The 57,397-nt window shown below is 36.7% G+C and carries 62 protein-coding genes (1 of these 62 cut by a window edge); 27 read left to right on the top strand and 35 right to left on the bottom strand.

Going from position 1 to position 57,397, the window contains the following annotated elements; all coding sequences use genetic code 11:
* Positions 1–288, bottom strand: the beginning of a protein-coding gene (locus WBM60_RS01930; protein ID WP_424259437.1) for a sensor histidine kinase. Its footprint begins 864 nt before the window's first position; the window shows 288 of its 1,152 coding nt (coding positions 1–288); it begins with the start codon at positions 286–288; its stop codon lies beyond the left edge, outside the window.
* Positions 289–395: 107 nt separating this feature from the next.
* On the opposite strand from WBM60_RS01930, the gene WBM60_RS01925 reads away from it, so the two are divergent.
* The 3 genes from WBM60_RS01925 to aat all read left to right on the top strand — a co-directional run bounded on the left by WBM60_RS01925 (position 396) and on the right by aat (position 2,389).
* Complete coding sequence (locus WBM60_RS01925) at positions 396–1,307, top strand: flavin reductase family protein (protein ID WP_424259438.1); 912 nt, start codon at positions 396–398, stop codon at positions 1,305–1,307.
* Positions 1,285–1,662: a DUF3127 domain-containing protein gene (locus tag WBM60_RS01920; RefSeq protein ID WP_424259439.1), complete on the top strand. Its 378-nt coding sequence runs from the start codon at positions 1,285–1,287 to the stop codon at positions 1,660–1,662. Before WBM60_RS01925 ends, WBM60_RS01920 begins: the two co-directional genes overlap by 23 nt.
* A 64-nt stretch (positions 1,663–1,726) precedes the next feature.
* On the top strand, positions 1,727–2,389 hold the full coding sequence (aat, locus tag WBM60_RS01915) for a leucyl/phenylalanyl-tRNA--protein transferase (protein ID WP_424259440.1): 663 nt from the start codon (positions 1,727–1,729) through the stop codon (positions 2,387–2,389).
* On the opposite strand, the gene WBM60_RS01910 is transcribed toward aat, so the two are convergent.
* From WBM60_RS01910 to WBM60_RS01895, 4 genes are all read right to left on the bottom strand, one after another.
* A complete protein-coding gene (locus WBM60_RS01910) occupies positions 2,372–3,058 on the bottom strand; it encodes a DUF2490 domain-containing protein (RefSeq protein ID WP_424276263.1) in 687 nt (228 codons plus the stop codon). The genes aat and WBM60_RS01910 overlap by 18 nt on opposite strands.
* Positions 3,045–3,635, bottom strand: a complete 591-nt coding sequence (locus tag WBM60_RS01905; protein ID WP_424259442.1) for a hypothetical protein — start codon at positions 3,633–3,635, stop codon at positions 3,045–3,047. Before WBM60_RS01905 ends, WBM60_RS01910 begins: the two co-directional genes overlap by 14 nt.
* Positions 3,622–4,185 (bottom strand): DNA-3-methyladenine glycosylase I, encoded by a 564-nt coding sequence (locus tag WBM60_RS01900; protein ID WP_424259443.1) that lies wholly within the window; start codon positions 4,183–4,185, stop codon positions 3,622–3,624. The genes WBM60_RS01905 and WBM60_RS01900 overlap by 14 nt, the downstream gene beginning before the upstream one ends.
* 121 nt (positions 4,186–4,306) lie before the next feature.
* Complete coding sequence (locus tag WBM60_RS01895) at positions 4,307–4,663, bottom strand: hypothetical protein (protein WP_424259444.1); 357 nt, start codon at positions 4,661–4,663, stop codon at positions 4,307–4,309.
* A gap of 141 nt (positions 4,664–4,804) precedes the next feature.
* Here WBM60_RS01895 and WBM60_RS01890 point away from each other — a divergent pair, with 141 nt between their 5' ends.
* The 5 genes from WBM60_RS01890 to WBM60_RS01870 all read left to right on the top strand — a co-directional run bounded on the left by WBM60_RS01890 (position 4,805) and on the right by WBM60_RS01870 (position 10,703).
* Positions 4,805–5,491: a TetR/AcrR family transcriptional regulator gene (locus tag WBM60_RS01890; RefSeq protein ID WP_424259445.1), complete on the top strand. Its 687-nt coding sequence runs from the start codon at positions 4,805–4,807 to the stop codon at positions 5,489–5,491.
* Positions 5,484–7,151: a peptidase domain-containing ABC transporter gene (locus WBM60_RS01885; RefSeq protein ID WP_424276262.1), complete on the top strand. Its 1,668-nt coding sequence runs from the start codon at positions 5,484–5,486 to the stop codon at positions 7,149–7,151. Before WBM60_RS01890 ends, WBM60_RS01885 begins: the two co-directional genes overlap by 8 nt.
* A gap of 5 nt (positions 7,152–7,156) precedes the next feature.
* Positions 7,157–8,506: an HlyD family secretion protein gene (locus WBM60_RS01880; protein WP_424262065.1), complete on the top strand. Its 1,350-nt coding sequence runs from the start codon at positions 7,157–7,159 to the stop codon at positions 8,504–8,506.
* Positions 8,507–8,510: 4 nt separating this feature from the next.
* Positions 8,511–9,914: a TolC family protein gene (locus WBM60_RS01875; RefSeq protein WP_424262063.1), complete on the top strand. Its 1,404-nt coding sequence runs from the start codon at positions 8,511–8,513 to the stop codon at positions 9,912–9,914.
* Between the two features lie 162 nt (positions 9,915–10,076).
* A complete protein-coding gene (locus tag WBM60_RS01870; protein WP_424262061.1) occupies positions 10,077–10,703 on the top strand; it encodes a thioredoxin family protein in 627 nt (208 codons plus the stop codon).
* Here WBM60_RS01870 and WBM60_RS01865 read toward each other — a convergent pair.
* Genes WBM60_RS01865 through WBM60_RS01845 form a run of 5 tightly spaced genes read right to left on the bottom strand, consistent with a single transcriptional unit; the run spans position 10,686 to position 14,153 of the window.
* On the bottom strand, positions 10,686–11,411 hold the full coding sequence (locus WBM60_RS01865; protein WP_424262059.1) for an energy transducer TonB family protein: 726 nt from the start codon (positions 11,409–11,411) through the stop codon (positions 10,686–10,688). The two genes, WBM60_RS01870 and WBM60_RS01865, sit on opposite strands and share 18 nt — an antisense overlap.
* 57 nt (positions 11,412–11,468) lie before the next feature.
* The gene (gene truB, locus WBM60_RS01860) at positions 11,469–12,161 is read right to left on the bottom strand and encodes a tRNA pseudouridine(55) synthase TruB (protein WP_424262057.1); all 693 of its coding nucleotides are present in this window, start codon (positions 12,159–12,161) and stop codon (positions 11,469–11,471) included.
* Positions 12,162–12,197: 36 nt separating this feature from the next.
* Positions 12,198–12,992 carry an undecaprenyl-diphosphate phosphatase gene (locus WBM60_RS01855; RefSeq protein ID WP_424262055.1) on the bottom strand — a complete coding sequence of 265 codons (795 nt, stop codon included), beginning with the start codon at positions 12,990–12,992 and terminating at the stop codon, positions 12,198–12,200.
* Positions 12,993–13,265, bottom strand: coding sequence for a DUF3098 domain-containing protein (locus tag WBM60_RS01850; protein WP_299158440.1), 273 nt, complete (start codon positions 13,263–13,265; stop codon positions 12,993–12,995).
* A 9-nt stretch (positions 13,266–13,274) separates the two neighbouring features.
* Positions 13,275–14,153, bottom strand: coding sequence for a cell division protein FtsX (locus WBM60_RS01845; protein WP_299158438.1), 879 nt, complete (start codon positions 14,151–14,153; stop codon positions 13,275–13,277).
* 80 nt (positions 14,154–14,233) lie between these two features.
* Between WBM60_RS01845 and leuS the strand changes: the two genes are divergently transcribed.
* The 3 genes from leuS (at position 14,234) to WBM60_RS01830 (ending at position 19,287) form a co-directional block, all read left to right on the top strand.
* On the top strand, positions 14,234–17,068 hold the full coding sequence (leuS, locus tag WBM60_RS01840; protein ID WP_424262052.1) for a leucine--tRNA ligase: 2,835 nt from the start codon (positions 14,234–14,236) through the stop codon (positions 17,066–17,068).
* A gap of 321 nt (positions 17,069–17,389) precedes the next feature.
* Entirely contained in the window at positions 17,390–18,490 is a 1,101-nt protein-coding gene (gene ald, locus WBM60_RS01835) for an alanine dehydrogenase (RefSeq protein WP_424262050.1), read from the top strand.
* Between the two features lie 92 nt (positions 18,491–18,582).
* Positions 18,583–19,287: a zinc metallopeptidase gene (locus tag WBM60_RS01830; protein ID WP_299158430.1), complete on the top strand. Its 705-nt coding sequence runs from the start codon at positions 18,583–18,585 to the stop codon at positions 19,285–19,287.
* Between the two features lie 27 nt (positions 19,288–19,314).
* On the opposite strand, the gene WBM60_RS01825 is transcribed toward WBM60_RS01830, so the two are convergent.
* Entirely contained in the window at positions 19,315–19,785 is a 471-nt protein-coding gene (locus WBM60_RS01825; RefSeq protein WP_424262048.1) for an Lrp/AsnC ligand binding domain-containing protein, read from the bottom strand.
* A gap of 49 nt (positions 19,786–19,834) precedes the next feature.
* Positions 19,835–21,208, bottom strand: coding sequence for a saccharopine dehydrogenase family protein (locus tag WBM60_RS01820; RefSeq protein ID WP_424262046.1), 1,374 nt, complete (start codon positions 21,206–21,208; stop codon positions 19,835–19,837).
* A gap of 81 nt (positions 21,209–21,289) precedes the next feature.
* On the opposite strand from WBM60_RS01820, the gene WBM60_RS01815 reads away from it, so the two are divergent.
* Together WBM60_RS01815 and pckA are read left to right on the top strand one after the other, a co-directional pair.
* Complete coding sequence (locus tag WBM60_RS01815; protein WP_424277907.1) at positions 21,290–21,673, top strand: DUF423 domain-containing protein; 384 nt, start codon at positions 21,290–21,292, stop codon at positions 21,671–21,673.
* 92 nt (positions 21,674–21,765) lie between these two features.
* On the top strand, positions 21,766–23,361 hold the full coding sequence (gene pckA / locus WBM60_RS01810) for a phosphoenolpyruvate carboxykinase (ATP) (RefSeq protein WP_424276260.1): 1,596 nt from the start codon (positions 21,766–21,768) through the stop codon (positions 23,359–23,361).
* A 40-nt stretch (positions 23,362–23,401) separates the two neighbouring features.
* Here the strand turns inward: pckA and WBM60_RS01805 are convergent, their stop codons facing one another.
* From WBM60_RS01805 to WBM60_RS01795, 3 genes are read right to left on the bottom strand one after another with little or no spacing between them, the layout of a single operon-like run.
* A complete protein-coding gene (locus WBM60_RS01805; RefSeq protein ID WP_424277908.1) occupies positions 23,402–24,148 on the bottom strand; it encodes a uroporphyrinogen-III synthase in 747 nt (248 codons plus the stop codon).
* A gap of 5 nt (positions 24,149–24,153) precedes the next feature.
* Positions 24,154–24,810 (bottom strand): DUF4271 domain-containing protein, encoded by a 657-nt coding sequence (locus WBM60_RS01800; RefSeq protein ID WP_424282682.1) that lies wholly within the window; start codon positions 24,808–24,810, stop codon positions 24,154–24,156.
* Positions 24,810–26,474, bottom strand: a complete 1,665-nt coding sequence (locus tag WBM60_RS01795; protein ID WP_424264116.1) for an ArnT family glycosyltransferase — start codon at positions 26,472–26,474, stop codon at positions 24,810–24,812. The genes WBM60_RS01800 and WBM60_RS01795 overlap by 1 nt, the downstream gene beginning before the upstream one ends.
* A gap of 133 nt (positions 26,475–26,607) precedes the next feature.
* Here WBM60_RS01795 and WBM60_RS01790 point away from each other — a divergent pair, with 133 nt between their 5' ends.
* From WBM60_RS01790 to WBM60_RS01780, 3 genes are read left to right on the top strand one after another with little or no spacing between them, the layout of a single operon-like run.
* On the top strand, positions 26,608–27,330 hold the full coding sequence (locus tag WBM60_RS01790) for a polyprenol monophosphomannose synthase (RefSeq protein WP_424276353.1): 723 nt from the start codon (positions 26,608–26,610) through the stop codon (positions 27,328–27,330).
* 3 nt (positions 27,331–27,333) lie between these two features.
* Positions 27,334–28,668, top strand: a complete 1,335-nt coding sequence (locus WBM60_RS01785; RefSeq protein ID WP_424259716.1) for a dihydroorotase — start codon at positions 27,334–27,336, stop codon at positions 28,666–28,668.
* Positions 28,668–29,051, top strand: a complete 384-nt coding sequence (locus tag WBM60_RS01780; RefSeq protein WP_424259715.1) for a DUF4296 domain-containing protein — start codon at positions 28,668–28,670, stop codon at positions 29,049–29,051. Before WBM60_RS01785 ends, WBM60_RS01780 begins: the two co-directional genes overlap by 1 nt.
* Here the strand turns inward: WBM60_RS01780 and WBM60_RS01775 are convergent.
* Positions 29,030–30,049 (bottom strand): NAD-dependent epimerase/dehydratase family protein, encoded by a 1,020-nt coding sequence (locus tag WBM60_RS01775; protein WP_424259714.1) that lies wholly within the window; start codon positions 30,047–30,049, stop codon positions 29,030–29,032. The two genes, WBM60_RS01780 and WBM60_RS01775, sit on opposite strands and share 22 nt — an antisense overlap.
* A gap of 100 nt (positions 30,050–30,149) precedes the next feature.
* On the opposite strand from WBM60_RS01775, the gene tyrS reads away from it, so the two are divergent.
* On the top strand, positions 30,150–31,448 hold the full coding sequence (gene tyrS, locus WBM60_RS01770; RefSeq protein WP_424259713.1) for a tyrosine--tRNA ligase: 1,299 nt from the start codon (positions 30,150–30,152) through the stop codon (positions 31,446–31,448).
* 13 nt (positions 31,449–31,461) lie between these two features.
* Positions 31,462–32,220: a sterol desaturase family protein gene (locus WBM60_RS01765; RefSeq protein ID WP_424259712.1), complete on the top strand. Its 759-nt coding sequence runs from the start codon at positions 31,462–31,464 to the stop codon at positions 32,218–32,220.
* 24 nt (positions 32,221–32,244) lie between these two features.
* On the opposite strand, the gene WBM60_RS01760 is transcribed toward WBM60_RS01765, so the two are convergent.
* The 3 genes from WBM60_RS01760 to WBM60_RS01750 form a co-directional block, all read right to left on the bottom strand.
* The gene (locus WBM60_RS01760) at positions 32,245–33,222 is read right to left on the bottom strand and encodes an acyl transferase (protein WP_424259711.1); all 978 of its coding nucleotides are present in this window, start codon (positions 33,220–33,222) and stop codon (positions 32,245–32,247) included.
* A gap of 76 nt (positions 33,223–33,298) precedes the next feature.
* Positions 33,299–33,622, bottom strand: coding sequence for a T9SS type A sorting domain-containing protein (locus WBM60_RS01755; RefSeq protein WP_424259710.1), 324 nt, complete (start codon positions 33,620–33,622; stop codon positions 33,299–33,301).
* A gap of 189 nt (positions 33,623–33,811) precedes the next feature.
* Positions 33,812–34,123: a T9SS type A sorting domain-containing protein gene (locus WBM60_RS01750; RefSeq protein WP_424259709.1), complete on the bottom strand. Its 312-nt coding sequence runs from the start codon at positions 34,121–34,123 to the stop codon at positions 33,812–33,814.
* Positions 34,124–34,377: 254 nt separating this feature from the next.
* Here WBM60_RS01750 and WBM60_RS01745 point away from each other — a divergent pair, with 254 nt between their 5' ends.
* The 7 genes from WBM60_RS01745 (at position 34,378) to WBM60_RS01715 (ending at position 39,374) form a co-directional block, all read left to right on the top strand.
* Positions 34,378–35,064, top strand: coding sequence for a response regulator transcription factor (locus WBM60_RS01745; protein WP_424259708.1), 687 nt, complete (start codon positions 34,378–34,380; stop codon positions 35,062–35,064).
* Positions 35,064–36,125, top strand: coding sequence for a sensor histidine kinase (locus WBM60_RS01740; protein WP_424259707.1), 1,062 nt, complete (start codon positions 35,064–35,066; stop codon positions 36,123–36,125). The genes WBM60_RS01745 and WBM60_RS01740 overlap by 1 nt, the downstream gene beginning before the upstream one ends.
* Positions 36,126–36,181: 56 nt before the next feature.
* Positions 36,182–36,853, top strand: coding sequence for a tRNA (guanosine(46)-N7)-methyltransferase TrmB (gene trmB, locus WBM60_RS01735; protein ID WP_424282681.1), 672 nt, complete (start codon positions 36,182–36,184; stop codon positions 36,851–36,853).
* Positions 36,854–36,856: 3 nt separating this feature from the next.
* Complete coding sequence (locus WBM60_RS01730) at positions 36,857–37,486, top strand: LysE family transporter (RefSeq protein WP_424282680.1); 630 nt, start codon at positions 36,857–36,859, stop codon at positions 37,484–37,486.
* Between the two features lies 1 nt (position 37,487).
* Entirely contained in the window at positions 37,488–37,835 is a 348-nt protein-coding gene (locus tag WBM60_RS01725; protein WP_424261633.1) for an MGMT family protein, read from the top strand.
* Positions 37,836–37,992: 157 nt separating this feature from the next.
* Positions 37,993–39,132, top strand: a complete 1,140-nt coding sequence (locus WBM60_RS01720) for a P-loop NTPase (protein WP_424278871.1) — start codon at positions 37,993–37,995, stop codon at positions 39,130–39,132.
* Positions 39,133–39,134: 2 nt separating this feature from the next.
* Positions 39,135–39,374: a NifU family protein gene (locus WBM60_RS01715; protein WP_299158374.1), complete on the top strand. Its 240-nt coding sequence runs from the start codon at positions 39,135–39,137 to the stop codon at positions 39,372–39,374.
* 59 nt (positions 39,375–39,433) lie between these two features.
* Here the strand turns inward: WBM60_RS01715 and WBM60_RS01710 are convergent, their stop codons facing one another.
* Complete coding sequence (locus WBM60_RS01710; protein WP_424264179.1) at positions 39,434–41,170, bottom strand: ABC transporter ATP-binding protein; 1,737 nt, start codon at positions 41,168–41,170, stop codon at positions 39,434–39,436.
* Positions 41,171–41,321: 151 nt separating this feature from the next.
* Here WBM60_RS01710 and WBM60_RS01705 point away from each other — a divergent pair, with 151 nt between their 5' ends.
* On the top strand, positions 41,322–41,531 hold the full coding sequence (locus WBM60_RS01705; protein WP_424264181.1) for an alkylphosphonate utilization protein: 210 nt from the start codon (positions 41,322–41,324) through the stop codon (positions 41,529–41,531).
* 41 nt (positions 41,532–41,572) lie between these two features.
* Positions 41,573–43,762 carry an acylase gene (locus tag WBM60_RS01700; protein ID WP_424282679.1) on the top strand — a complete coding sequence of 730 codons (2,190 nt, stop codon included), beginning with the start codon at positions 41,573–41,575 and terminating at the stop codon, positions 43,760–43,762.
* 12 nt (positions 43,763–43,774) lie between these two features.
* Here the strand turns inward: WBM60_RS01700 and WBM60_RS01695 are convergent, their stop codons facing one another.
* From WBM60_RS01695 to WBM60_RS01625, 15 genes are all read right to left on the bottom strand, one after another.
* A complete protein-coding gene (locus WBM60_RS01695; RefSeq protein WP_424263948.1) occupies positions 43,775–44,422 on the bottom strand; it encodes a hypothetical protein in 648 nt (215 codons plus the stop codon).
* A gap of 120 nt (positions 44,423–44,542) precedes the next feature.
* Complete coding sequence (locus WBM60_RS01690) at positions 44,543–44,875, bottom strand: hypothetical protein (protein WP_424263950.1); 333 nt, start codon at positions 44,873–44,875, stop codon at positions 44,543–44,545.
* 5 nt (positions 44,876–44,880) lie between these two features.
* The gene (locus WBM60_RS01685) at positions 44,881–46,308 is read right to left on the bottom strand and encodes an NADH-quinone oxidoreductase subunit N (RefSeq protein WP_424282678.1); all 1,428 of its coding nucleotides are present in this window, start codon (positions 46,306–46,308) and stop codon (positions 44,881–44,883) included.
* Between the two features lie 22 nt (positions 46,309–46,330).
* Positions 46,331–47,818, bottom strand: a complete 1,488-nt coding sequence (locus WBM60_RS01680; RefSeq protein WP_424277197.1) for a complex I subunit 4 family protein — start codon at positions 47,816–47,818, stop codon at positions 46,331–46,333.
* A 9-nt stretch (positions 47,819–47,827) separates the two neighbouring features.
* Positions 47,828–49,747, bottom strand: a complete 1,920-nt coding sequence (gene nuoL / locus WBM60_RS01675) for an NADH-quinone oxidoreductase subunit L (protein ID WP_424263956.1) — start codon at positions 49,745–49,747, stop codon at positions 47,828–47,830.
* 11 nt (positions 49,748–49,758) lie between these two features.
* A complete protein-coding gene (gene nuoK, locus WBM60_RS01670) occupies positions 49,759–50,076 on the bottom strand; it encodes an NADH-quinone oxidoreductase subunit NuoK (RefSeq protein ID WP_299158355.1) in 318 nt (105 codons plus the stop codon).
* Positions 50,073–50,597: an NADH-quinone oxidoreductase subunit J gene (locus tag WBM60_RS01665; RefSeq protein WP_424277198.1), complete on the bottom strand. Its 525-nt coding sequence runs from the start codon at positions 50,595–50,597 to the stop codon at positions 50,073–50,075. Before WBM60_RS01665 ends, nuoK begins: the two co-directional genes overlap by 4 nt.
* Before the next feature lie 2 nt (positions 50,598–50,599).
* The gene (locus WBM60_RS01660; protein WP_424263960.1) at positions 50,600–51,076 is read right to left on the bottom strand and encodes a 4Fe-4S binding protein; all 477 of its coding nucleotides are present in this window, start codon (positions 51,074–51,076) and stop codon (positions 50,600–50,602) included.
* 4 nt (positions 51,077–51,080) lie between these two features.
* Entirely contained in the window at positions 51,081–52,145 is a 1,065-nt protein-coding gene (nuoH, locus tag WBM60_RS01655) for an NADH-quinone oxidoreductase subunit NuoH (protein ID WP_424263962.1), read from the bottom strand.
* Positions 52,146–52,154: 9 nt separating this feature from the next.
* Complete coding sequence (locus WBM60_RS01650) at positions 52,155–53,276, bottom strand: NADH-quinone oxidoreductase subunit D (RefSeq protein ID WP_424277199.1); 1,122 nt, start codon at positions 53,274–53,276, stop codon at positions 52,155–52,157.
* 6 nt (positions 53,277–53,282) lie between these two features.
* A complete protein-coding gene (locus WBM60_RS01645; RefSeq protein ID WP_424258829.1) occupies positions 53,283–53,744 on the bottom strand; it encodes an NADH-quinone oxidoreductase subunit C in 462 nt (153 codons plus the stop codon).
* A gap of 7 nt (positions 53,745–53,751) precedes the next feature.
* The gene (locus WBM60_RS01640) at positions 53,752–54,333 is read right to left on the bottom strand and encodes an NADH-quinone oxidoreductase subunit B (protein ID WP_424258830.1); all 582 of its coding nucleotides are present in this window, start codon (positions 54,331–54,333) and stop codon (positions 53,752–53,754) included.
* A complete protein-coding gene (locus WBM60_RS01635; protein WP_297705655.1) occupies positions 54,324–54,674 on the bottom strand; it encodes an NADH-quinone oxidoreductase subunit A in 351 nt (116 codons plus the stop codon). The genes WBM60_RS01640 and WBM60_RS01635 overlap by 10 nt, the downstream gene beginning before the upstream one ends.
* 13 nt (positions 54,675–54,687) lie before the next feature.
* Positions 54,688–55,701: a 2-oxoacid:ferredoxin oxidoreductase subunit beta gene (locus WBM60_RS01630; RefSeq protein ID WP_424258833.1), complete on the bottom strand. Its 1,014-nt coding sequence runs from the start codon at positions 55,699–55,701 to the stop codon at positions 54,688–54,690.
* Positions 55,702–55,703: 2 nt separating this feature from the next.
* Positions 55,704–57,397 (bottom strand): 2-oxoacid:acceptor oxidoreductase subunit alpha (locus tag WBM60_RS01625; protein WP_424282677.1); only part of this gene is annotated, 1,694 nt, incomplete at its 5' end.

Genomic DNA, 57,397 nt, shown 5'->3' with positions numbered 1-57,397 from the left:
TTCCTCGGGCATGTTGTTGGTTCTAATGGACCCATCTATATTTACCAGAATCATGGGAGTTGAGGTGTTGTTTTGAAAGATTTTAACATGTAGATTTCCCAGATCCCTGTCCTCTGAAGACTGCAATAATTCTGACTGAGCTGTAGCCCAAATCTCCATTTTATGGCGTTCTTCTTCCTTAAATTTTTTAAAAAAACTATTGGTATTCCAAAGAATAAGACTTACTATAACAAAAGATGCTATTAATAGAAATAGATTCGAAGTCTTCTTTTGGGAATTAAAATTCATCCTGCCTTTTACTTAGCAATAAAGATAACTGAAATTGACCTAAAATGTTGTGTTCTGCAAGCGAGTTAAAGTTTTAATTGGGATACAATTTATATACCTTTGTTTTGATGCAAAAAACGATATCGCTAATACCTTCTGAGATTACCACCGGGCAGTTGCACGCTTACCTTTTAGGTGCGGTTGGACCCAGGCCGATAGCTTTTGCAAGTACTATAGACGAAAAAGGAATTCCAAACCTCTCACCCTTTAGTTTTTTTAATGTCTTTAGCGCTAATCCACCTATATTGATTTTCTCGCCAGCCAGAAGAGTGAGGGATAATAGTACTAAGCATACATTAGATAATGTGCTTAAAACAAAAGAAGTGGTCATCAATATTGTAAATTACGAGCTGGTTCAGCAGATGTCTTTGACAAGTACAGAATATGGTGAAAAGGAAAATGAATTTATAAAAGCTGGATTAACAATGGTAGATTCAGATTTGGTTAAACCATTCAGGGTTGAGGAATCTCCTGTCCAGTTTGAATGCAAAGTAACAAAGGTGGAGGCTTTGGGTAACAAAGGGGGAGCTGGTAATCTGGTTTTTGCAGAAGTTGTTAAAATGCATATCCATGAATCAATTTTGGGTGAAGATGGCTCAATTGACCAGTTTAAAATTGATCAGGTTGCCCGAATGGGAGGTAATTGGTATAGCAGGGCTAATAAGGGCATGTTTGAGGTTCCGAAGCCACTTTCCAAGCTCGGAATAGGGGTTGATAATATACCGAAAGAAATACGATCAATAAAAATTCTAACAGGGAACGATTTGGGCTTATTGGGAAACGTTGAGCGTATGCCGGATAAAGATGATATCGAAGAATTTATAGCAACAAATGATCAAATTCGGTCCATTGTCAAAAATAAGGATACAAAAGAATTACTAAGAATAACAAGAGAATATTTAGATAATAATAAGATACTTTCGGCATGGAAAGTATTGCTAATAAATACTGAATTAAATGGAAATACAAGGAAAAATTAAAATGATTGATGAGACTAAAACCTTTGGCAATAATGGTTTTAGAAAAAGAGAGGTGGTTATTACTACTGAAGAACAATATCCCCAACATATATTGGTAGAATTCGTTCAGGATAAATGTGACTTGCTTAATAAGCATAATGTCGGAGAAACTGTAAAAATTAGCATTAACCTAAGAGGAAGAGAATGGACAAACCCTCAGGGGGAGGTTAAATATTTCAATTCTGTTCAAGGATGGCGAATTGAAACTTTACAACCCGATCAAGGGGATAGCGGAATACCACCTGTGCCTCCAATTGAAGCATTTGAACCGGCCGAAGAATTAAATGAAGAAGATCATGATGATCTGCCATTTTAGATAGATACCCTTTTCGGCTGCAGATTATTTTTAGGTTGACCGGTAATTCTAAGAACTGTTAAACTTGAAAAACAAGGATACGGATATATACTTTTTAACAGATCTATTGGAGTTCCCTCCGGCGGATAATGCAAATGCGGAGGGTTTACTGGCGGTTGGTGGGGATTTATCTCCAGAAAGATTATTGCTGGCCTATAAATCAGGGATATTTCCCTGGTTTAATGACGATTCTTTGATCTTATGGTGGAGCCCTGATCCCAGAATGGTTTTATTCCCTCAAAAAATCAAGATTTCTAAAAGTATGCGACAAATTATGTCGGGTACTCGATTCACTTTAACCAGGAATAGATGCTTTAAAGAAGTAATGGAAGCCTGTGCCGAAATAATGAGAAAGGGACAGGAAGGAACCTGGATTACCAATAGCATGAAAGAAGCCTATTTACGTTTACATGAACTTGGTTTTGCCAGATCATACGAGGTTTGGGAAGATAAGGAATTAGTGGGTGGGCTGTATGGAATTGATCTGGGACACGTATTTTGTGGTGAAAGTATGTTTTCTAAGGTAACAAATGCATCCAAATATGCATTTATTAATTTGGCCAAGGACCTTGAAGACCGTAACTATAAGTTCATAGATTGTCAGGTGTATACGAAACATTTGGCAAGTTTAGGGGCTGAAGAAATCTCGAGGAAGGAATTTTTAGAATTGCTAAAGACTAAAGTTTAAGGAAGAAAGCAATAATGCTATGTGTTGAGCAGTTCCTGTGAAATTGAGCAATCTGTATTCCATGCCAAATTGCAATTTGGTTTTAGAACTTAACAACCAGCCAAAACTTGCAGTAAAACGCTGCCCGTATATTGGTTCTAAGTCCTTTCCCACATTTAGCAGCGTTTCTAAATTTCCTATAAAATAACATTCACCTACATCTAAATTCTGCCCTTCAAGAGGCAGGTCTAATGTAAATCTATATCTAAAACGATGAATGGTCTGTAGTGATGTAATTCGTTGTTCAGCTCTAATCCTATGTCCGTAACGAACCAAATTAGGCCTGTATATTATATTGTATTGTTCAGTTATGCGAAATTCATTTATTTTTTCCTCATCAAATAACTCGGAATATCTGTATAAAATCCCCAGGCTCAAACTTTGATTACCGCCTATTTTAAAATTTGAAAAATGACCTATGTCAAACTGAAGAGCATTAAATTTTAGTTCTGTTGATTCATACATTGTACTCCTATTAGCTAGAAACCAATTGTGTGAATACAATTTAGATAGATTATAGTTTACTGCTATTCGAGGTTCAATAAATGCAGCAAAATTATCCTGACCTCTTATGAAAGCTGAAAAGAATAATAGACCTATTAATAGTATGTAATTATTAATAAAGGACATGATCATAGTTGGCCGGAAGGGATTCTCTCATTTTTTTAAAATCTCCTTCCGCTCCAAATAGGATTTCAAAGTCTGAATGGTCATCCTGTATTTTACCCCATACCATTAATTCATAATTTAGGGAAGGAATCAAAAGATTTTGGAATGCGTTATTTAAGGTAGTTTCGGTAGGTTCATCAGAGTTTACGGGATACTGTTGTTGAATTTTCCTGATTTTATACTTAGTAAACTTTTCCTTAAGGAACTTGGTGATCTTCAACCATGATTCGTCAGGGACGTCTACTTCGTTAATTAGAATTTCGATATCCTCAAGCTTGCCCGATTCATCAAATTCAATACTATAGTACAATTTATCTTTTTTAAACTTGGCCTCATAACTAATTTTTGTAGTATCTGTTTCCTTATAAAAACGAATCTTTTTAGCCTCATCCAGTTTCTCTTTGATGAATTCATGTGCTGTCTCAGGAAATTGATTTTTTTTAATACGGTGTTCCCGCTCAACCTTTACCTGAGAATTAACCATTGAGAACTGAAATAACACCAATACTAAAACTGGTAAACTCTTACACCTCATCATATCTAAAACAATTTACTTCGTGATCATTTACCATTCCGGTAGCTTGCATATGGGCGTATACCACTGTACTGCCCACGAATTTGAAGCCTCTTTTTTTAAGGTCTTTGCTAATGGCGTCAGATAAAGCCGTATTTGCAGGGCCTTCTTTGTGGTTCTCAATTTTATTTTTTATAGGTTGGCCATCTACAAAGTCCCAAATGTATGAACTGAAACTTCCGAATTCTTGCTGTACCTTCATAAAAGCTTGTGCGTTGCCTATTGTTGCACGAACTTTAAGCTTATTCCGTATAATTCCTTCATTCTGCAATAAAGCTTCAATCTTTTTTTCTGTATACCTTGAAATCTTCATATAGTTAAAACCATCAAAAGCTTTTCGGAAATTATCTCGTTTTTTTAAAATAGTCAACCAACTGAGCCCTGCCTGGAATGTTTCAAGGGTTAAAAATTCAAAAAGCGTTTTGTCGTCCCTTACGGGGACCCCCCATTCGTTATCATGGTAGGCCATATAAAGATCGTTCCCCAGGCACCAACCACAGCGTTGTTTTTCCATTCAGCTAATTCTTGAGTTCTAAATATAGTGGAATATTTTTTAAAGCTGGTGGTCACAAAATAAACCAGGCTGCTCTATGTCTTAAATCTAGTTAGAGTGGCTCGTGTCTGGAAGTGAATTCTTATTCACTTAATTCGCCTGAGGATAATGCATCTTCCAGATCCGCTTTAACGGTCGTGAACTTTCTAAAAAATTTCTTTCCATCCAGTAGTTTTAAAGTAACCTCCGTGCTGCCATCAGAAGTATAAGTGTAGTCGATTATTTCAACTTTTTTACCTAATACAGTCTTCATATCAGCTATACCTCCTCGTTTTATAATAAAATTTTTTCTGGGGAAATGAACGTGCTGATAATCGAATGCAGAAGGGCCTTCAATAGTTAAAACAACCCCTTTTTGGATGTTGAATTGTTGTTTTTGCTGTGCCTGTAATAAGAATACTGAGAGCACAAAGAGGATACAGATTGTAACATTTCTCATGATTCTGTCTCGCTTTAAATTACATGGTAAGATACTAAAATAATATTATATATGCAAGTATTACAATTGTTAAAAAATAGTTAAACTATTATATAATGATAGTAATACTATTATATTTGACAAATATTTAATTTCAAGCTGATGGAAAAGTTACTGCAATCTGTTCGAATTACGATTAATGATAAATTATATGTAAAGGACCCTGAATCTTCCAATCTGGGGAAACGAATAGTTGAAGAAAGTATTCTCATGATTAATGACATTGGTTTTGAGAGTTTCACATTTAAAAAATTAGGTAAAAAGATCGGATCCAATGAAAGTTCCATTTATCGCTATTTTGAAAATAAGCATAAATTATTGCTTTATCTGGCTTCCTGGTATTGGGGTTGGCTTGAATATCGGTTAGTTTTTGCAACTAACAATATCCCTGATCCCAACGCTAAATTGGAAAAAGCCATTGAAATCATGACACAGGCAACAGAAATAGATTTGGCCTTTACCCATATTGATGAAGTATTATTAAATAAAATTGTGATTAATGAATATTCTAAGTCTTATCTCACCAAAGAAGTGGATATGGAAAACAAGGAAGGTTATTTCGTAATTTACAAAAGACTTGTCAATAGACTGAGTCAAATGATAAAAGAAGTAAACACAGATTATCCCTATCCGGCAAGTCTGGCCAGCACACTTATTGAAGGTGCTCTGCATCAGTATTTTTTGATGGATCATTTTTCTTCTTTAACAAGTTGTGATGTCAATGTTACTCCTACAGAATATTTTAAACACATCGCCTTTAACACACTAAATATTAAGAATAATGGCTAAAAACATCCTTAGTGCCTGGCAGCGTTTATTAGGACTATTAAAGCTTGACAAGAGAGATATCATTCAGGTATTTTACTATGCTATATTTGCTGGGGTCGTCAATTTATCCCTTCCATTAGGAATACAAGCCATAATAAACCTGATCCAGGGTGCCCAGGTAAGTACGTCCTGGATAATTCTGGTAATTCTTGTAACATTAGGTGTCGCTTTTGTTGGTGTCCTGCAATTAATGCAGATACGGATTATTGAAAATGTGCAGCAAAAAATATTTACAAGATCTGCATTTGAATTTGCTTACCGGTTCCCAAAAATAAAGATGGACCAACTACTTAATTTCTATCCTCCGGAGTTGGCTAATCGTTTTTTTGATACCTTAAATGTACAGAAAGGACTGTCAAAGATTTTAATTGATTTCCCGGCAGCTTTGTTACAAATTATTCTTGGTTTGTTATTGCTGTCATTCTATCATCCATTTTTTATAATCTATGGAATTCTTTTATTACTACTAATATATGTAGTCTTCAAATTTACCGCACAACGGGGTTTGGAGACCAGTTTAGATGAATCAAAAAATAAATATAAAGTTGCCCATTGGATCCAGGAGGTAGCGCGCTCAATAGTTAGTTTTAAGCTGTCTGGTAAAACAAATTTAGCTATGAATAAGACTGACGTTTTAGTGTCTGACTATCTTGGTGCCAGGGAAAGTCACTTTAAAATATTAGTGATTCAGTTTATTCAGATGATTGGTTTTAAAGTTCTGGTTACCCTTGGCCTATTGCTTATAGGGGGGATTCTTGTCCTTAATCAGGAGATGAATATTGGACAATTTGTTGCTGCCGAAATCATAATATTGTTGGTGATTAACTCCGTTGAGAAACTAATATTAGGATTAGAGACATTTTATGACTTGCTAACTTCAATAGAAAAACTGGGGCAAGTGGTAGATAAGGAATTAGAGCCGCAAGATGGGGAAATGCCTTTTAAGGAAGATGAAGCTTTCACTGTAGAATTAGATGAAGTTAGTTATAATGTTCCTGGGCGCGAAAAGCAGATCATTGATTCGGTCTCGCTTACTATTACCCCCGGCTGCAGAATATTAATACATGGCAATAGCGGTTCTGGTAAGTCTACTCTGCTTCGATTAATTGCCGGAATTGTAGAACCCGATAAAGGAAATATCTATGTAAACAATGCTTCTTTGCAAATGATCAATATAAATTATTATCGTTCGCATATAGGAAAATCTCTCCCTGAGGAATCTCCTTTCGAGGGCAGTATTTTAGAGAACATTACTTTCGGAGATACTTCTATTACAGAAGATGAGGTGTATTGGGTTTTAGAGAAAACCGGCTTAGTGGAATTTGTAAAGAACCAACCTAAAGGACTTAATACAATGCTTTATCCCGAAGGCCAGCAAATACCTTATGTAGTTTCTAAGAAAATTGTTTTGGCACGTAGTATAGTTAAAAAGCCAAAGATGTTGATTTTAAAGGATCCATTAGATCATTTTAATGCTAAAGAAACGAAGGAAATAATGGATTTCTTATCGGATAAGTCAAACCCATGGGCACTACTGGTAGTAAGTCAAAATCCAAGATGGGAACAAAAATGTACCACCATTATTACCATGGAAAATGGTAAAATAAAAAACCAAAGTTAGAAGACATGCTAAACATTTCACATAATAAACTAAATCAGAAAGTAGATCTGAGTGTTTATACCTCTTCACAGAAAGTTTTTCATACAAAGTATTATAAACACTTTAATCGGTTTCTATTGATATTTGCCGGTATTGCGTTGATTATACTTTTTTTACCCTGGACACAGAATGTATCAGGAAATGGTTATTTAACCACCTTAAGTCCAGGTCAAAGACCTCAGACCATACAATCGCCAATTCCCGGTAGAATTGAAAAATGGTATGTGCAGGAAGGGGATTATGTAAAAAAAGGGGATACAATTCTTTTTATTTCCGAGATAAAGAATGAGTATTTTGATCCCAATTTAGTGGAAAGAACCGGGCAGCAAATTAGGGCCAAATCAAGTGCGGTTACATCTTATGAAGGCAAGGTTAAAGCGCTTAATAATCAAATAGCGGCTTTGAGTAGAGAAAGAGAATTAAAATTACTCCAGGCTAAAAACAAACTTATTCAAGCTAACCTTAAAGTAGAAAGTGATAGTATCGACCTGGAAGCGGCCAAGACAAACATTACCATTGCACAAAGACAATACAATCGGGTACTTCAGCTTGAAAATGAGGGATTGAAGGCGGTGACGGATGTAGAAGAAAAGAAGTTAAAATTGCAAGAAACTCAGGCCAAACTTATCTCGCAGGAAAATAAACTTCTCGCCGCGATAAACGAAGTCATCAATGCCGAAGTGGAAATAAATAGAGTAAAGGCAGAATACGCCGATAAAACATCAAAAGCACAGAGTGATATGTTCACCGCACAGTCTAATCAGTTCGATTCTGAGGCTCAGGTAACAAAACTGGAAAACGAGTTTACTAATTACTCTATGCGCAATGATATGTACTTTATAAAGGCTCCTCAAAACGGCTTTATAAATAAAGCGATTAAAGCGGGAGTTGGAGAGACCTTTAAGGAAGGAGAAGAATTAGTTGGTATTATGCCCGCCGATTACGAATTGGCCGTAGAGACTTATATAAAACCTATAGATCTGCCCTTAATGCACCTGGGTGAGGAGGTTAGAGTACAATTTGATGGTTGGCCGGCAATTGTATTTAGCGGGTGGCCAAATGTCTCTTATGGTACATATGGAGGAAAGGTGGTGGCCATTGAAACTTTTATAAGTGATAATGGGAAATATAGAATACTATTAGCACCTGATCCTAACGACCATCAATGGCCAAAGGATCTAAGAGTTGGTTCTGGAGCCTATACTATAGCACTTTTAGAAGACGTGCCGATTTGGTTTGAATTGTGGCGACAGCTCAATGGTTTCCCTCCAAATTACTATCAGCCGAATGGGGACATGTCTAAATCTGAGAAATAGTAATATGAAAAAGCACTGGTTTTTACTTATTCTTTTCGCTTCACTTTCATTAAACGCACAGGTAAACGACACCCTCGTTTTAAGCTTTTATGAGTTTTTAGGGTATGTGAAAAAATATCATCCTATTGCTCGTCAGGCTGAATTACAAATCGGTATTGGGCAAGCAAATCTAATGCGCTCAAGAGGAGGATTTGATCCAAAAATTGAAGTAGATTACGAAAGAAAACAGTTTAAGGGTGTTGAGTATTATGACCGTTTTAATGCTACATTCAAAGTCCCCACTTGGTATGGGATAGAATTAAAAGGTAACTTTCAGCAGGATGAAGGAGAATTTTTAAATCCAGATGAATCATTGCCAGAGGGCGGATTGTTTAGTGCGGGAATCTCTGTTTCTGTGCTTCAAGGAATATGGATCAATGAAAGAATGGCAACCTTAAAACGGGCCAAATATTTTAAAGAACAGACCTTAGCAGATAGAGATTTATTAGTTAATGAGATTCTTTTTAAAGCGTCAGTAGCATATTTTGATTGGTTACAGGCATACAGAAACAAAACGGTTTATGAGAATTTTGTTGATAATGCCAGTTCCAGATTGGAAGGAATTAAGCGTAGTGCAGAAGCAGGTGATATCGCATCAATAGATGTCGTGGAAGCCAAAATTGCATTTCAGGACAGGCAACTTCGTCTCGAACAAGCCATGGTTGAGCTTACCAATAAGACTTTGGAACTTTCGAATTTTTTATGGATGGAGAATAATATTCCAATAGAGTTGCAGCCAAATGTCATTCCAAATATCGGTATAAATAGGGAGGTGGATATCACTCTGGAAATCATGGGAAAACCATTGGATAGTTTTTCATTGGAAAATCACCCCAAGATTAAGTCTTTAGGGTTTAAATTGGCTGGCCTGGAAGTAGATAAGAGATTAAAAGCCAATAAACTACTACCGAGAATTGATATCGAGTATAACTTCCTTACAGAAACCCCGGGAACTCTGAATTCTTATGATTCACAACAATACAAAGGAGGTGTTAACTTCCTATTCCCATTGTTTTTAAGAAAAGAAAGAGGGGATTTAAAATTAGCAAAGTTTAAACTAAACGATACTCAATTTGAATTGGACAATGCTGAAATCGAAATTCAAAATAAAGTTTTGGCAATCTATAATGCTTTGGATTCTTATCAGATACAGAATTCACTTATAGAGGATATTGTTGGTGACTATAATAAACTATTGGCAGCAGAAGAAAGAAAATTCGATTTTGGAGAAAGTTCTTTGTTTTTGATAATTAGTAGGGAAAGTAAACTAATAGATTCTGAACTTAAACAGAATGAAGTGCAGAATAAATACTTAACTGAAAAGGCGAAGCTTTTCAGGAGCCTTGCCATAAATCCGGAAAACTTGTAGCCTCATATTTCAAAAACTCCTTATAAATAGAGCATGCCTTAACTACTCTTAATGTCTTGGTGTTCTAAATAGTATTAATGATGCGATAGGAGAGATGGCCAAAAAAAACCAATTTGAAACAAAATACTGTTTGGTTTTTTGATTTTACACGACTATAGGGAAATGAAAAATACCGAAGATCTAATACTGCAAGAAAAACTAATTGAATCTGCATTGTCCCGTGCATATACCTATGAAGATTATCGAAATCTATTGGATGAATTGACTGCACTCAAAAGGACTACAGGCGTTGAACAGAAAGAGTCTCTGATCAATTATACTCTGTTAAATAACCAGAGGATAAGACGATGGGATAAAACACTAAAATTGTCGGACACTGCAAATAAGAGAGTTAAAAAATGGGAAAAACCAGTTTTATGGCTCGTTTTAACCGAAAGTTGGTGTGGTGACGCTGCCCCTGCAATGCCCGTAATGAATAAGATAGCGGAATCATCAGCAAAAATTAAGTTTAAAGTAGCATTGCGAGATGAAAACCCGGAGCTCATGGATCTTTTTCGAACAAATGGAACCTTGTCTATTCCCAAACTCATAATGATTGATGAACAGCGTATGGAAGTTATTAATTCCTGGGGGCCAAGACCTACTAAGGCAACTAAAATGGTTGAAGTTTATAAAAAAGAAAACGGCGAACTTACACCCGAATTTAAGCAAGATTTGCAGCTTTGGTATAATAAAGATAAAGGGGAAAATATCCTCGACGATCTCTTGGGATTACTTACTTTGAAATAGGTAGGTTATTGTGCCTTTTTGAGTAGCTCTCGATGCTGAACTAAATTTTGCCTCTAAGGCATAGGAAATAGCGTTATCAACAAGGCAGCCATTAGATGTATTAGAACTTTTTGAATTGAAATTAGCATCAATAACATTGCCTGAAGCATCTACTTCAATATTCACTACAACTCTACCACCTTCAATACAGGTATATATTGGTGGTGGAAGTAAATAATTAGAACGATCAACCAGTGAATATGAAATGGAAGTTTTTCTTTTTTCAAGCTTATTTGTGAATTCTTGTTTATTAGCCTCGACTTCCTCTAGTTGTTGTTTTTTTTCTTCTCTTTTTTTTACGAGATCCTTGAGGCTGGCTGCATATCCTGAATCTGAATTCAAAAATTCTTTGAAGTCATCTTCATTCATCGAAGCTTCTTTTTCCTCTAATAGTTCTTCAAGTGTTTTTAGAGGTTCCGGTTCTTCCAAACTAGATTTGGCGGTTTCGTTAAAAGCCATATGACTTTTTATGGGATCTGCTTTGGCCATCTCCTCCTGCCTTTCCAACTCTTCAATTATTTTTTCAAGCTCCTCGTCCGCCAAGCTCAATTCAATTATATACTCTTCCTGTTCCTCAGATCCCAAGTGAATATTAAAAAGTAACAATATCACTATCGATAGAGAGAAGAAAGTAATTATAAGAGAAAGCTGACTTCGATTCAGGTCCATATTTCTATAACCAAATTTTTAATAATATATTTCACTCAACACCTCATTTTAAAGTTGTTAAACATTCATCATTTCTTTAAAATTTGCCGGTGCTATCGCATTATTTACGTTATAGTCCCCTATTTTGGTTCTTCTAAGGGATGATAAGTGGCCCCCGGAATTCAATGCTTTACCAAAATCATGGGCGATAGATCTTATATATGTGCCTTTGCTGCATCGTATCCTGAATCGTAATACGGGCAGATTTATTTCCAAAATCTCAAATTCTAAAACTTCAACAAACCGGGCTTTTATCTCCAATTCCTTGCCTTCTCTTGCATATTCATACATACGCTTTCCATCTTTTTTCAAAGCCGAAAAAACAGGAGGTTTTTGAGCGATCTTACCAAGAAACAAAGCTTTTGTCTTATGAATTAATTCATGAGTGATATGATCTGTTGGATATACATTATCCACTTCGGTCTCCAGGTCGTAAGAAGGGGTTGAGCTGCCTAATGTAATAGTGCCCTCATACTCCTTTGGCATACCTTGAAATTCATGAATCCGCTTCGTAAATTTCCCGGCACATATTAATAAAAGCCCGCTGGCTAGGGGGTCTAAAGTCCCGGCATGACCTACTTTAATTTTTTTTAACTGGAATCTTTTTCTAATTGCCCATTTGACGGCATTAACGGCCTGAAAAGAAGACCAATTTAAAGGCTTGTCAATTAGAATAAGTTGGCCCTCCAAAAAATCTTCCTTGGTTTTCAAGACAATAATTTAAGTAAAAATTTAAAAATTAAGGATTTAACCCAAAAGACCAAAACCTATGGCAATACATCCAACAATAAAACAGTAAATAGCAAAGTAACTCAACTTACTTTTTTTAACGAGCTGAATCATCCAGGTACATGCGACTAAACCTGCTATGAAAGCAGCTATAAAACCTGCTCCCATAGCAATGGCTTGCTCACTTTGATATTGGAGTTCCCCACCAATAATATCTTTGGCCATTTTACCTATTATAAGGGGTACAACCATTAAAAATGAAAATCGGGCAGCTTTAGTCTTATCTACACCCAACAATACAGAAGTGGATATCGTAGCCCCACTCCTGGAAATACCCGGTAGTATTGCAATTGCCTGAGATACACCTATGACAAAAGCATTTAAATAGGTTACTTTTTTCTGAGTTTCTCTGGCCTTATCTGCAAGGTATAGGAGTAGTGCTGTAATAAGAAGCATGTAGCCTACAAATGCTACATTGCCACCAAAAAAACCTTCTAGCTGTTCTTCAAAAATCAGTCCCACAATTGAAGCAGGGATCATAGATATAACAATCTTTAAAGAAAAACGCGTTTCCTCATTCCACTTAAATTGAAATAAACCTCTGATAATCTCCCATACGTCTTGCCTAAAGACCACAATTGTACTTAGGGCGGTGGCAAAATGAAGCACTACAGTAAACAGCAAGCTTTCCTGGGGGATAGAGTTATCGCCTAAAATTGCCTTTCCTAATTCCAGATGACCACTGGATGAAACAGGTAAAAATTCTGTTAATCCCTGGACTATGCCAAGGATAATTGCGTCTATGATTTCCAATTAATCGTTTTTCTTCTTATGTGGATTTAATAAAATGGCATATATCTCGATCCCTAAACCTATCAGGACTAAAGTTGGCGCCAATCGAATTCTTCTGAAGTTATATATATCGGGGTTAAATACATTAGGGTCATCACTTCCTCCTCCGCTCATTAATATAAAACCAAGGGCCATACAGGCAAGCCCTATAAACATAAAGAGGTAGTTTCTTCTCTGGAAGATAAATTCAGGCTTTGGGGCCTGATTTTGTTTATTTTTTTGCTTTTGACTCATGCTGCAAATTTAATAATATAAATCATCTGTTCTGAGATTAAGAAAGCGTTGGGTTGCAAAATAAGTACTTATTAATGAAATAAGTACGCCTAAAACAAAAACACCTACAAAAAGGATACTCAATATCGTGAAGTCCTGTAAAAGATTTAATTCTGGAAAATTCATATCAACATAATAAAGAACAGTTCCCAACGCTATTAGTGCTATTAATGAACCTAGCATGCCTAATTTAATATTTGTCCAAATAAAAGGCCTTCTGATAAACCTTTTTGTGGCACCCACCATTTGCATTGTTTTTATAATAAAGCGTTTAGAATATATGGATAAACGGATGGAACTATTAATTAATAAAACAGCGATTAGTGTAAAAACAGCACTAGCCACTAATATCCAGAAGGAAATCCTTTTAACATTATCTGTAAGCAGCGCAATAAGAGGCTTATCATAACTTACTTCTTCAACATAGTCCTTTTTGGCAAGTTCTGTTGCAATTTCCTCTACTTGTTCTGTAGAAACAAAATCTGCTTTTAAAGCCACATCAATTGAATTTTTAAGAGGATTATAACCCAAAAACTCAAGGAAGTTTTCACCAATTTCCGCACTGTGCACCTCAGCCGCTTCTTCTTTGGAGACATAGACGGCAGATTTGGTATAATCTGACATTACCAGGCTTTTCTGCAACTGATCAACTTCAACTTCCTTGGCATTATCCTTTAAGAAAACAGATATTTTGATTTGTTCTTTAAAATGATCTGCTAATTTTTTGGTGTTTAGCACTAAAAGGCCTAAAACACCTAATAAAAAAAGCACGAGACCAATACTCAACACCACTGAAAAGTAGGAAGAGATCAATTTGCGTTTTTGATAGCGTTCAAAAGATTTGCTCATAGTGGGATATGAATACGTAAAAATAGGAAAGTAAATTGAATAAACTTATTTTTGCGCGGTATCGGTTATAAACAAAAATTATGAGCTATAATTTTAGGGAGATTGAGGCCAAATGGCAAAGATATTGGGCGCACAATAACACATTTAAAGCGATTAATGGCTCGGATAAGGAGAAGTATTATGTTCTGGATATGTTTCCCTACCCATCAGGGGCCGGTCTTCATGTTGGACATCCTTTAGGTTATATTGCCAGTGATATTTATACCCGTTATAAAAGACATAAAGGATTCAATGTTTTACATCCTATGGGCTATGATTCCTTTGGGCTTCCGGCAGAACAATACGCTATACAAACCGGACAACACCCATCTATTACCACCGAGACCAATATAGCCAGATACAGAGAACAACTGGATAAACTAGGGTTTTCCTTTGACTGGAGCAGGGAAGTTCGCACTTCTGACCCAAAATATTACAAATGGACACAATGGATATTTATTCAACTTTTCAATTCCTGGTACAATAAAAGCAAGGATAAAGCTGAAGAAATAGAACAACTTATAGAAATTTTCAAAAAAGAGGGAAATGCCAATATCAATGCATCCTGTGATGAAGATACCCCATTCTTTACTGCCGCGGAATGGAATGAGCTGAATTCAAAGAAACAGGAAGAAATATTATTAAAGTACAGATTGACCTATTTAGCAGATACAGAGGTTAATTGGTGTCCTGCGCTTGGAACTGTACTTGCAAATGATGAGATTGTTAATGGCGTATCTGAACGCGGAGGACATCCTGTGGTACGCAAAAAAATGACCCAATGGAGCATGCGTATTACAGCTTATGCACAACGCCTCCTCGATGATTTACAAAAAGTAGATTGGCCTCAGTCTTTAAAAGACGCACAGGCAAATTGGATTGGCAGGTCTGTAGGTGCTTCAGTTACTTTTAACACAATACCTTCAGGGGATAGCAATATCTCTCACCCTATTGAGGTGTTCACTACCCGGCCTGATACAATTTTCGGAGTTAGTTTTATGACTCTTGCTCCAGAGCATGAATTGGTATCAAAAATAACCACAGAAGAACAAAAAGTGGAAGTCGAGACTTACGTTCAAAGCACTTCCAAACGATCAGAACGAGATAGGTTAGCAGATGTAAAAACTATTACCGGTGTTTTCACAGGCGCATTTGTTGAACATCCTTTTACCAGGGAACCAATACCCATTTGGATTGGGGATTATGTTTTAGCCGGTTATGGTACCGGAGCTGTAATGTCTGTCCCAAGTGGGGACCAACGCGATTATGATTTCGCAAAGCATTTTAAGATCCATATTCCTAATATTTTTGAAGGAATAGATATATCCCAAGAGGCATTTGCAGATAAAGAATTGACTATAATTGCCAATTCTGAGTTTTTAAATGGTTTAAATTATAAACAGGCCACTAAAAAAGTAATCTCTGAATTGGAAAACATTGGTCTGGGGAAAGGAAAGGTTAACTACCGACTTAGAGATGCGGTTTTTAGTCGCCAGCGCTATTGGGGTGAACCTTTTCCGGTATATTATGTAGATGGAATGCCTAAAATGATCGATGAAGACTGCCTTCCTTTGATGCTGCCTGAGGTAGAAAAGTATTTGCCTACAGAAACAGGAGAACCACCATTGGGGAATGCGACAGAGTGGGCATGGGATAAACAGAAATCTAAGGTGGTAAACAATAGTTTAATTGACAATGTGAACGTTTTCCCTTTAGAGCTTAATACAATGCCTGGATGGGCAGGTAGTTCGCAATATTTTAACCGGTATATGGATCCTGAAAACAATAAGGAAATCTTCTCTCAAGATGCTATTAACTACTGGCAGCAGGTAGATCTTTATATCGGAGGTGTTGAACACGCCACCGGACATTTATTATACTCCCGTTTTTGGCAGAAATTTATGTTCGACAAGGAAATGGTTCCTCATCAGGAATATGCCAAAAAATTAATTAACCAGGGAATGATTCTGGGCACAAGTGCCTTTGTGTATAGAGAAGAAGGAACGAATAAATTGATATCCAAAGGATTAATAAATGATATAAATGTAAGTCCATTACATGCCGATGTCTCTTTGGTTAACTCTTCGGATGAATTGGATATTGAAGCCTTTAAAAAATGGAGGCCAGAGTTTAAAGATGCTGACTTCATTTTAGAAAATGGTAAATACATTGTTGGGCGTGAGGTTGAAAAAATGTCCAAATCTAAATACAATGTGGTCAACCCGGATGAAATATGTGAGGAATATGGGGCAGATGCCTTACGGATGTATGAAATGTTTCTGGGGCCACTGGAACAGGCGAAACCATGGAATACAGCCGGTATCTCAGGAGTATATGCTTTTCTAAAAAAACTATGGCGGCTTTATCATACCGGGCCTGAAGGTGGATTTCAGGTTACAGAGCAGCCACCATCCAAAGAATCACTAAAATCACTTCATAAAACCATCAAAAAAGTGGAAGAGGATATTGAACATTTCTCATTCAATACTTCAGTAGCAACGTTTATGATTTGTGTAAATGAGCTTTCCACCCAAAAGTGTACCAGCAGGGAGATACTGGAACCACTTGCAATTTTGCTCTCCCCCTATGCGCCCCATATTTCTGAAGAACTTTGGGAAAAGTTGGGGCATTCAGCATCTGTTTCAACGGAGCCATTTCCGAATTTTGAGGCAGACTACCTCATTGAAAATAGCAAGGACTATCCAATTTCCTTTAATGGGAAAATGCGTTTCACCATCGAACTTCCTTTGGATATGGGAAAAGAAGAAATAGAGTCCGCCGTTATGTCCCACGAAAAAACTAAGGCACAACTTCAGGGTCGAATCCCAAAGAAGGTGATTGTGGTACCGGGCAAAATAGTGAATATCGTAGGCTAATCCTTATCCAACAAGATTTGTGTTAAAAGGGCCTTATTCCTGATCCATGATTGGTTCATGGAAACTAGGATTTTTGAGCAATTAATATAATCTGTTATAAGCGAAATAATTGAATATTATTATATTTAACACATTATGCCCCCTAAAATTTGCATAATAACACATAAAAATAGCAATTAATAGAAAACATACCCTATATATTTATGGGGTATAGTTTCAAAAAAGTATTATTATAGAGTTATTACCCCACATTTTGTCGATTTTATTTCATTATCAGTATTTATTGTTACATTTTTGACATGAACTTAAAAATATAATACTATGATTATAGGTGTACCAAAAGAAATCAAGAACAACGAAAGCAGGGTGGGAATGACACCCGCTGGAGTATTTGAGCTTGTTAAGTATAATCACACTGTTTACATTCAGTCCGGTGCAGGTGAAGGAAGCGGGTTTTTTGATGAGGATTATAAAAAAGCGGGTGCACTGATATTAGATACCATTGGGCAGGTTTATGCACTGTCGGAGATGATTGTCAAAGTAAAGGAACCTATAGAAAAGGAATATAACTTTATACAAAAGGGGCAGGTTATTTTCACCTATTTTCATTTTGCATCCAGTGAAACTTTGACAAAGGCAATGATAGAACGAAAGGCTGTTTGCATAGCCTATGAAACTGTTGAGGACGAAGATAGAACCCTTCCTTTGTTGACCCCGATGTCTGAAGTAGCAGGTAGGATGGCTATACAACAAGGAGCGAAATATCTGGAGAAGCCAGTTAAGGGTAGGGGAGTTTTGTTGGGTGGTGTTCCGGGGGTTGCACCCGGCAGAGTTCTGGTTCTTGGTGCTGGTGTAGTTGGAACTCAGGCTGCAAAAATGGCAGCCGGTCTTGGTGCCCATGTTACCATATTAGATGTTAATATGAAGAGACTTCGTTATATAAATGATGTAATGCCCAGCCATGTGGTAACTGAGTTTTCTAATGAATTTAATATAAGAAAGCATATAAAAACTCATGATCTCATTATTGGGGGGGTACTATTAAAAGGCTCAAAGGCCCCTAAACTCATCACCAGGGATATGCTTAAAGATATGCGCAAAGGAACAGTAATTGTTGATGTAGCTGTGGATCAGGGTGGGTGTGTCGAGACTACGAGACCAACCACACATGAAGACCCTATTTATATAATTAATGATGTAGTACATTATTCTGTAGCTAATATGCCCGGGGCTGTACCTTATACTTCTACTATGGCACTTACAAATGTAACATTGCCATATGTCCTCAAACTTGCAAATTTAGGCTGGGAAATGGCCTGTGAAGTAGATTCTTCATTGCATAAAGGGCTCAATATTGTACACGGAGAAGTAGTTTACAAGGAGATTTTAGAAGCATTTAATTGGAATGAGATAACAGTGTAAATGTACATTTTGTCAGTATAAAAACCCCGGCTCTATATTGGCCGGGTTTTTGTTATTTAATTACTACTTTTAAATTAGCAAAAAACGAAATTATGACAATTTATTATGTATTACTCGGTGCAATTGCCCTGGTAAGCTGGTTAGTTAGTAGAAAACTTAAAAGCAAGTTTAATTATTATTCCAAAGTACATTTGCGTAATGGCATGAGTGGTGCAGAGATTGCTGAACAAATGTTGAGTGATCATGGCATTAGAGATGTTAAAGTAGTCTCCACAGCTGGTATGCTTACAGATCATTACAACCCGAAAACCAAAACAGTAAATCTAAGTGAAGGGGTTTATAACCAGCGCAATGCGGCTGCAGCTGCTGTTGCTGCTCATGAATGTGGCCATGCAGTTCAGCATGCACAGGCCTACGAATGGCTTTCAATTCGTTCTAAATTAGTTCCTGTAGTGAGCGTTACATCGGGTATGTCTACATGGGTAGTCTTCGGAGGGCTTATATTGGCTGCTTCAACAGAGGGGCAGGGAGGCCAATTCGGGTTTTATATTGCCGTAGCGGGGTTAATCATGATGGGTTTTGCCACACTATTCAGTTTTATTACCCTTCCTGTGGAATATGATGCAAGTAACAGGGCGTTGGCCTGGTTAAAAAGGAAGAACATTGTTTCACAAGAAGAATATAAGGGATCTGAGGATTCCTTGAAATGGGCGGCAAGAACTTATGTAGTTGCTGCAATTGGCTCTCTGGCCTCTTTGGTTTATTGGGGGTTTCAGGTATTCGGTGGAAGAGATTAGTTCTATTAAAGGAATATTTTTGAACTATTAAATAGTAATTTGACGGTCTATTTGTTGATCTAGAGATATGAAGGTCTCTGTCCTGGAAACACCTTCAATCTGCTGAATTTTTTTGTTTAACAAATGCATAAGATGTTCATTGTCTTTGCATAGAACTTTGATAAGGATAGACCAATTTCCAGTAGTATAATGGCATTCCAGGACTTCCGGTATTTTTTCCAATTGTTTCACAGCTATCGGATTACTCATGGCCTTATCAAGAAAAATACCAATATACGCCATGGTTGTATAACCCAAAACTTTTGGATTCACAATGAATTTAGATCCGGCAATAAGGCCGGACTTTTCCAGTTTTCGAAGTCTTTGATGAATAGCAGCTCCTGAGATTCCAATATTTCTGGCAATTTCTAATATTGGCTTTCTTGCATCCTGCATAAGGAATCTTAGGATTTTTTTATCAATCCCATCAATTTTTATATTTTCATTACCGGGTTTCATGAACAGGCTTTCATTTAATACCTAAAGATACCAAAATTAGTTACAAATATTAACCTGCTACAGAATCAGGATTATAACCTAAATAAGGATTGTTATACTCCTTAAACTCTACTCCGTAATTGACTAACTCTTTTAAGATTGGTTCATATATTTCCTTTAATATCGGTATCTGGACACCTGGGGTGGAGATTTTTTTATTAAGTATTTGTAAGGTGGCAATAGCCACAGGTAAGCCAACAGTTTTGGCCATTGCTGTATGGGTATGATTTTCGCCAATCACCACCATATTGGCATCCAGTTGTTGTTTTTTTCCATTCAGTTCATATCCGAATTTATGGTACATGACGATCATATCTTTATCGTCATGCGCCATGGTCCAACTGTCTTCCAATATTTTTTGCAACATCTGGGCCGGGGAAGCATTTTTTATATTAATAATTTTTGTTGAATCGAACAGGTTTAACTCCAGCAGTTTTTCCCACATAATATCATCCTGATCAATTTTGAGATAGTGTCTGAGTTTAAGTTCAACGGAATCTGTGGGTGAATAGGGAAGAAAAAGATTAGTAAATTCCCTGTAGGACATGCCTTCGGAATTTTCTACGGTATAACTATCATCTGTCATACCCAGCTGAACAAACATATTCCAGGCTTTTGAGAATCCAACGCGTCTCATGGTACCTCTGTAAAGAGTTAGTGCATTCTTCAGGCCATATGCTTCCCTGTATTTTAAAGAATCTCTGTTTGCATATGCTTCAAAAGTTCCATAACCTTCAATATTCATAAATTCAGTTCGTCTGAATAATTTATGATAAGGAATATATTTATAGGAACCTTCCTGTATAAATTTAGCAGTTCCACCTTGTCCGGCAAGTACAACATTTCTGGGGTTCCATGTAAATTTGTAATTCCATAGATTAGTATCACTTTCAGGAGCTACCAGACCGCCAGTAAATGATTCAAATAATAGCATTTTACCTCCCTTATCCCTTATTCTATTAATTATTTGCATGGCGCTCATATGGTCTATACCAGGGTCTAAGCCTATTTCGTTCATAAAAACCAAGCCATTTTTTTTAGCAGTAGCATCTAATGCTTTAATTTCTTCACTTATATAGGAGGCAGTAACCATATGTTTTTTAAAACGAATGCAATCTTCAGCTACTTTTATATGAAACCGTGCCGGGAGCATGGAAATAACAATGTCCGAGTTTTTTATGGCCATCTCCCTTTCATCTTCTTTAAATATATCCAACTTTATTACTTTACAAGAAGGATGGTTTTTTATTTCATCAGAAATTATCCTGGGATTCAGATCCCCAATAGTTAAATGCAGGTTTTCTGAATCTGCTTTTTTCAAAAAGTAATCCAACAAATACGAGGTAGATTTTCCGGCCCCTATGACTAATATTTTTCGTGACATTAAATTTATTTTCTAATAGAAGTATTGCAGAGACTAAGGTATCAAATTGTTACATTTGTCAAAAATATGGCCATTTAAGTTATGAACAAAACAATTTTCTGTACAGGGGTTTTCTTTGGAGTATTGGCAGTAGTTTTAGGTGCTTTTGGAGCTCATGGACTGGAGAATCTCTTATCTTCAGATGCGATAGCTTCTTTTAAGACCGGAGTAACTTATCAAATGTATCATGCCCTTTTATTACTTATTCTTGGAAGTGTGAAAAGTATTCCCGAAGAGGAGAAGAAACTGGTTTATTATTTCATTGTTTCAGGGATTGTATTTTTCTCCTTTTCCATTTATTTGTTGGCTACAAATAGCCTGACTGGCTTTGATTTTCGAACCATTGGCTTTATTACCCCAATTGGGGGGCTTCTTTTGATTTTGGGGTGGTTGCAATTAGGTTATCGCGCTTATAGAAAATTCTAATAATTAAAGAGAATTACTTTAATTAAGGTGTCACAATTAGACAAGATTTTACCAACTGGAATACAATATAAATGGCAATAAAGGACATTTCAATGAAATCAATTTCATTAAAAGAGTACGGTTTTGAAATCAACCGGATATTTTACCAATTAGATCCTGATAAACTTCATCAGATGACCCTTGAACGCGGGATGGGCAAGGAGGTATCAAACGGAGCCTTGGCAGTTAACACCGGAGAGTTTACTGGACGTTCTCCAATGGATCGTTTTATTGTTAGAGACGATATAACCGCGGATAAAGTCTGGTGGGGAGATATAAATATTCCCTTTTCTCCTGAGAAATTTAATTCGCTTTATAATAAGGTGATTAATTACTTAAAGGGCAAGGACGTATTTGTAAGGGACTGTTATGCCTGTGCAGATATTAATTACCAATTAAATTTAAGGGTTATTAATGAATACCCCTGGTCCAATTTATTTGTGCACAATATGTTTCTTAGGCCTCAGGAAGAGGAATTAGTGAATTTTGAGCCGGAATGGACTGTGATAAATGCTCCCGGGTTTATGGCAGATACTTTGGCAGACGGAACTAGACAGCACAATTTTGCTATTCTAAATTTTACACGAAAAGTTGCTTTGATAGGGGGTACCGGCTACACTGGAGAGATTAAGAAAGGAATTTTCTCGGCTTTAAACTTTATTTTGCCTTTATATAAGAATACTTTGCCTATGCATTGTTCGGCCAATGTTGGGGAAAAAGGAGATACAGCCTTATTTTTTGGACTTTCAGGTACCGGTAAGACAACTTTGTCTACAGATCCCTATAGAAAATTGATTGGGGATGACGAACACGGATGGACTGAAGAAAACACAGTTTTTAATTTTGAAGGTGGTTGTTATGCCAAGGTGATCAATCTTAGTGCCGAAAAGGAACCTGAGATTTATGCTGCTATCAAAAAAGGGGCAATTTTGGAAAACGTTAGTATAGATTCAAGAGGGATCGTCGATTATGAAGACACATCAATAACTCAAAATACACGGGTCAGTTATCCTATTGATCATATTTCCAATATAAAAATTCCTTCAATTGGAGAAAACCCTAAAAATATTTTTTTCCTTACGGCGGATGCCTTTGGAGTATTACCCCCTATATCAAAGTTAACTCCCAGCCAGGCCGCATATCATTTTATGTCGGGATACACGGCCAAGGTGGCAGGCACTGAGACAGGGGTAGTAGAGCCTATACCTTCATTTTCTGCCTGTTTCGGTGCGCCGTTTATGCCTTTGCATCCGGCAGAATATGCAGAAGTATTAAGTAGGAAAATGAAAGAATCTCAGGTTAGTGTTTGGTTGGTTAATACGGGATGGACCGGTGGGCCATACGGGGTTGGAACGCGAATGAAATTAAAATATACAAGAGCTATGATTCGGGCTGCACTTAATGGTGAATTAGGATTGTATACCTATGACACCTACCATATTCATTCTGTGTTTGGTGTAGCACAACCACGAACCTGCCCGGGTGTCCCTACTGATGTTTTAAGCCCGAGAGCAACCTGGAATAATGATAAAGCGTATTATGATACTGCATTTAAACTTTCCAATGCTTTTCGTGAGAATTTTAAAAAGTTCGAGTCTTATGCCAGTGAAGAAATCAGGCGAGGAGGACCCCAGCGTTATAACTATTAATTAAAAAGGTCTCAGTAAATGAGACCTTTTTATTGAGTTTTTATTTTTTGTTGACACTGGTAATATACTTTTGCAAAGCCATTGTCATGGAAGGAGTCTCCGGTGTCGGCGCTTTTATATCTATTCGCAGGCCTGCATCAGTTGCCGCGACGACAGTTGAATTTCCAAAGACCGCAATTTTTGTATCTTTTTGCTCAAAGTCAGGAAAATTTTTAAGTAATGATTCTATCCCCGACGGGCTAAAAAATACCAGAACGTCGTAATAGACATTTCTTAAATCAGAGAGATCGCTAATAACCGTTTTATAGAAAATACCCCGATTCCAATTAATTCCCAGTTCATTTAATGTTTCCGGAATGCCGGGTTTTAATGCATCTGACGAAGGCAGTAAAAAGGATTCCTCCTTGTATTTTTTAAATAAGTGAAGTAATTCACTAAAATTTCTTTTGCCTACATAAATTTTTCGTTTCCTGTAAACAACATATTTCTGAAGATAAAAAGCTACTGCCTCAGATTGGCAGAAATATTTCATGGTATCCGGAACCTTAAAACGCATTTCTTCAGCTATTCTAAAGAAATGATCAACAGAATTTCTGCTGGTAAGGATTATAGCGGAATAATCTTTAAGATCAATCTTTTGTTGTCGTACACTTTTGGCGTCAACTCCTTCAACATGTATGAAAGGCCTAAAGTCTACCTTTACTTTTTCCTTTTCAATTAGCCTTAGGTAAGGAGAATTTTCCATTTTAGGTTCTGGCTGGGACACCAAAATCGTTTTTATCTTCATGTACCTTAGTCTTTTAGATAATTCACAATGATTACAAAGGGTGCAATTTCGAGAGCGCAAAGGTACAAAATAAAATAGAAAAAGTAGCTTGAGATTAATTTTTGATAGTTTTTTATAATTGTTATCCAGCCAATAACATTTACCACTACTATCAGAAAAATACTGGCAAACACTACTATTTTCGAATCTGTAAGTACATAAGCAATGATAATATTGGATGCTAACATGATGATACTGCTGTAGTTAAGGTAGGACAACTTTTTAAAAATGAATTCATATATTATATTATTATTATTAAAGACAAAGCCACCTCCCATTTGTAGCAATATTTTGCCAAATAAAAACAAGAATAAAAATCCCAGAATAATTGAAAAAACCACAGGATACAGATCGCTTTCTGAATTGGACAAAATATTTGAGGCCAAATAGATGAAAAGTGAAAAATTTAGAAGTTGGAATAATGTAAAAAAGATATTGAACCAATTTAATAGTTTATCCTTTTTATTGTACATAAAAATATACTTGTTATTAAAAGGGAGTATAATAAAATTTAAAAACCTCTGGTAAAATAAATTCTTAGCAATAACCATAAAAAGTATACTGGAAAAGATAATAGCTGTTATCCAATCTATATTATTGATTACTCTTTGAACAGGTTCCATTATGGCAATTTAACGTTTTCCCCATTTATACCCCAATAAAGTCCGTTTTCAGAAATACTTATCTTAAAATAGTATGCATCGTTTATTTTTGGTTCGGGCATTAAAAGTTTAAAGCTCGTTGTATCTTTAGATTTAAGTACGCTCATCTCTTTCTGCAATGGGCTGGCTTGAATTTCTTGAACCTCTCTGAAATTTTTGTATTTGTTAAGAAAAACCACCCCAAATTCCAGTTTTGATATTTCTATATCGGTCGTGTATGGATTGTATATTTTAAAGTATATGTTCTTGTCTTCCAATAATTCGACAGGGGTATCAATAATAGTTCTCAACTTTCTAAAAGATTCAAAATTCTCAATATAGACACCAAAATGAGGCTCTCCTTTTGAATCGTAATAAGAGATGTCACCTTTATCCATGAATTTGGATACATATAGTATTTTTTGCCCCTGTACCAGATCTTCAGACTGGTCAATCGTAAATTGGTTTTGCCTGTACCAGATATTGTTTAGTGAATAAGAAGTATTGCCAGAATAGAAAGTATACATAGGTGCTTCGGTATAGGAATTTTCAAAAACTACCGGCATTGTCCCGACTTTTGAGCTTATTTCATTTACCCAATCTTTATTTCCATGGGTTTCATAAACAATGGGGAAAAGAGGAGCATAAATCAGACCTATTCTGAGGAACATTAAAATTATGATATTAGCTATTCCAAGATTAAAGATCCATTTTCTGGTTATTCTATCCTGGAGTATTTGATTGTATACCACTACAATCATTGGAATACAAATAACAATTAACCATTGCGTTTGTACGCGTCTGTTAAAACTGGAAATAAAAAAGAATGCAATTACTCCATAAATTAAATACAAAAGGGCTTTATTAAATTTATCTGATTTTTTTGTTTTCAATAAGGCTCTGTATATCCATGGAAATGTTAAGCCGAAAAGTACTATCAGGTTTACAAAAAACCCCAGTGTAAAATCGCCAAATTCATAGGCCCTGTTTGGCCTTTCAAACAAATGATACTTTATTGAAACAAAGTCATTGTCAATTAACCATATAAAATGGGGGGTATAACATATTAATGCAATAAGAACAGAAAGCCAGGCATATCTGTTAAAGATAAGCCGCAGATTAGACATCAACACAAACAGAATAACCAGAACAGCATGATATTTACTGTACATTAAGGCAGCCATAACAAATCCCAAAAGGATAGATATACCGATGGAAGGGGCTTTTAAAAACTTCTTATAAATCAATAAAAATAAGGCAGTAAAAAAAAGTAATGGGGTATCGGGTAGTGTTAGGAATCCATAGGCATGAATAAGGGTCATAGAGAAAATCAAGATAAAATAATGGAGTACATATTTATTCTTTCTAGGATTATCAATTAAAAACCAAAGGACTATATAAGTGCCAGCAGAAAGAACACTGCTTATAAATCGTACTCCTAGTTCTCCATCAAAAAACAGGCTGCTTATCTTGACAAGCAAAGCAACCATTGGCGGATGATCAAAGTAGCCCCAAGCCATATGCTGCGCATAATACCAATAGTAAGCTTCATCAAAAATTAGCTCAGTAAAATAACCTTGTAATAGGTTTAAGAAAAAAATTGATGCTAATAAATAAATGAAAATTCTGGGTAGTTTAAGTTTCATTCCGGTTGCAGATTCGCTTTAAAATTACAAATTATTGGACTAATCAATTCCTTTAAAGAAACGATAAAATTACTTTGGTATTTTCTGCTTGACTTTTTAAAGTAGTATTTTTGTTAAAATTGCCAAAAGCCAAATGACAGATAGCTTAGTAATTATTCCAACTTTTAATGAAATTGAAAATATTGAAGCTATAATAGATGCTGTTTTTCAACTTAAAAAAGAATTTGATGTCCTGATTGTGGATGATAATTCTCCGGATGGTACTGCTAATAAGGTCATTGAATTACAAAATAAATATCCCAAACAGTTGTTTCTCGAAGTAAGAAAAGAGAAATCTGGTTTGGGTACTGCTTATATTCATGGTTTTAAATGGGCATTGGCAAGAAAATATGACTACATTTTTGAAATGGATGCCGATTTTTCACACAAACCTTCAGACCTGCAAAGGTTATACAGGGCTTGTTTGAATGGTGCAGATGTGGCAATTGGATCGCGTTATAAAAAAGGGGTAAATGTAGTTAATTGGCCACTTTATAGGGTTTTATTATCCTATGGAGCTTCTTTTTATGTAAAATTAATTACCGGAATGCGAATTCATGATCCCACTGCCGGCTTTGTCTGCTATCACAGGAGTGTTTTGGAGGCGATAAACCTGGATACCATAAAATTTGTTGGATATGCTTTTCAGATAGAAATGAAATTTAGGGCATACCTTAAAAAATTTAAAATTGAGGAAATATCCATCATTTTTACAGATCGGGAGCAAGGTAAATCTAAAATGAATTCGTCAATTATCTGGGAAGCCATATTTGGTGTTATTACTATGAAATTTAGAAGTTTATTTACTAAAGATTAAGTTATGGATAAAACACTCATTAAAAATGCTGTTATCATAAATGAAGGGGTAAGATTTGAGTCGGATATTTTAATTCAAGATGAGATAATCAAAAAAATTGGCAGTAACCTTTCTACGAACGGGGCTAAAATTCTTGACGCAGCCGGAAATTTTGTTTTACCGGGAATAATAGATGATCAGGTACATTTTAGAGAGCCCGGACTTACCCATAAGGGGGATATAGCTTCAGAAAGCAGGGCGGCCATTGCAGGTGGAATAACTTCGTACATGGAACAACCAAATACGAATCCGCAGACTACCACGATTGAAAAATTGGAGCAAAAATTTGAATTAGCTTCCAGGACGTCATACGCTAATTATTCCTTTTTATTTGGCGGTACTAATGACAACCTGGAGGAAATAAAAAAACTAGATAAGTATGCCTGTTCGGGTATAAAACTATTTCTGGGTTCTTCAACTGGAAATATGCTAGTGGATAATGAAGAGGTCCTCGAGCGAATATTTAATAATACAGAACTGGTTATTTCGGTGCATTGTGAAGATGAAAAAACCGTCAGAGAAAACACCCAGAAATACAGAGCCATGTATGGAGATGATATTCCTGTAGAATTTCACCCTTTAATACGAAGTGAAGAGGCCTGTTACCTTTCTTCATCCCGGGCGATTGCCCTTGCAGAGAAAACGGGAGCAAGATTACACGTTTTTCATGTGTCGACAGGCAAAGAGACCCATCTTTTTAGAAATGACATTCCATTAGAACAAAAAAAGATTACTGCAGAAGTATGTATTCATCACCTTTGGTTTTCAGATCAGGATTATTCGGAAAAGGGAATGTTAATTAAATGGAATCCTGCAATTAAAACCTCTGCAGACAGGGATCAATTATGGCAAGCACTGCTGGATGATAGAATTGATGTTGTGGCAACAGATCATGCTCCGCATACCTTAGAAGAAAAGAATAATAATTATATGAAGGCACCCTCTGGTGGCCCTCTGGTTCAGCATGCATTAACTGCTATGTTGGAAAAATCTTTGGAAGGAAAAATTGCTGTAGAGAAAGTTGTTGAAAAAATGTGTCATAATCCTGCTAAATTGTTTCAAATTAAAAAACGTGGTTATATAAGGGAGGGTTATTATGCAGATTTAGTAATAGTAGATATGAACTCACCATGGACAGTCGATAAAAACAATATTGCCTATAAATGCGCATGGTCACCCTTTGATGGTAATAGGTTTAGAGCAAAAATCACCCACACTTTTGTAAATGGACATTTGGCCTATGATAAAGGACAATTTTCTGGTTTCAGGAATGCTAAAAGGCTTACTTTTGATAGATAATGATGCGGAAGATATTCTTTTTAATAACATTTATCATTCTTTTCTCATGTGGAGAAGAGGTCATTGATAAGCCCGTGAATCTTATTTCCAAAGAGAAAATGATTGATATCCTTTACGATTTGGCTATTATAGATGCCGCCAAATCTACAGGGCCTCAGGTAATGGAAAATAAGAATTTTGTCCCCATGGAATTTATTTACAATAAATATGAAATTGATAGTATGCAATTTGTATCTAGCGATTTATATTACGCATCCATACCTCTGGAATATGAAGATATTTATAAGAAAATAGAAGACAGGATTGTAAAAGAAAAGGAGCGATTTCAAAAACTGGGAGAGAAAAAAAAAGACAGTTTAATTCAGGAGAAGGAGGAAGAGTGAGCCTCCATATATTTTTGACATGAATAGGAAACACATGATTGTATTTGTTCATATTCGATGTTAAGTGCTTCCTGTACTTTTAAATTATCATAAACTTGAGGATAGCGCAAAGATGTGAGCCCTTGTTTAGTTAACTTCCTTTTTTTGGATATAAATAAACTTATAAACCAGTCCATTCTCCGGAAAACTTCCAATTGCCAAAATTTCAACCCTATCTTGGGGGATGGCCTGTTAAACCCGTGCGAGATGGTCTCTAAAATACTTTTAAAAGACAAATTTTCTGCTACAGCAATAAAGCGCTCATTTTTAATGGGAGAATCCATTAGTTGTACCATTATTTTTACAACATCACCCACTGATATAAATCCTGTACCACCCGGAAAGTAAAACCGCATACCCTTTGCAGCCGTTTTAAAAAGTAACCCACTACCACTTTCCCAATATCCTGGACCCAGGATAACGCCAGGGTTGACGATTACCATAGAGAGACCTTCCTGAGCCCCCCGCCAGACTTCCATTTCGGCAAAGTGTTTTGAAATTGCATATACATTTGCGTAGGTGTCATTCCATTCATTTTCTTCATTGACCATTTCACCTGTTGTAGATTTGCCTATTGTTCCAGTAGAACTGACATAACACAATTTTTTGATATTTTTATCAATACATAGATTTACAATATTCTCCGTACCCTTTTTATTTATTTTTTGTAAAGAATTAAAATCACCAGGATCAAACGAAATAAATGCGGCACAATGATAAACCAGAGTAACTTCCTTAAATGCCAATTCGAGAGCAGGGATATCGTTAATATCAGCTTCTATCCATTGAATCTTATTAAATAAAACCTCCGAATTTTCATGATAATATGAGAATACCTCCTTTACCTTTTGAATATTGCTATTTTTTCGATGAATAGCCTTAACAGATGCCCCCTTATTGAGCAAATACAATATAAGATGGGATCCAACAAGCCCGGTTCCTCCTGTGACTAAAATCATGGGCCTAATTTACTCATTTCGGTTGGATAAATTTGATCAATGAGGAAAGCTGCTGGCTATTTCTATTATATTTGCAGCAACTATTTTAATAGATTACAAAATGACTTCAAACTTTGTTTCGGAACTAAAATGGCGGGGAATGGTACATGATGCTATGCCGGGAACCGAAGAGCATCTGCTTACTGGGATGCAATCTGCTTATGTTGGGATAGATCCAACCGCAAATTCACTTCATATTGGTCATTTGGTAAGTGTAATGATGTTAAGGCATTTTCAGCTCGCTGGCCATAAACCTTATGCTTTAATTGGTGGAGCTACAGGTATGATAGGTGATCCTTCCGGTAAATCAACTGAACGAAACTTATTGGATGAAACTACCTTGCGATTAAACCAGGAAGCAATAAAGGAGCAATTGTCCCGCTTTCTTGATTTTGATAGCCTGGCAGAAAATTCTGCGGTGCTCGTGAACAACTATGATTGGATGAAAGATTTTACTTTCCTGGATTTTATTCGTGATGTTGGCAAACACATTACCGTAAACTATATGATGGCCAAAGAATCTGTCAGGAAAAGGCTATCGCCAGATGAAAAAGAAGGTATGTCTTTTACTGAGTTTACATATCAGTTAGTTCAGGGGTATGATTTTTTATATCTGTTTCAAAATTATAATTGTACACTTCAAATGGGTGGGAGTGACCAATGGGGAAATATTACGACCGGAACAGAGCTTATTCGCAGAATTGGGGGGGGTAAAGGATACGCACTCACCTGCCCTCTTATTACTAAGGCCGATGGAACCAAATTTGGAAAAACAGAGGGGGGTAATATCTGGTTGGATGCGCATAGAACCTCGCCTTATAAATTCTATCAGTATTGGCTGAATACATCAGATGAAGATGCAGAAAAATACATTAAAATCTTTACTTTTTTACCTAAAGATGAAATTGAAGATTTGATTGCCGACCAGTCTCACGCACCTCATTTACGAATACTACAAAAACGCCTGGCACAAGAAATTACCATTATGGTTCATTCCAAAGAAGAATTTGAAAATGCCGTGATTGCCAGTTCTATTCTTTTTGGAAAATCAACTTCTACAGATTTAAAGGGCTTAGACGAGAATACCTTTTTAGATGTTTTTGACGGAGTCCCACAAGCAGAGATTTCCAAATCTGAAATGGATAACGGATTGGATATGATTGCAGCATTGTCTGCCAAAACAGGTTTTTTGGGTTCGAATGGCGAAGCACGGAGGGAACTAAAACAAAATGCCATTTCCGTTAATAAAGAAAAAGTAAAAGAAGATTATTTGATAACGGAAACAGATTTGATAAACAACAAATATGTCTTACTTCAGCGAGGTAAAAAGAATTATTTTATCCTGGTTGTAAAATCATAAATAGGGGATATAAATGATGGAAATTGATTTTTTTGACTTGAGTGCCGTACTGCTTTTAACTTTTGTTCTCTTTCTGATCATATTTATTCGCTTTTTGATTGTTTCAGGAGCATATCACTATGCATTTTTCTTTTTGTTCCGAAAAAGATTTGATAAAAGAATATTAGACCATTCTGCATTAAAGAAGAAGCAGTTATACAAGGAATTGTATTGGTCGGCAATAAGCGGGTTGATTTTTGCGATTTTTGGAATATTCATTTATTTTTTATGGTCCATAGGGGCCACAGCAATCTATGTGGATATAAATGCCTATCCATTATGGTATTTGCCTATAAGTGTTTTATTAACCTTATTCATTCAGGATACCTATTATTATTGGATACACCGTTGGATGCATAAGCCATCTGTTTATAGGTATTTTCATAAGATTCATCATAAAAGTATACACACTTCAGTATTGACCTCTTTCTCATTTCATCCATTGGAGACGGTGTTACAGGCTATTATTCTTCCGTTAATAGTTTTGTTTGTACCTATGCACTATTATGCTTTACTATTTATGCTGCTGATCATGACAATTTCAGCAACCATTAATCATGCCGGAGTTGAAATATACCCTTCAGGAAAATATGGAAAGTGGTTTGGACATTGGATCATCGGCGCTACTCATCACGATCAGCATCACAGAAAATTTAATTATAACTTTGGATTATACTTTACATTTTGGGATAAGTGGATGGGTACGGAAAGTCCTGAAAGTGTTAAGAAGTGATTTAACTAGTTTTTAGCCTCAACACTAAAGGACCATTAAATTGCAACCGCGAACGTCTGAATGATCAAACCTGCCTAATACTTCAAAACTTCCATCTTTATAAACCCTTCCCAGATCCTGTGTTGCAATAAACGAACAGGAATAAATATTGGCGAGATCTATAATGTTTATACCTCCTATTTTGCCAAAAGTTTCTGTTGTCAAAGGATCTTCTGTTTCGCGTATAGAGACTGACATCCAGGGAGGACAATTGAAAATTCCGTTAGCCTTGGAATATGCCTGAGAAAGAAGTTCAGTCATGCCATATTCTGAATGAATGGCAGCTAGGCCAAAACTTTTTTTAAGAATACTATGTAATTCATCACGCACCAATTCCGTTCTCCTTCCTTTCATCCCACCCGTTTCCATAATTATTGTATTTTTTAAATTTATTGAGTGATGTTCGGAAAGATCCAGCAAGGCATATGAAACACCAATAAGGATGCTTTTACCAGCAGATTGATCCAAGCTTATAAGGGTCTTCAATAAATCGACCTTGTTATCAAGATAAAAACCACTCTTTGGATGCCTGCTTTTCTTTATAAGGTCTTTTACCATATAGATAAGTGAAGAGCCTTCACGTTCCATATAAGAAGGTAATAATGCCAACACACAATAATCTTCAATATTCCCATAGAAATACTCAAAGGTTTTCAAATAACTTTTAACGTAAATAGCCAGTTGTGACACATAATGTTTGCTAACAATTTGTCCCGTTGTCCCGCTGCTCTCAAAAACGATCTGCGGTTTTTGGTTCTTCGTTACTACTTTTTTGGATTTGAAAAATTCTATCGGTAAATATGGAATATCTTTTACTGTAGTTACATTGGACTTAGATTTGCCCAAATAACCGCAAAAATTCCGGTAAATAGTATTGTTGTCATATTGAAAATTAAAAACTTCCAATGCAAGCTTGTTGAACTGAGATGAGGTTGTGATCTCAAAAATTCTATTGATATCCATATCGACTTGAAGACTACAAAAATAGTTAAAATAAAAAAGGCTCCTCCAGGGAGCGCAATAATGGATATATGAAATGCTATTTTACAACCAGTTTTCTGGTCATCGTTTTGTTATTCTCTATTACTTGAATTACATAAACACCTGGTGAAAGCCTTCCTATATTGAGCATATTTGTTGAAATCCGATCCTGAAGCACTATTTTACCAAAGACGTCGTATACGGTTATATCTTTACTTCTATTATTAAAAGTTTTAATGTAAACGATACCATCAATAGCGGGATTTGGATATAGCGTAAAATTGGAAGATTCCTGGTACTTTTCATCAACAGCCGGAAGCTTTTCCTGCCCGGAAAGTACTAAAGTAAAGACCAGTAAAAAAAATAAGTAGGCTTTTTGCATCAACATTGATTTGGGATCAACTAGGTAAATATAAGATAATAGCTTTTCCCCTCATAGAAATTGTTGTGAAAGCTAAATTTTTGTAGGTAAACTATTATAGCCGTAACGTTAATCGATGAATTTTGCATTTTATCGATGAAAATCAAATTTTTGAAGGAGGTTTAACCGGCTTATTTTGAGAAAGTAAAACTATTTAATTATCAATTTTCTAGTTGCTACTCTATCTTTTTCATATACTCTAAGTACATACACTCCGGCAACGAAATTAGAGACATTCAACTCCTTTCTTAGAATTGTTGTCTCAAGTCTAAGCGTGCCAAAAACATCAAAGATGAGTATTCTTTTTGGGGCATTCAATGCCGTTTGTATATAAACTTTCCCAGTGGTAACAGGATTTGGGTATAGCTTAAAACCCTCTATTTCACCACCAACATTTTGTACTTCCTGGCCGTAGCTAAAAGAGATAAAAAGAAAGAAAAAAACGAGGTAGAATTTCTTCATAAATACTATTCAACAAACTAATTATCACAAATATAGAAATTTTAGTTCTGCATTCTACTCCATGAATTTGTTAAATGATTTAAATTCGATAAAATGCATCAACAGTTACCATTAAATGGCAATTGAACTTTAAATGTCCTAATTTTTGGCTCTTTGGTGTTATTTTAATGTTATCAGCATTAAATGAACGTTAAGTAATTAAAGCATATTAGTATTATCTTTACTTTTGATCAGAATGATCAAAGAGTAAACCCATGAAAAAGCACGACATTAAAATTCTAATTGTAGATGATGAGCCGGATATTTTAGAGATTTTAAAGTACAATCTTTCCTCTCAGGGATATCAGGTATTTACTGCTAAGAACGGAATTGAAGGCGTAGAAAAGGCAAAGAAAAAAACTCCGCATCTGATTATTTTGGATGTCATGATGCCCGAAATGGATGGGATCGAAGCTTGTGAGATTATTCGAAATACAAAAGGATTAGAGAATACCTTAATTACCTTTTTAACAGCCAGAGGAGAGGATTACTCTCAGGTAGCAGGTTTTGACGCCGGTGCGGATGATTATATCACCAAACCTATAAAACCAAAACTATTAGTAAGTAAAATAAAAGCCTTGTTAAGGCGATTAAATGAAGAAAAGAACCAGAATGAAGATATACTCCAGGTCGGAAACATTGAAATTAACCGCGAAGAATATAAAATAGTTAACAACGGGGAAGAGATTATTCTACCAAGGAAAGAATTTGAGCTTTTGGCCTTATTAGCCTCAAAACCGGACAAGGTATTTAAACGGGAAGTTATATTGGACAAAGTATGGGGTCAGGAAGTAGTGGTCGGGGGAAGAACAATTGATGTGCATATTAGAAAACTACGCGAAAAAATTGGTGACAATCATTTTAAAACCGTGAAGGGCGTAGGCTATAAGTTTGTATTGTAATGTCTACAAGGTTAAAAAAGTCATATAAGTTTGCTTTCCGGTCCACGCTCATAATTACTATTATTCTTGCATTATCTTTAAGTTTATTTCTATTCTACCAAAAACAGCTGGAGGACACCTGGCTTATTTTACTTTTTTTTACAATAATTGTGTTTGCAGTAACATTTATTACAATTCAGATTCGTGTCGAGAAATATATCTACCGAAGGATTAAGAAAATTTATGATGATGTTTCTTTGTTGGAGTCGTCTTCTTTTACTGCCGATCCCGTTACAACAGATATGAGAACACTGACGGAGGAGATTGAAAAATTTGCTAAGGATAAAAAAATTGAAATAGATACACTAAAAATCCGCGAGGAATACCGGAAGGATTTTTTGGGTAATATTTCACACGAACTCAAAACCCCATTATTTACAGTACAAGGCTATATTCTTACACTTCTCGATGGTGCCTTGGAAGATAAAGCAGTTAGGAAAAAATATTTGCAGCGAGCCCAAAAAGGGGTGGAACGACTTATTTATATTATCAAGGACCTCGATCTTATCACAAAATTGGAAGTTGGAGATCTTAATTTAGAGTTAAGCGATTTTAATATTATCGAACTTATACAAAGTGTTTTTGATCTATTGGAGATAAAGGCAGGTAAAAAGAACATCTCGCTTACTTTTGATATGAATTATGAAGCTCCTGTGTATGTAAGGGCAGACAGGGATAAAATACAGCAGGTGTTATCTAATTTGATAGTGAATTCTATAAAATATGGCCATCATGACGGTACTACTGAAGTGAGTGTGGAAAACCTAATACGGAATAAAGTGATTGTCAGAATTACCGATAATGGTGAAGGAATTCCAGAAGAACATATCCCTAGACTTTTTGAACGTTTTTACAGGGTTGATAAAAGTGGTAGTAGGAAAGAAGGGGGTTCCGGCCTGGGTTTGTCCATTGTAAAACACATAATCGAGGCGCATGGCGAAAAAATATATGTTGAAAGTGTGGTGGATGTAGGATCTGAATTTTCATTTACCTTAGAAAAAGCGAAACCTAAGAACACCTAAATCTGCTCTCCAAAAGAATTCCTTAGTTTTGCTGAAATAAAACAATACGCTTTGCTTTGGGAAGTAAAAATAAACTCAAACGATTTGAACAAAACAATTCTTTTAGCCATGTTATCCAACCTGGCAGGGATGAAGTTATTGACGGTAAATTTCCTTTAAAAGGAAAATGGAGGAGTTTTTTTAATAATGACAATCCAATAGTGTTGGAATTGGGTTGTGGCAAAGGAGAATATACAATAGGCCTTGCTAAACTTAATACTTCCAGGAATTATATAGGTGTGGATATTAAAGGTGCCAGGTTATGGAGAGGTGCCAAAACGGCCCTGGAGGAGAATTTAGAGAATGTTGCATTTTTACGAACGCAGATAGAATTGATAGATTTAATTTTTGCCGAAAATGAGGTAGATGAAATCTGGATTACATTTCCGGATCCGCAACTAAAGTATAAAAGAACTAAACATAGATTAACCAACAGGGCTTTTTTGCAGAAATATAAGCTTGTACTTAAAGATAAAGGTGTAATTAATTTAAAGACCGATAGTGAATTTATGCATGGGTATACCTTGGGATTGTTGCAGGGCTTGGGTTGCGAAATATTATACGCAAATCATGATATTTACAGGAATGAAGGTAGCCCAAAAGAAGTGATGGATATCCAAACTTTCTATGAAAAACAGTATCTTGAAAAAGGAAAACCAATTACATACCTAAAGTTTACGGTCAATTAACCAATGGCGCATTTAATCATACTTTTTTTTGTAACCTTTTCGGCTGCTTTTATGGCAACGGTTCCTCCCGGATTGTTAAATATGAATGCGGCCAAAACAAGTGTTAAAAAGGGAAAACTGAACGGAATCATGTTTAGTCTCGGTGTAGCTACCATGATCATGATGCAGGCTTACGTTGCGGTTATGATTTCAAAATATCTATACAGACATCCTGAAGTCATAGATTTACTGCTTAAGATTGCCCTCGGTGTTTTTGCTTTTTTTGCCCTTTATTTTTTTATTTCAGCCAGGCGTGAAAAAGCGAAAAAAATAAAAATTGTAAAAGTTAGTAAGAAGAATAGTTATTTTAAAGGAATGCTGCTTGCGGCACTTAATTTGCTCACCATTCCTTACTACAGTGGGCTTAATGCCATGTGGAATGCATCTGGCTGGATTAAATTTGAAATTTGGGATATTCTTACATTTATTATAGCGGCCGGAAGTGGCACTTTCACAGTACTTTATTTGTACACCGTGTATTTTTATAAATTAGAAGCTAAAACAGACCGCTTTTCTAAAAATTCGAATTACGTTCTTAGTTTACTAATGCTGGTCTTACTCGTAATAACCATATTCAGGGTATTTTATAAATAATATGGATTCGGAAAACAAAAACTTCTTTCAAAAAGTTTACCAGGTATCTAAACAGATTCCTTTTGGAAGGGTTACTTCTTATGGGGCCATTGCAAAGTATCTGGGGGCCGCCAGAAGTGCGAGAATGGTGGGTTGGGCTATGAATGGAGCAGGGGCAATGGAAGGGGTTCCTGCACATAGGGTTGTAAATAGAAAGGGTTTATTAACTGGCAAACATCACTTTGATGGCACCAACTTAATGCAACAATTGTTAGAAAATGAGGGCATCGTAATACGGGATAATCAAATTGTGAATTTTGAAAAATACTTCTGGGATCCTGCCAAAGAGTTGCCTTTTGAGAACTTTTAGGATTATTTCCACAGAAATTTGGAACCCTTTCTACACTATATATGGCAAATCTATATTGATATTGTCCTTTTCAATACCACAACTTTATAGTTTCACACCGATAACTTATCTTTGTTGTTTAGAATCATTTTACATAAAGACATAATTACCCTAGCTCATGAAGTTGGATAAGAAAGAAATACTAAAAGCCCTTGAAACTATTACAGTGCCGGGTGAGGGAAAGAATATGGTTGAAAGTGGCGCTGTCAATAATATTCAGTTATTTGGTGATGAGGTTGTAGTAGATATTACTATAAATAATCCAAGCCTCCAGGCAAGGAAGAAAACCGAAGTAGAAATTTTAAAAGCAATTCATCGGGAGGTTTATGAAAAGGCAAAAATCACCGTAAATATTAAGGTTGATGCTCCGGTTAAGGCTAGTGTTAATGAAATTAAGGGGAAACCAATACCTGGAATACAAAATATAATTGCTGTAGCTTCTGGGAAAGGTGGTGTGGGTAAATCTACGGTAACCGCTAACTTGGCAGTGACATTGGCTAAAATGGGATTTAAAGTAGGTTTGCTGGATGCAGATATCTACGGCCCTTCTATGCCCATTATGTTTGATGTAGCAGATAAAAAGCCCTTAGCAACTACTGTAAATGGTAATTCAAAAATGTTACCTATAGAAAACTATGGGGTAAAGCTTTTATCTATTGGTTTTTTCACTCAACCTAATCAGGCAGTAATCTGGAGAGGGCCTATGGCGTCAAAAGCTTTAAATCAAATGATCTTTGATGCACATTGGGAAGAATTAGATTTTATGTTAGTGGATTTGCCACCCGGGACAGGTGATATACATTTAAGTATTATGCAATCTATGCCGATTACAGGTGCTGTAGTTGTAAGTACACCTCAGGAGGTAGCGTTAGCGGATGCGCGTAAAGGAGTAGCAATGTTTCAACAGGAAGCCATCAATGTACCTGTTTTAGGAATTGTTGAAAATATGGCTTACTTTACTCCGGAGGAGCTTCCAGACAACAAATATTATATCTTTGGAAAATCCGGCGCAAGAAACCTGGCCACGGATTTGAATGTTCCCTTTTTGGGAGAAATACCTTTAGTTCAAAGTATTCGTGAGGCCGGAGATATTGGAAGACCTGCGGCTCTTCAAACAGCCACTCCTGTGGAAAGGGCATTTGAAGAACTGACCAAGAATGTAGTTCAGGAAGTTGTTTCACGAAACAAAAGCTTACCACCTACTGAAGCAATTAAGATAACAACAATGGCCGGCTGTGCCGCTGTTAAAAAGAAATGATCATGACATCTGAGGAACTCAAAATTACTGTTGAAAAAGCGCTGGATGAAATTCGCCCTTTTTTACAAAGTGATGGGGGAGATATTTCATTAATATCAATTGATAATGATAAATTTGTAACAGTAAAGCTTGAAGGAAATTGCGTAGGGTGTAGCGTTAACCAGATGACACTGAAGAGTGGGGTGGAAATGACAATTAAAAAACACGCTCCACAGATAGAGAAAGTGATCAATATTGATTAGAATATACACCTCTTAGCATACTCCTGATATAACAGTTATATTCAGCTCTATCTGCATCACTAAATTCTTGCCTGGTAGGTAAATAAATTATAATATCTTCCTTCTTTTTCAATAAGTGATTCATGTGTACCTTGCTCCGCAATTCTACCGTTCTCAATTACTAAAATCTGATCGGCTTTTCTAATAGTACTCAATCGGTGGGCAATTACAAATGTCGTTCTTCCTTCTGTTAGATTTGATAAACTCTTTTGGATTAAAGCTTCGCTCTCGGTGTCAAGATTTGAGGTTGCTTCATCTAAAATTAATATTCGGGGATCAGCTAAAACCGCCCTTGCAATGGCTATACGCTGCCTTTGACCTCCAGAGAGTTTTATGCCCCGCTCACCAATTAGTGTATCCAAACCATCTTCAAAACGATCTGTAAATTCATCAACATAGGCCGCTTTAACAGCTTCCTGTAACTGAGCTTCAGAGGCGTTTGGTCTGGGAAACAAAATATTCTCCCGTATGGTTCCTTCAAATAAAAAATCGTCCTGTAAGACCACCCCTAAATGTTTTCGAAAACTATTAAGGTCTACCTTTGATAAATCCTTACCATCTACAGTAATTTTACCGCTTTGCTGAGTTAGAAAACTTGCAGCAAGTCCGGCAATGGTGCTTTTTCCTGAACCTGAACTCCCTACGAGTGCTACAACTGTGCCCGCATTTACTGAAAAACTAATATCATGTATTACTTCTTTTTCTTCTTCATATGCAAATGAAACGGAATCAAATATCATATCCCCTCTAATGCCATTCAACGATAACGTACGTACCTCTTCATTGGATTCAGGCTGCATATTCATCAATTCCTCTGTTCGGTCAAGTCCGGCCAGTGCTTCAGTAAGCTGACTCCCAATATTACTCATTTGTACTATTGGGGCGATCATCAATCCTAAAAGGAAGGTAAATGTTAAAAACTCACCTATCGTGAGCTCATCGATCATTATTTTATATCCTCCCATACCCATTATACCTGTTGTAGCAAGACCAAGGAGAAAAGTTGAAGAACTGGTCATAAAGGCGGTTGCCGTAAGACTTTTTTTTACATTTTCAAACAACCGGAGCACACCTTCTTCAAAAACCATATGTTCCTGTTCTTCGGCATTAAATCCTTTGATTACTCTTATTCCTCCAAGTGTTTCTGTAAGTCTCCCGGTAACTTCCGCGTTAATTTTCCCCCGATTGCGGAATATAGGTCGAATTATTTTAAACGCCTTTAGTGCTATAACCGCAAAAATAGCAAGAGGGATTAATGCGAAAAGGGTCATGCTGGGGCTTATATTCAATAGAAGAATCAAAGAAACAACCGCAGTAATTGTTCCCCCCACCAATTGCACCAACCCTGTACCAATTAAATTTCGCACCCCTTCTACATCGGTCATTATTCTCGATACTAATTCACCTGACTTTGTATTATCAAAAAATCGAATTGGTAAAGACAAAATTTTCTTTTGTACCTGAGCCCGCAATTCCGAGATCATATATTGGGCCTGAACACTAAGTATTTTAGTTAAAAGAAAAGAGGTTACAGCCTGCACTAAAATCGCAATGATGACTACCCCTAAGAGAATTTTAAGGAATTCCAGGTCTTTATTGGGTATAATGTCATCCATTAAATATTTAAGGGACAATGGGGCAACAAAACTGGCAGCCTTGCTCACTATTATCAATGCCAGGCCTATAAAAACCAGATTCCTTCTGGGCCAAATGATGGTTTTGAATGCTTTTAGGATACTTACTCTTTTATCGGACATTGGAGATTTAGCTGTATTTTATTAAGAAAGGCTGCAATTTACAGTAAAATTGCCGCCCACTGGCCAAATCCATAAGACCTGGGCAAATTTTAAGGAAGAATTAGCATATAAGTTTTAATACTTTTAATTTCACAAATACTTAAATCGAATTATGGAATCAAAAGACAGCAACGGAAATATTCTTGAAGATGGAGATAATGTTCATGTTATCAAAGATTTGAAGATAAAGGGGATGTCTAAAACCCTAAAACGAGGTAATAGCATAAAGAATATAAGGCTAACAAACAATCCTCAGGAAGTGGAATGTAGAATAGGTAAAAGTCAGATTGTCCTCAAAACCCAGTTTTTGAAAAAAGCCTAAATACTCTAATGTTTTCTCTAATATCAATACAGAAATCGCCTATGAAATTTCCTCTGATTAACTTTATTTTAATTCTATCCCTTGCACTTCTCACTTCTTGTAGCTCCATAAATGGTCATTCTGAAATAGATCAATGGAAGGAACAAGCCGAGAATGTTACAATTATCAGAGATGATTTTGGCGTCCCCCATATTTATGGTAAGACCGATGCAGATGCCGTATTTGGACTATTATATGCCCAATGTGAAGACGATTTTAACCGGGTAGAACAGAATTATATATGGGCAATTGGCAGATTGGCGGAAATTGAGGGAAAAGAGGCATTGTATAGTGACTTGAGGGCTAATATGTTCATGAGTAAAGAAGAGGCAGTTGCCAATTATGAAAAGAGTCCGGATTGGTTAAAGAAACTTTGCGATGCATTTGCTGATGGGATAAATTACTATTTGTATACGCATCCCGAGGTGAAGCCTAAGCTAATAACCCGATTTGAACCCTGGATGCCGATGTATTTTAGCGAAGGCTCCATTGGGGGAGATATTGAACGGATAAGTACAGATAAAATACGCGCTTTTTATGAAGAAGGAGTGGTTTTTAGAAAAGTTCAAGAGGCCGAAATAAAAAAACGCAATGAAGAATTAGAACCTCAGGGATCTAATGGTATTGCTATCTCTGGAAAACTAACACAAAGTGGCAACGCCATGTTGCTCATAAATCCACATACTTCTTTTTATTTCAGGGGAGAAGTGCATGTGATAAGCGAAGAAGGTCTTAATGCCTATGGCGCAGTTACCTGGGGACAGTTTTTTGTCTATCAGGGGTTTAATGAGAAAACTGGATGGATGCATACCTCTACTTATACAGATGTTATGGACGAATTTGTTGAGGTAATTGAAGAAAAAGACAAGAAACTTTTTTATGTATATGGGGAGGAATTACGCCCCGTGATTCAAAAGGACATCGTTTTAAAATATAAGGATGAAGAAGGAATAAAAGAAAAAACATTTGCCGTCTACCGCACCCACCACGGACCTATAACACATAAAATTAATAAGTCGCCTGTGGCTTCTGCAATGATGTGGGAACCAGCAAAGGCATTGGAACAATCCTATATAAGAACAAAACAAAAGGACTATAGTGGTTTTCGTAAGATGATGGATATCCGCACCAACTCCTCCAATAATACGGTATATGCCGACGCCGATGGCAATATTGCATATTTTCATGGGAATTTTGTACCCGTTCGGGATACCATTTTTGATTTTAGCCAACCTGTTGATGGGAGTAATCCTAAGACTGATTGGAAGGGATTACATGCTGTAGATGAAAATATTCTTGTATTAAATCCCAAAAATGGATGGATTCAAAATTGTAATTCTACTCCTTTTACCGCTGCCTTGGAAAACAGTCCAAAACGTGAGAATTATCCGAAGTACATGTCTGTAGACCATGAAAATTTTCGCGGGGTCCATGCTATTGAATTACTTAGGGACAGAAGTGGGTATACCATAGATAGCCTTATTTCCCTTGCTTATGATTCATACCTTCCATCTTTTGCAGAATTAATCCCCGGTTTGGTATCTGCCTATGACCAATCTGAAACTAAAATGCCTGAGTTGGCAGGAGCAATTCATATACTTCGTAATTGGGATTACAGAACTTCTGAAGAATCTGTAGCCATGACCCTGGCACATTTCTACGGGACATTGTATGGTAAAAAAGGAATACGACCAGCTCCTATGAGCGATATGGAATTAATGTCCTATTTCGGTTCGGAATCTCCGTTGGAAGAGCGATTGTCAATTTTTAAAGAGGTAGTGTTACAATTGGAAAGTGATTTTGGGAATTGGAATATTCCCTGGGGCGAGGTTAACAGGTATCAGCGTTTAAATGGTGATATTCGGCAAGCTTTTGATGATAATAAACCAAGTATTCCAATTGGATTCGCATCTGGTCGCTGGGGCGCACTTGCAGCCTATGGGGCGAGATATAACAATAATACAAAAAAGTTATATGGTACCAGGGGGAATAGTTTTGTGGCAGTAGTAGAATTTGGCCCAAAAGTTAGGGCTAAAACAATTTTAGCCGGGGGCCAAAGTGGTAATCCAAAATCACCTCATTTTGATGATCAGACAATTCCTTACGCCAAGGTAAAGTTTAAAGAAGCAGCATACTACAAAGAAGATGTACTTAAAAGAGCAAAGATTTCATATAAGCCGGGGATGGAATAAGGAGTAGTTGTTTTATTGTTTGACAACAATTAAAGAAGCTTTTGAGCCTGTTGAAAGTAACCATTGATTAGAATGAATCAATTCTCCTTTATCATCATAAACATCTACCTGAGCTGTATTTGGCCCCGAAGAACCCTGGTTTAAAGCTTCGAAATCTAATCGGTTAAAGCCTTTTTCCAGATCTATATTTATCCCTTTAAAACTTCCTGTAAGCAGGATATTATACTCAGCCACTTCGCCATTTACGTATATTCGAACACGATCACCATCAACATATTCGTGATCGCGACAAACTATCCCCACGAAATTACCACCAGTTTTCACATCACCCAAATACATATTTCCAAAGTGCTTTTTGGAATTGGCATTTTGGCGCTCACCAACTTTAGTATCCAATTTTAAATCAAATCCCGCTTGCTTCAACTCCTTTTCGGGAAGCATTTTTACATTTCTTGAATTTTTGGTTTCTTTAATACTTGCATTGGGGCTATAATCCAGCAGTGATGGCATTTTCAAGGCCGTTCCACTATTGGGATTACTCTTCAAATCCAAATCTTTATCAGCCTCTATTTTTAAAGGCTGGTTTTTTGGAAAATCAGTTTGTGCGTTCACATAAATAACTGATAAAAGAAATAATGCTAGTATATATTGGTGTTTCATAACCTTAATTCTACGGGGTAAATTTAGCAAATACCTTGCCATAGGGGCTTAATTTGCTGTTAAAATCGATGAAATTAAGATTTTGGTGAAGGAAAAACATCAATTATTAGACTAGACAAGCTAATTATCCTTCGGAGTTTTCCAATATTGTGGAGGGGTATTTTCTGAACGCTGTTCCCAATAATCCGGCGTAACCATGTGCCCGTCAAAAGTTTTAAGCTTTCGCTGATATACCCAAATAGTAGGATTGAATACCATATCTGTGACTCCTAAAGTGTATAATTGCGGTTCTTCTTCTGAAGCTCGCTTTTCTTCCTGAATAAGAACCTCAAATCCATTGTGCTCCAGAAGTTTTTTTAAAAATTCAACGCGTTCTTGAGTTACTTTTTTTTCTACAAAAGTTACTCTCGTTTCGTCAATACTACCAAATAAATGTTTGCCTCCTAAACTCATAACCATTAATTAAAAGCACTACTTAATTCATAAATATAATCGTATAAGGGACTGTATATACCAAGTAGTAAAATACCAAGAACCGTAATTGTCAGACCAATTCTCATATAAAATTTATTTCTGAAAAAAGGAATTGGATTATCACCTTTACGCAAAAACATTGCCCTTACCACCAATAAATAGTAATACAAAGAAATAGTTACATTCACTACCGCTAAAAATACAAGTAAGTAGAGCCCTTTACTGGCTGCAGCTGTAAATAGGAAGAATTTTCCAAAAAATCCTGCCACCGGGGGAATGCCGGCTAAAGAAAAAAGTGCAAGCATTAGCACCAGACTCAGGTTTGGATTAGTTCTGTATAATCCTTCATAATCTTTTATTTGCTCCTTGCCGGTTTGTAAGGAAATTGCTTGTACTACGCCAAAAGCTGCTAAATTGGAGAATATGTAGATAAGTACAAAGTATACTACTGTGGCTGTGCCTAATTGAGAACCTTCAATTAACCCCAGTAAAATAAATCCAGCCTGAGCTATTGATGAAAATGCCAAAAAGCGCTTCATATTCTGCTGTCTTAAAGCAAATAAATTGCCAATAAACATTGTGGCGATGGCAATAACATAAATCATGTTTTCCCAAATATGAATCAATGGCTGTAAAACTGTATATAATAAGATCATTAAAATAAAAACAGCTGAGCCTTTAGATATAACTGATAAATAAGAGGCAACACTAATAGGGGCCCCCTCATAAACATCCGCAGTCCAAAAATGAAATGGTACCAGAGAAATCTTGAAACTTATGCCGGCAAACAGCAATACCATACCCAGCAGCGTTAGGTTGGTAGAAGAGAGCGTTTGAATAATTTCACTGAAATATATAGAGCCAGTAGTGGCATAAAGCATAGAAATACCGAATAATGAAACTCCGGATGCAAGCGCGGATGAAAGTATTAGTTTAATCCCGGATTCGCTTGAAATCCTTTTCATAGTTTCAAAAGCAGCAAGAGCGGCTACCGGAAGTGTGGATAACTCAAGTCCCAGATAAAACATTAAAAAATCACCTGCCGATATCATAAAATACATACCCAACAAGGATGAGAACAACAAAATAAAGAATTCAGAACCCTTATTCTGATTCATTATTTTTTCCTGTATCCAGTCTGCAGACTGCAGTAATAAGATAAGCACACCAATGTTTAATACGTTTTTGAAAAAATGAATCAGGTGGTTGGTGCGAAACATTCCTCCAAATAAATAACTTTCATCAATCTCAAAAAATCCAATAATTGTGTGTATGCCAAACAAAAACACAGTAAGGTGTACAATGCTGGCTTTTCTGTTTTTAGGGATAAAAATCTCGGCTATAACCAGAATCAGGATAATTGCCAGTAAGGCAATTTCTTGTCTCATTAATAAAAAGCTGCTAAAATTCATTTTTGGTTATTTAATATTCAGTTTATAACACTCCCTTTAAAAACGGATCCAGACTTTTCAGTATCATTTCACTTAACCACAAGGGTGCAATACCAATAGCTATTATTGGTAAAAGGAGTAATAAAACACCAAGTTTTTCATACCATTGTACTCTTTCAAGATTTAAGTAGGCTTCATTTTTTACAGGGCCCATTAACATGATACCCACAACACGTAATATATATACTGCGGTCACTACAATAGCAGAGACGGCGATTACGGTTGCAATTCTATAAAGGGCATTATCATTTTCAAAGGCCCCCACGAAGATGTTCATTTCAGCAACAAAACCGCTAAAGCCAGGTAATCCCAATGAAGCCAGACCGGCAATAACATAAACTGCCGATATAAAAGGTATTACCTTTAACAAACCTCCCAGTTTGGTGACATCACGGGTATGTGTTCTACCGTAGATCATGCCTATTAAGGCAAAGAAAAGTGCTGTCATAAAACCATGTGAGAGCGATTGTAATATGGCGCCATTCCAGGCCGTTTTATTCAACATAAGCAAAGCAAAGAGAACTAGTCCCAAATGGCTTACGGAAGAATAGGCATTGATGTACTTTAAATCTGTTTGTTTAATAGCCGCGAACGCTCCATAGATGACACCAAAGGCAGATAGAATAATAAAAAACCAGGACCAATGTAAGGCTCCCTCGGGTAATAAGAATATAGCTACCCTAAACACCCCATATCCGCCTAGTTTCATTAATACTCCGGCATGTAACATTGAAACTGCTGTAGGGGCGGAAGCATGACCGTCAGGAGACCAGGTATGAAAAGGGAACAAAGCTCCAATGACTGCAAAGCCAATAAAGGTAATTGGGAAGAACAATCTTTGCACTTCAAAAGGAATATTCACTTTGGCTATTTCCAGAATGTTAAATGTTAATGCACCCCCGTCTGCATTAGAGTTAAAGTAAATCCCCAATATTCCAACCAGCAGAATAGCAGATGCACCCATAAGCATGAGGGTTAGTTTCATTGCAGAAAATTCCTTTGGCCCAGTACCCCAAATACCTATTAATAAATACATCGGGATAACCGCAATCTCAAAGAATACAAACATTGTAAAGAGGTCAATAGAAATAAAGAAGCCATACACACCAATAGAAAGTACTATCAGCGAAATGAAAAACTCCTTTGGTAAATCTTCCATTTTCCAAGAAATAAAGACACCCGCTAGTACTACAATGGCAGTTAATAATAGCAAGGCAACGGAAATACCATCTACCCCAATGTTATAATGAATATTAAAATTTTTAAACCACACCACATCTTTTCCAAAGACCATAATAGCATCATTAGTCTCTATCTCCTTGAGGTAAGAAAAAATCAGATTAATTGCCATTCCCAGCTGTACAAGACTTCCTGCCAATGCAACCATTCTAGCCTGTTTTAGATTTTTGGTAAAAATCAAAACCAGGACGGTTAAGGCCGGCACCACAATAAAAAGGGATAAAATATCCATATTATATATTTAATTCATCCATAAATAGATACAAATAATAGCAAGTACAACCGCTCCGGCAATAAATGCGAAAGCATAATCCTGAACTTTACCAGACTGTATACCTTTAATTTTCTCAGAAGTATTAAGAGTTTGATTTCCTATTCCAACCATTGTCCCATCAACGTACTTTTTATCAAATCTTGCGGCAGTCTTTGCAATACCATTGAACAAAATTCTTTTGGTGACAAACAGATATAATTCATCAAAGTAAAATTTATGATATGCCCATGTGTAGAATGCTCCGAAACCGTTTGCAAATTTGTCTGCGAGGTCGTTTTCTTTTTTATAAAACATCCAGGAAAGAGCTATTCCAATTAATCCTGCAAAAACGGCAATAGCAGCCAATGGATAATTCACATGAGTTTCAAACCCGGCTTTATCTGCACTTATAAATTCACTAAAGGGGATAAATCCGCCAACGATACTTAAAAATGCCAATATCAAAAGAGGTGCGGTCATAGATCCAGGAGATTCATTGGGTTTATCCTTATAATTGCCTTCTTTACCCCAAAATATCCCAAAGTAAATTCTAAAAATGTAGAATGCCGTAAGTCCAGCAACAAATAGCCCAATTACATATAAGAAAGTATTATGCTCAAAGGCGGCGACCAGAATTTCATCCTTACTCCAAAATCCGGCTAATGGGGGGATACCTGCAATTGCCAGTGCGGCTATTAAGAATGTAATATTGGTAATGGGCATGTATTTTCGTAATCCTCCCATGTCTTTAAGGAAATTACTGTGAATTGCATGAATTACAGAACCTGCACATAAAAACAGCAGGGCCTTAAACATGGCATGAGTAAACAAGTGAAACATAGATGCCATATAGCCCAGACCTTCATGACCTTCATATCCTGAAACACCAAGTGCCAGCATCATATAGCCCAATTGGGACATGGTTGAAAAAGCCAATACTCTTTTGATATCTGTTTGCGTAATCGCTATTACAGCCGCGAAAAGAGCTGTAAAGGCCCCAACGAAAGCCACAATATTTAATGCAAAGCCATCCTCAATAAAATAGTACATTGGGAATAAACGAGCTACGAGGTACACACCCGCAACTACCATGGTGGCTGCATGGATTAATGCCGAAACCGGAGTGGGGCCCTCCATAGCATCGGGTAACCAAATATGCAACGGAAACATAGCCGATTTTCCGGCTCCTCCAATAAAGATCAGAAGAAGCGCCCAGGTGAGAACTGAAAGTCCCATAAACGAGGTGGACGCCCAGTTTAAAATACTGGCTCCTTCAGGGTTGTTCAAAGTTTCAAAATCATATGTGCCGGTATAGTATCCAATTATCAGGATACCAATTAGAAAACCCAGATCTGCAAAACGGGTAACAACAAAGGCTTTTTTAGCTGCCGCAACGGCAGATTCCTTTGTATAATAATAACCAATTAATAGATAGGAGGAGACCCCGACCAATTCCCAGAAGATGTAGATTTGGAATAGATTGGTTGCCAAAACCAGGCCATACATGGAAAATGTGAACAAGGATAGAAAGGCAAAATATTTGGTGTAACCCGGATCGCCCTTCATATATCCCCTGCTATAAATATGAACCATTAAGGATATAACAGAAACTACTATCAGCATCATAACAGAAATAGGATCTACCAGGATTCCCATATCAATTCGCAGGCTATCTGTAAAGTTCATCCAAACTGTTTTTTCTATGATAGTTTGATAAACTCCTTCTGTTTTTCCGATTACAATAAAGTAATTATAGGCAGAATAAAATGCTAAGCCGGTGGCAGTAAGTAAACCCAAAACTCCTACATATCCCGAAACTGCGGGTTTAATTTTGTTATAAAAAATCCCGAGGATCAAAAATACCGCCAGAGGTATTAATGGAATTAAGATGATGTAGTTTATATTCATGCCCGGTCGTATTAGTATTTCATAGTTTCAATGTCCTTGACTTCCACCGAGCTTATTTGCCTGTACAGATTAATAATAATAGATACGGCAAGAGCTGTTTCTGCAGCTGCTACGGCAATAATAAAAATTGAAAAATAAACGCCTTGCAGGACTTCAGGAAACAAATACTTGTTAATGATCACGAAGTTTACAACTGAGGCATTTAGAATTAATTCTACGGAAATTAAAATGGAAATGAGATTGGTTCTTGTGATAAAGCCATATACCCCTATAAAAAATAGGATTGAAGTCACAGTAAGAATTTCATATATACTTATTCCGTGTATCATTCTGGTTGATTATTTTTCTCAGTTAATTTTTTCCCTTTGGCAATTACTATAGCACCTATCATTGATGCCAATAAGAGTACACTAATTACCTCAAATGGCAATATAAATCCGCCGGCCTCATAGCTTAACAGGCCGGTACCAATATCGGCAGTGGTTGTGGTTAAAGAGTTATTGATCACATTAAAATCATAGGAGTAAATAGCAGTTAAAAAAACGCCCAGACCTATTAAACAAGCAATAGCCGTCACTATCTTTTTAGATGCTTTAGCCATTTCCAATTCCATTTCAATATGGTGTACCAGTAATACTGAAAATATTATAAGTACAACAATTCCACCGGCATAAACCGTGAGTTGAATTGCAGCAAGAAAATTATAATCCACTAAAAAGAAAATCCCGGCAATACTTATTAGAACAAAAGAAAGGTAAATCACAGAACGAAGCATTTTTCTGCTTGTTACTGAGGCTACTCCAAAAGCAATAATAACTGCGGCCAGGCAATAAAAAATAATTCTTTCCATACTTAATCTTCTACACCGGCTTGTAACGTGGAACCCGGTTCGTTTAAAACTCTTGTAAGGGCAGTTCGGTCATATACAGAATTTTCAAAATTTTGCCCCCATTTAATTGCATCTGTAGGGCAGACATCTATGCAGAGTCCGCACATGGTACACATGCTTAAATGATATACAAACTGATCTATTTTTTTCTTCTTTTTACCGGTATTTTCATCAATACCCCTGTCCCATATGATTTCAATGGTTCCATTTGGGCAGGCTATTTCACATTTTTGACAGCCTGTACATCGATGTTCATTATTTTCATTGTGTGGCATAATGACCTCACCGCGAAAACGATCGAACATCTTAAGAGTTTCTCTATTATCGGGATATTGCTGAGTAATGGCACCTTTTCTGGATGTCACAAAATACTTCCCGGTAACACTCATACCGGTGAGTAAGGTTTTTATGCCTCTATAGATATCTGAAAAGTAACTCATAATTTTAAAAACTTATAGTTAAATTAAGCCAAACGAGTAAGGCCATTAACATAATATTTGCCAGGTTTAAAGGCAATAAATACTTCCATTCCAAGGTAAGAAGTTGATCTATTCTTAACCTGGGGAACGTCCACCGAAACCACATCATTAAGAAAACAAGGATAAGAGCTTTAAGTAAAAACCAAAATACTCCCAACAAAGGAATAGATTCCGTAATTCCAAAAGGAGACAACCAGGCACCAAAAAATATAGTTGTGGCAATGGCTGCAATAATAAACATATTAATGAATTCGGCTAAAAAGAAATAGGCAAACTTCATTCCTGAGTATTCAGTATGGAATCCGGCCCCCAATTCCGATTCGGCTTCAACCATATCAAAAGGGGCCCTGTTGGTTTCAGCAGTACCCGCAATCATATATATCATAAAGGCAATAATCGCAGGGATATGCCCTTGAACAATTAACCAACCCGACTTTTGAACTTCTACAATTTCAGAAAGTTGAAGGCTTCCTGTTATTAGAACCATGGTTAGGAGTGATAAGCCAATGGAGAGTTCATAGCTAATGGTTTGTACACCACTTCGCATTGCACCGATCATAGCAAATTTGTTATTACTACCCCATCCGCCTAATAAAATACCAATAACTCCTATGGATGAAACGGCAATTAAAAAAAAGATTCCAATATTGATATCGAATGCCTGAAATTCCTTGGTAAAGGGAAAGACACTCAATGCCATTAGCGAAGAAATTATCACAAAATACGGAGCTAAATTATACAGGAATTTATCTGCCTTTGTAGTACCGGTTAACTCCTTGGAAAGAAGCTTTATGGCGTCGGCCATTGTTTGTAACAAACCCTGGAAACCAACACGATTTGGGCCTATCCTTAATTGAAACCAGGCAGCAACCCGTCTTTCCAGTAATACAAGGAACAAACCGGCAATTGCAAAAATTCCCAGATAAACAAGGGCTATCAATACCATCTCAGCAATATTGGCTGCCGCTTCAGGCATAATGCTAAAGAGCCAATCGTGAATATTTTTTGTGATACTTAAAGCACTATTCATAGTATTCTTTTATCTATCTATATCCGGTATAACAAGATCCAAGGTTGCCATAGTAGCTACCAGGTCGCCTATTTTTCCACCAACCGCAATATGGTTAAGCAATGAAAGATTTGAAAAGCCAGGGGACCTGAATTTCAAACGATACGGACTTTTCAATCCGGTACTTATTATATATACACCTAATTCGCCTCTTGCTGTTTCTACTTTTTGGTAATATTCTCCTTTTGGTAGCTTTATTACCGCATTTGTTGCAACTCTGTGTTCTCCTTCCGGGATATTGTCAATTAATTGCTCCACAATTGACATAGATTCCCACATTTCCTGAATCCTTACCAGATAGCGTGCATAAGTATCGCCCTCAGTTCTCAATGCTTCATTAAATGTTACTTTATCCAAAGCACTGTAGGGATGGTGTTTTCTTACATCACAGGAATACCCGGAAGCCCTGCCTACAGGTCCGGAAGCACCATAGGATATAGCGTCTTCCTTACTTAGAATACCTACACCCATGGCTCTTTTTTGAAAAATGATATTATCTGTTAATAGACGGTCGTATTCCGGAAGTTTAGTCTTGAAATGGGTAATAAAATCTTTAACCCTTTTTACAAAATTGGGATGAATATCGAACATTAGTCCTCCCGGGACATTATAATTCATGGTTAGGCGGGCACCACAGGTTTCCTCAAATATATCATTAAGAAGTTCACGATCTCTAAAACCGTAAAAATAGGTGGTTAACGCACCAACATCCATGCCCATAACCCCCCACCATAAACAGTGTGAGGATATTCTGGTAAGTTCACCAATAATTGTTCTTATGACTTTAACCCGTTCTGGGATTTCCAGTTGCAAGGCATTTTCAATGGTAAGGCAAACAGCTTCATTATTAATGTTGGACGATAAATAATCCATCCTATCTGTTAAGTGAACTATTTGCTGATAACTATCACGTTCGCACATTTTTTCAATAGAACGATGAATATAACCCAGGTCTGGTTCAACTTTTTTTATAATCTCACCATCTATTGTAAGCAAGAGCCTGAGGACACCATGGGTAGCAGGGTGTTGCGGCCCCATGTTTATAAAATATTCTTCAGATTTAAAGTTGCTATTCAGGGTGACTGTTTCCATAACTGATTATTTGATAATCATATTAATGTTGTCTTCATAATCTTTTCGCAATGGAAAACCAACCCAATCATCCGTTAAGAAAAGGCGTTTAAGGTTTGGATGATTGGTAAATTTTATTCCAAAAAAATCAAATACTTCACGTTCGTGAAACTCAGCAGTTGCCCAAATATCATAGACTGAATCTATAACAGGGTTTTCTCTTTCTGCCGTTTGCGTTTTTACCACAAGGCTGTGCCTGAAATTTGTGGATTCTAAATGGTAAACAACTCCCAGTTCTTCTCCCCAATCTACACCACTTAAGCAAAACAAATAATCAAGACTTGTTTGATCATTATGTTTCAATTTGAGCATGATAGCATGCAATTCTTCTATGGGAACCGTTACATTGAGGTATTGGGACCCTTCTTCAGTAAATACCAAATTGGGGCTCCAACTGCCTATTAATTCCTGTAATTCTTCGTTTTTCATCTATTTTCTATAAGCCTTCATCAAACCCGTCAATTGGATTTATTTTATGTTTCATGTTTTCTGTCCTTATCTTATCCTGCAGCATCAGCATACCTTCTAACAATGCTTCAGGTCTGGGAGGACAACCAGGCACATATACATCAACAGGGATAACATGGTCTGCACCCTTTACCACTGAATAAGTATTGTAGAAAAAAGGACCTCCGGAAATCGCACACGCACCCATGGCAATAACATATTTTGGTTCAGCCATCTGGTCATATAGGCGTCTGAGTACAGGAGCCATTTTGTTAACTATTGTCCCTGCTATTATTATCAAATCGGCTTGTCTGGGTGAAGGTCTGGCAACTTCAAAACCAAATCTGGAGTAATCATGGCGCGCTGCACCGGTCTGCATCATTTCAATAGCACAACAACTTGTTCCAAAGTATAATGACCAAAGAGAATTAGATCTGCCCCAGTTAATTATTTTGTCTAAAGAGGTCACGATAACATTAGCACCGTTGCCTGCCGGGATTACTTTTCCTGGAAAGTCCTCAGGTACTTTCCCCGGCTGACTCTTTGGGTCATTTGTCTTATCTATTCCCATTTTAACGCTCCTTTTTTCCATGCATATAATAAGCCCAAACCTAAAATGACAAGAAAGATTAATATTTCAAAAAATGCAATTGCTCCAATATCTTTAAATACGACAGCCCATGGAACCAAAAAGGCTACTTCAACATCAAAAATCAAAAATAGTATAGCAAATAAATAATAACCCACCTTAAACTGAACCCATGTTGGCCCGATAGTGGTCATGCCACTCTCATAAGGTTCCCGCTTCTGAGGATTATCTGACTTGTGTGAAATTAAATTTGATAAAAAATTTGCTCCTGCGACCAGGACAATTCCAGCAAGAAAAAATACAATAATGGCTTCAGAACCCATAAACTAATTTATGTTATTTAACTTCATAAGTTTCTCCCGAGAAGAATAAATCATCAGTCTTTGAAAAGCTGGAACCAGCTTTAACAGCGGTCGTTAATTCATTAACCCTTTCTTCGAAAGTAACATCTGGAAAAGCTCTAATGATACCGGTTACTAATGGATATTCAGATCTTACCAGCATCTGATGTAAGGTGGGGTCTTTGTCTTGAGCATCATGAACAAGCAGATCAGCTTCGGTAACTCCATTTTCTCCTATAGTCACCACTTCTAATTTTAATCCGTTTAAGACCAGCCCTTTGTCTCGTTCTTTGCCAAATATCATAGGTTTTCCATGTTCAACAAATAATTGTTTGTCTTCTCTCACGGCCTTATCTGTATATTTAGAAAAACAACCGTCATTGAAAATTGGGCAATTTTGAAGGACCTCGATTAAAGAAGTGCCTTTAAATTTTTCGGCTTTAATGAACAAGTCTGTCATTTCTTTTGGAGTATTTCCGCCAATTCTGGCAAAAAATCGAGCTTGCGCACCAATGGCCAATTCCCCCGGTAAAAATGGAGGTTGTGTATTGCCATAAGGAGAAGATTTTGTTTTTTGGCCAACAAGGGAAGTAGGGGAGAATTGTCCCTTGGTTAAACCGTAAATTTCATTATTAAACAATATAATATTCAAATCCAGATTTCGCCTGAGTAAATGAATAAAGTGGTTACCACCTATAGCCATGGAATCCCCATCCCCGGTAATAATCCAAACGCTGAGGTTAGGATTGGCAAGTTTAACCCCTGAAGCTATTGCAGGTGCTCTGCCGTGAATACTGTGCATTCCATACGTGTTCATGTAATATGGAAAACGGGAAGAACATCCTATTCCGGAAATGAACACGACATCTTCTTTTTTAAGTCCCATTTCGGGAAGTGCCTTTTGCATGGAGCGGAGGATGACGTAATCGTCACAACCCGGACACCACCTTACTTCCTGATCACTGGCAAAATCTTTAAACGTATATTTCGGTGTTGCTGTTGTCTCCATTTCTATTTCATTATTTTTTTAAATTCCTCTATAAGTTCACTATTACCAAAAGGTAATCCTTGTATCTTATTATATTGTAAAAACTCAATACCATGAAAATTCATCCTTAAAACCGAAGCAAACTGGCCTGTATTTAATTCGCACACTACTATTTTTTTAAATCTTTTTAAGACCTCCTCCGTATTTTTAGGTAATGGATTTATATAGTTAAAATGTGCAAGGCCAACGGAGGAATATCCTTCCTGTCTTAACTCTTTTAACGAAGAGTATAACGTGCCAAAGGTGCCGCCCCATCCAATAACCAGTAAATCACCTTCATCTGTAAATTCTGTTTTCAGTTTTGGAATATAATTTTCTACTCTTTTTACCTTTTCAGCTCTGATTCTGGTCATATATTCATGATTTTCAGGAACATAAGATACCTGACCCGTCACTTTATCTTTTTCCAGACCACCTACTCTGTGTTCTAATCCAAAGGTTCCGGGAATTGCCCAGTCACGTGCCAGAGTTTTTTCATCTCGGTCATAAGGATTCCATGTTTCTTTTGCCTCTTTAATTCGCCTGGTTTTTATTTCAGGCATTTCAGATACAGATTTTATTTTCCAGGGTGCAGAACCATTGGCAATATAACCATCTGTCAATAGAATAACGGGAGTCATATGTTCAATAGCCAGTTTTGATGCTTCATAGGCATAATTAAAACAATTAGCAGGAGTACTGGCTGCTATAATAATGACCGGACTTTCACCATTTCTTCCATACAAAGCCTGAAGCAAATCTGACTGTTCAGTTTTAGTAGGCAGCCCTGTAGACGGGCCTCCTCTTTGAACATCAACAACAACTAATGGTAATTCCAGTATCATTGCAAGACCCAGGGCTTCGCCTTTTAAAGCCAAACCAGGACCTGAAGTGGTAGTAATGGCTAAATCGCCGGCAAAAGCCGCGCCAATAGCAGATGTGATGCCTGCAATTTCATCTTCAGCCTGTAAGGCTTTAACTCCGAAGTGTTTATGCTTTACCAGTTCATGAAGAATATCAGAAGCAGGGGTAATGGGATATGAACCCAAAAATAGTTCCAGACCAGATTTTTCTGCAGCTGCTAAAAACCCCCAGGCAGTGGCTGTATTACCCATAACTATTCTGTAAGTGCCTGCTGCCATTTTAGCGGGAGCAACTGTATAAGAATTGGGAATTAATTCCAGGGTTTCCGAAAAATAGAAACCTGCATTTAACACCTTTGTATTGGCTTCTATTAATTCTGGTTTAGACTTAAATTTTTTATTGAAAAATTCTATAGTATGCTCTGTAGACCTGTTGTACATCCAATAGACCATTCCAAGGGCAAACATATTTTTACTCCTGGTGATACTTTTATTGTCTAGTCCCTCAACCTCTTTTAGTGCTTCTTTTGTGAGTGAGGTCATCGCAACTTCTATCACATGATAGTTCTCCAAACTTCCGTCTTCGAGGGGATTGGATTCATACTGCGCTTTTTCTAAATTTTTTTTGGAAAAGGCATCTGTGTCCACAATTACCGTATGGCCAGGCTTTACGGCATGTAAGTTAGTTTTGAGCCCGGCAGGATTCATGGCAACCAAAAGGTCTACATTTTCTCCCGGGGCACTTATTTCAACACTGCCAATATGGACCTGAAAACCCGATACGCCATAAAGGCTCCCTTGAGGGGCTCTAATTT

This window comes from Eudoraea sp., from assembly GCF_049669105.1.
In the GTDB taxonomy this organism is placed as follows: Bacteria; Bacteroidota; Bacteroidia; order Flavobacteriales; family Flavobacteriaceae; genus Eudoraea.
The sequence above is the reverse complement of the archived record's forward strand: the minus strand, read 5'-3'. Positions and strand labels throughout refer to the sequence as shown.

Excerpts from the sequence above, each read along its gene's own strand:
- WBM60_RS01885 (WP_424276262.1), top strand. The coding sequence starts at position 5,484 with ATGGCTAAAAACATCCTTAGTGCCTGGCAGCGTTTATTAGGACTATTA.
- WBM60_RS01845 (WP_299158438.1), bottom strand. The coding sequence starts at position 14,153 with ATGAGCAAATCTTTTGAACGCTATCAAAAACGCAAATTGATCTCTTCC.
- WBM60_RS01630 (WP_424258833.1), bottom strand. The coding sequence starts at position 55,701 with ATGGAGACAACAGCAACACCGAAATATACGTTTAAAGATTTTGCCAGT.
- WBM60_RS01750 (WP_424259709.1), bottom strand. The coding sequence starts at position 34,123 with ATGAAGAAATTCTACCTCGTTTTTTTCTTTCTTTTTATCTCTTTTAGC.
- WBM60_RS01830 (WP_299158430.1), top strand. The coding sequence starts at position 18,583 with ATGACAATTTATTATGTATTACTCGGTGCAATTGCCCTGGTAAGCTGG.
- WBM60_RS01690 (WP_424263950.1), bottom strand. The coding sequence starts at position 44,875 with ATGAGTTTAGGAGGCAAACATTTATTTGGTAGTATTGACGAAACGAGA.
- WBM60_RS01850 (WP_299158440.1), bottom strand. The coding sequence starts at position 13,265 with ATGAGTCAAAAGCAAAAAAATAAACAAAATCAGGCCCCAAAGCCTGAA.
- WBM60_RS01745 (WP_424259708.1), top strand. The coding sequence starts at position 34,378 with ATGAAAAAGCACGACATTAAAATTCTAATTGTAGATGATGAGCCGGAT.
- WBM60_RS01725 (WP_424261633.1), top strand. The coding sequence starts at position 37,488 with ATGGATTCGGAAAACAAAAACTTCTTTCAAAAAGTTTACCAGGTATCT.
- WBM60_RS01800 (WP_424282682.1), bottom strand. The coding sequence starts at position 24,810 with ATGGAACCTGTTCAAAGAGTAATCAATAATATAGATTGGATAACAGCT.
- WBM60_RS01635 (WP_297705655.1), bottom strand. The coding sequence starts at position 54,674 with ATGGGTTCTGAAGCCATTATTGTATTTTTTCTTGCTGGAATTGTCCTG.
- ald (WP_424262050.1), top strand. The coding sequence starts at position 17,390 with ATGATTATAGGTGTACCAAAAGAAATCAAGAACAACGAAAGCAGGGTG.
- nuoH (WP_424263962.1), bottom strand. The coding sequence starts at position 52,145 with ATGAATAGTGCTTTAAGTATCACAAAAAATATTCACGATTGGCTCTTT.
- nuoK (WP_299158355.1), bottom strand. The coding sequence starts at position 50,076 with ATGATACACGGAATAAGTATATATGAAATTCTTACTGTGACTTCAATC.
- WBM60_RS01660 (WP_424263960.1), bottom strand. The coding sequence starts at position 51,076 with ATGAGTTACTTTTCAGATATCTATAGAGGCATAAAAACCTTACTCACC.
- WBM60_RS01865 (WP_424262059.1), bottom strand. The coding sequence starts at position 11,411 with ATGGACCTGAATCGAAGTCAGCTTTCTCTTATAATTACTTTCTTCTCT.
- WBM60_RS01820 (WP_424262046.1), bottom strand. The coding sequence starts at position 21,208 with ATGTCACGAAAAATATTAGTCATAGGGGCCGGAAAATCTACCTCGTAT.
- WBM60_RS01905 (WP_424259442.1), bottom strand. The coding sequence starts at position 3,635 with ATGATGAGGTGTAAGAGTTTACCAGTTTTAGTATTGGTGTTATTTCAG.
- WBM60_RS01805 (WP_424277908.1), bottom strand. The coding sequence starts at position 24,148 with ATGAAGATAAAAACGATTTTGGTGTCCCAGCCAGAACCTAAAATGGAA.
- WBM60_RS01775 (WP_424259714.1), bottom strand. The coding sequence starts at position 30,049 with ATGATTTTAGTCACAGGAGGAACCGGGCTTGTTGGATCCCATCTTATA.
- WBM60_RS01700 (WP_424282679.1), top strand. The coding sequence starts at position 41,573 with ATGAAATTTCCTCTGATTAACTTTATTTTAATTCTATCCCTTGCACTT.
- WBM60_RS01640 (WP_424258830.1), bottom strand. The coding sequence starts at position 54,333 with ATGGGAATAGATAAGACAAATGACCCAAAGAGTCAGCCGGGGAAAGTA.
- WBM60_RS01730 (WP_424282680.1), top strand. The coding sequence starts at position 36,857 with ATGGCGCATTTAATCATACTTTTTTTTGTAACCTTTTCGGCTGCTTTT.
- tyrS (WP_424259713.1), top strand. The coding sequence starts at position 30,150 with ATGACTTCAAACTTTGTTTCGGAACTAAAATGGCGGGGAATGGTACAT.
- WBM60_RS01685 (WP_424282678.1), bottom strand. The coding sequence starts at position 46,308 with ATGAATTTTAGCAGCTTTTTATTAATGAGACAAGAAATTGCCTTACTG.
- WBM60_RS01650 (WP_424277199.1), bottom strand. The coding sequence starts at position 53,276 with ATGGAAACAGTCACCCTGAATAGCAACTTTAAATCTGAAGAATATTTT.
- nuoL (WP_424263956.1), bottom strand. The coding sequence starts at position 49,747 with ATGAATATAAACTACATCATCTTAATTCCATTAATACCTCTGGCGGTA.
- WBM60_RS01710 (WP_424264179.1), bottom strand. The coding sequence starts at position 41,170 with ATGTCCGATAAAAGAGTAAGTATCCTAAAAGCATTCAAAACCATCATT.
- WBM60_RS01815 (WP_424277907.1), top strand. The coding sequence starts at position 21,290 with ATGAACAAAACAATTTTCTGTACAGGGGTTTTCTTTGGAGTATTGGCA.
- WBM60_RS01695 (WP_424263948.1), bottom strand. The coding sequence starts at position 44,422 with ATGAAACACCAATATATACTAGCATTATTTCTTTTATCAGTTATTTAT.
- WBM60_RS01645 (WP_424258829.1), bottom strand. The coding sequence starts at position 53,744 with ATGAAAAACGAAGAATTACAGGAATTAATAGGCAGTTGGAGCCCCAAT.
- WBM60_RS01780 (WP_424259715.1), top strand. The coding sequence starts at position 28,668 with ATGATGCGGAAGATATTCTTTTTAATAACATTTATCATTCTTTTCTCA.
- WBM60_RS01755 (WP_424259710.1), bottom strand. The coding sequence starts at position 33,622 with ATGCAAAAAGCCTACTTATTTTTTTTACTGGTCTTTACTTTAGTACTT.
- WBM60_RS01680 (WP_424277197.1), bottom strand. The coding sequence starts at position 47,818 with ATGGATATTTTATCCCTTTTTATTGTGGTGCCGGCCTTAACCGTCCTG.
- pckA (WP_424276260.1), top strand. The coding sequence starts at position 21,766 with ATGAAATCAATTTCATTAAAAGAGTACGGTTTTGAAATCAACCGGATA.
- WBM60_RS01870 (WP_424262061.1), top strand. The coding sequence starts at position 10,077 with ATGAAAAATACCGAAGATCTAATACTGCAAGAAAAACTAATTGAATCT.
- WBM60_RS01715 (WP_299158374.1), top strand. The coding sequence starts at position 39,135 with ATGACATCTGAGGAACTCAAAATTACTGTTGAAAAAGCGCTGGATGAA.
- leuS (WP_424262052.1), top strand. The coding sequence starts at position 14,234 with ATGAGCTATAATTTTAGGGAGATTGAGGCCAAATGGCAAAGATATTGG.
- WBM60_RS01880 (WP_424262065.1), top strand. The coding sequence starts at position 7,157 with ATGCTAAACATTTCACATAATAAACTAAATCAGAAAGTAGATCTGAGT.
- WBM60_RS01895 (WP_424259444.1), bottom strand. The coding sequence starts at position 4,663 with ATGAGAAATGTTACAATCTGTATCCTCTTTGTGCTCTCAGTATTCTTA.
- WBM60_RS01825 (WP_424262048.1), bottom strand. The coding sequence starts at position 19,785 with ATGAAACCCGGTAATGAAAATATAAAAATTGATGGGATTGATAAAAAA.
- WBM60_RS01665 (WP_424277198.1), bottom strand. The coding sequence starts at position 50,597 with ATGGAAAGAATTATTTTTTATTGCCTGGCCGCAGTTATTATTGCTTTT.
- WBM60_RS01740 (WP_424259707.1), top strand. The coding sequence starts at position 35,064 with ATGTCTACAAGGTTAAAAAAGTCATATAAGTTTGCTTTCCGGTCCACG.
- WBM60_RS01790 (WP_424276353.1), top strand. The coding sequence starts at position 26,608 with ATGACAGATAGCTTAGTAATTATTCCAACTTTTAATGAAATTGAAAAT.
- WBM60_RS01785 (WP_424259716.1), top strand. The coding sequence starts at position 27,334 with ATGGATAAAACACTCATTAAAAATGCTGTTATCATAAATGAAGGGGTA.
- WBM60_RS01765 (WP_424259712.1), top strand. The coding sequence starts at position 31,462 with ATGATGGAAATTGATTTTTTTGACTTGAGTGCCGTACTGCTTTTAACT.
- WBM60_RS01900 (WP_424259443.1), bottom strand. The coding sequence starts at position 4,185 with ATGGAAAAACAACGCTGTGGTTGGTGCCTGGGGAACGATCTTTATATG.
- WBM60_RS01875 (WP_424262063.1), top strand. The coding sequence starts at position 8,511 with ATGAAAAAGCACTGGTTTTTACTTATTCTTTTCGCTTCACTTTCATTA.
- WBM60_RS01705 (WP_424264181.1), top strand. The coding sequence starts at position 41,322 with ATGGAATCAAAAGACAGCAACGGAAATATTCTTGAAGATGGAGATAAT.
- WBM60_RS01920 (WP_424259439.1), top strand. The coding sequence starts at position 1,285 with ATGGAAATACAAGGAAAAATTAAAATGATTGATGAGACTAAAACCTTT.
- WBM60_RS01910 (WP_424276263.1), bottom strand. The coding sequence starts at position 3,058 with ATGTCCTTTATTAATAATTACATACTATTAATAGGTCTATTATTCTTT.
- WBM60_RS01795 (WP_424264116.1), bottom strand. The coding sequence starts at position 26,474 with ATGAAACTTAAACTACCCAGAATTTTCATTTATTTATTAGCATCAATT.
- WBM60_RS01890 (WP_424259445.1), top strand. The coding sequence starts at position 4,805 with ATGGAAAAGTTACTGCAATCTGTTCGAATTACGATTAATGATAAATTA.
- WBM60_RS01720 (WP_424278871.1), top strand. The coding sequence starts at position 37,993 with ATGAAGTTGGATAAGAAAGAAATACTAAAAGCCCTTGAAACTATTACA.
- WBM60_RS01925 (WP_424259438.1), top strand. The coding sequence starts at position 396 with ATGCAAAAAACGATATCGCTAATACCTTCTGAGATTACCACCGGGCAG.
- WBM60_RS01760 (WP_424259711.1), bottom strand. The coding sequence starts at position 33,222 with ATGGATATCAATAGAATTTTTGAGATCACAACCTCATCTCAGTTCAAC.